The 57,671-nt window shown below is 33.9% G+C and carries 47 protein-coding genes, 2 tRNA genes, 3 rRNA genes and 1 other RNA gene (1 of these 53 running past the window's edge); 27 read left to right on the top strand and 26 right to left on the bottom strand.

Features of this window, described 5'->3' with window-relative positions; genetic code table 11:
* The first annotated feature begins 50 nt into the window (after positions 1 to 50).
* The 5 genes from ACT53I_RS00005 to rrf all read left to right on the top strand — a co-directional run bounded on the left by ACT53I_RS00005 (position 51) and on the right by rrf (position 5,047).
* Positions 51 to 1,567: ribosomal RNA gene (locus ACT53I_RS00005) — 16S ribosomal RNA — on the top strand.
* Positions 1,568 to 1,687: 120 nt separating this feature from the next.
* A tRNA-Ile gene (locus ACT53I_RS00010) sits at positions 1,688 to 1,761 on the top strand.
* 13 nt (positions 1,762 to 1,774) lie between these two features.
* A tRNA-Ala gene (locus ACT53I_RS00015) sits at positions 1,775 to 1,848 on the top strand.
* Between the two features lie 170 nt (positions 1,849 to 2,018).
* Positions 2,019 to 4,799 (top strand): 23S ribosomal RNA (locus tag ACT53I_RS00020).
* A gap of 140 nt (positions 4,800 to 4,939) precedes the next feature.
* Positions 4,940 to 5,047: ribosomal RNA gene (gene rrf / locus ACT53I_RS00025) — 5S ribosomal RNA — on the top strand.
* Together the 16S, 23S and 5S rRNA genes with 2 tRNA genes alongside form the textbook arrangement of a ribosomal RNA operon.
* Positions 5,048 to 5,299: 252 nt before the next feature.
* On the opposite strand, the gene ACT53I_RS00030 is transcribed toward rrf, so the two are convergent.
* Positions 5,300 to 6,928 carry an acyl-CoA carboxylase subunit beta gene (locus tag ACT53I_RS00030; protein ID WP_476077883.1) on the bottom strand — a complete coding sequence of 543 codons (1,629 nt, stop codon included), beginning with the start codon at positions 6,926 to 6,928 and terminating at the stop codon, positions 5,300 to 5,302.
* Positions 6,929 to 7,367: 439 nt separating this feature from the next.
* Here ACT53I_RS00030 and ACT53I_RS00035 point away from each other — a divergent pair, with 439 nt between their 5' ends.
* From ACT53I_RS00035 to ACT53I_RS00045, 3 genes are all read left to right on the top strand, one after another.
* Positions 7,368 to 8,267 (top strand): DMT family transporter, encoded by a 900-nt coding sequence (locus ACT53I_RS00035; RefSeq protein ID WP_424306038.1) that lies wholly within the window; start codon positions 7,368 to 7,370, stop codon positions 8,265 to 8,267.
* Between the two features lie 15 nt (positions 8,268 to 8,282).
* Positions 8,283 to 9,362, top strand: a complete 1,080-nt coding sequence (locus ACT53I_RS00040) for a putative type IX sorting system protein PorV2 (protein ID WP_476077884.1) — start codon at positions 8,283 to 8,285, stop codon at positions 9,360 to 9,362.
* 233 nt (positions 9,363 to 9,595) lie between these two features.
* Positions 9,596 to 10,375 (top strand): hypothetical protein, encoded by a 780-nt coding sequence (locus tag ACT53I_RS00045; RefSeq protein WP_476077885.1) that lies wholly within the window; start codon positions 9,596 to 9,598, stop codon positions 10,373 to 10,375.
* Between the two features lie 30 nt (positions 10,376 to 10,405).
* Here the strand turns inward: ACT53I_RS00045 and uvrC are convergent, their stop codons facing one another.
* The 4 genes from uvrC to ACT53I_RS00065 all read right to left on the bottom strand — a co-directional run bounded on the left by uvrC (position 10,406) and on the right by ACT53I_RS00065 (position 16,604).
* On the bottom strand, positions 10,406 to 12,196 hold the full coding sequence (gene uvrC / locus ACT53I_RS00050; protein ID WP_476077886.1) for an excinuclease ABC subunit UvrC: 1,791 nt from the start codon (positions 12,194 to 12,196) through the stop codon (positions 10,406 to 10,408).
* A gap of 201 nt (positions 12,197 to 12,397) precedes the next feature.
* Positions 12,398 to 12,862, bottom strand: coding sequence for an IS200/IS605 family transposase (gene tnpA / locus ACT53I_RS00055; RefSeq protein ID WP_476077887.1), 465 nt, complete (start codon positions 12,860 to 12,862; stop codon positions 12,398 to 12,400).
* A gap of 104 nt (positions 12,863 to 12,966) precedes the next feature.
* On the bottom strand, positions 12,967 to 13,443 hold the full coding sequence (locus ACT53I_RS00060) for a hypothetical protein (RefSeq protein WP_476077888.1): 477 nt from the start codon (positions 13,441 to 13,443) through the stop codon (positions 12,967 to 12,969).
* Between the two features lie 23 nt (positions 13,444 to 13,466).
* Positions 13,467 to 16,604, bottom strand: a complete 3,138-nt coding sequence (locus ACT53I_RS00065) for a UvrD-helicase domain-containing protein (protein WP_476077889.1) — start codon at positions 16,602 to 16,604, stop codon at positions 13,467 to 13,469.
* Positions 16,605 to 16,856: 252 nt separating this feature from the next.
* On the opposite strand from ACT53I_RS00065, the gene ACT53I_RS00070 reads away from it, so the two are divergent.
* Entirely contained in the window at positions 16,857 to 17,330 is a 474-nt protein-coding gene (locus ACT53I_RS00070; protein WP_476077890.1) for a peptidoglycan DD-metalloendopeptidase family protein, read from the top strand.
* Between the two features lie 73 nt (positions 17,331 to 17,403).
* Here ACT53I_RS00070 and groL read toward each other — a convergent pair whose 3' ends face one another.
* From groL to ACT53I_RS00090, 4 genes are all read right to left on the bottom strand, one after another.
* Positions 17,404 to 19,032: a chaperonin GroEL gene (groL, locus tag ACT53I_RS00075; protein WP_476077891.1), complete on the bottom strand. Its 1,629-nt coding sequence runs from the start codon at positions 19,030 to 19,032 to the stop codon at positions 17,404 to 17,406.
* A 74-nt stretch (positions 19,033 to 19,106) separates the two neighbouring features.
* Entirely contained in the window at positions 19,107 to 19,385 is a 279-nt protein-coding gene (locus ACT53I_RS00080; RefSeq protein WP_188618312.1) for a co-chaperone GroES, read from the bottom strand.
* Positions 19,386 to 19,571: 186 nt separating this feature from the next.
* Positions 19,572 to 21,956 carry a M1 family metallopeptidase gene (locus tag ACT53I_RS00085; RefSeq protein WP_476077892.1) on the bottom strand — a complete coding sequence of 795 codons (2,385 nt, stop codon included), beginning with the start codon at positions 21,954 to 21,956 and terminating at the stop codon, positions 19,572 to 19,574.
* A 113-nt stretch (positions 21,957 to 22,069) separates the two neighbouring features.
* Positions 22,070 to 22,645, bottom strand: coding sequence for a HupE/UreJ family protein (locus ACT53I_RS00090; protein ID WP_476077893.1), 576 nt, complete (start codon positions 22,643 to 22,645; stop codon positions 22,070 to 22,072).
* Between the two features lie 64 nt (positions 22,646 to 22,709).
* On the opposite strand from ACT53I_RS00090, the gene ACT53I_RS00095 reads away from it, so the two are divergent.
* Positions 22,710 to 23,210 carry a DUF6702 family protein gene (locus ACT53I_RS00095; protein WP_476077894.1) on the top strand — a complete coding sequence of 167 codons (501 nt, stop codon included), beginning with the start codon at positions 22,710 to 22,712 and terminating at the stop codon, positions 23,208 to 23,210.
* Here ACT53I_RS00095 and ACT53I_RS00100 read toward each other — a convergent pair.
* From ACT53I_RS00100 to ACT53I_RS00115, 4 genes are all read right to left on the bottom strand, one after another.
* Entirely contained in the window at positions 23,167 to 23,787 is a 621-nt protein-coding gene (locus ACT53I_RS00100; protein ID WP_476077895.1) for an acyl carrier protein phosphodiesterase, read from the bottom strand. The genes ACT53I_RS00095 and ACT53I_RS00100 overlap by 44 nt on opposite strands.
* 29 nt (positions 23,788 to 23,816) lie before the next feature.
* On the bottom strand, positions 23,817 to 24,179 hold the full coding sequence (locus ACT53I_RS00105) for a four helix bundle protein (RefSeq protein ID WP_213190465.1): 363 nt from the start codon (positions 24,177 to 24,179) through the stop codon (positions 23,817 to 23,819).
* A gap of 65 nt (positions 24,180 to 24,244) precedes the next feature.
* Positions 24,245 to 25,594 (bottom strand): DNA repair protein RadA, encoded by a 1,350-nt coding sequence (gene radA, locus ACT53I_RS00110; RefSeq protein ID WP_476077896.1) that lies wholly within the window; start codon positions 25,592 to 25,594, stop codon positions 24,245 to 24,247.
* Between the two features lie 103 nt (positions 25,595 to 25,697).
* Positions 25,698 to 27,950 (bottom strand): T9SS type A sorting domain-containing protein, encoded by a 2,253-nt coding sequence (locus ACT53I_RS00115; RefSeq protein ID WP_476077897.1) that lies wholly within the window; start codon positions 27,948 to 27,950, stop codon positions 25,698 to 25,700.
* A 195-nt stretch (positions 27,951 to 28,145) separates the two neighbouring features.
* On the opposite strand from ACT53I_RS00115, the gene ACT53I_RS00120 reads away from it, so the two are divergent.
* Both ACT53I_RS00120 and yidC read left to right on the top strand, forming a co-directional pair.
* Positions 28,146 to 29,753 carry a CTP synthase gene (locus ACT53I_RS00120; protein WP_476077898.1) on the top strand — a complete coding sequence of 536 codons (1,608 nt, stop codon included), beginning with the start codon at positions 28,146 to 28,148 and terminating at the stop codon, positions 29,751 to 29,753.
* 148 nt (positions 29,754 to 29,901) lie between these two features.
* Positions 29,902 to 31,707 carry a membrane protein insertase YidC gene (gene yidC / locus ACT53I_RS00125; RefSeq protein WP_476077899.1) on the top strand — a complete coding sequence of 602 codons (1,806 nt, stop codon included), beginning with the start codon at positions 29,902 to 29,904 and terminating at the stop codon, positions 31,705 to 31,707.
* Between the two features lie 56 nt (positions 31,708 to 31,763).
* Here the strand turns inward: yidC and ACT53I_RS00130 are convergent, their stop codons facing one another.
* Positions 31,764 to 32,348, bottom strand: coding sequence for a ribonuclease HII (locus ACT53I_RS00130; protein ID WP_476077900.1), 585 nt, complete (start codon positions 32,346 to 32,348; stop codon positions 31,764 to 31,766).
* A gap of 134 nt (positions 32,349 to 32,482) precedes the next feature.
* On the opposite strand from ACT53I_RS00130, the gene ACT53I_RS00135 reads away from it, so the two are divergent.
* From ACT53I_RS00135 to ACT53I_RS00160, 6 genes are all read left to right on the top strand, one after another.
* Positions 32,483 to 35,494 carry a SusC/RagA family TonB-linked outer membrane protein gene (locus ACT53I_RS00135; protein ID WP_476077901.1) on the top strand — a complete coding sequence of 1,004 codons (3,012 nt, stop codon included), beginning with the start codon at positions 32,483 to 32,485 and terminating at the stop codon, positions 35,492 to 35,494.
* Between the two features lie 18 nt (positions 35,495 to 35,512).
* Positions 35,513 to 36,964 carry a SusD/RagB family nutrient-binding outer membrane lipoprotein gene (locus tag ACT53I_RS00140; protein WP_476077902.1) on the top strand — a complete coding sequence of 484 codons (1,452 nt, stop codon included), beginning with the start codon at positions 35,513 to 35,515 and terminating at the stop codon, positions 36,962 to 36,964.
* Between the two features lie 82 nt (positions 36,965 to 37,046).
* Positions 37,047 to 38,804: an arginine--tRNA ligase gene (gene argS, locus ACT53I_RS00145; RefSeq protein ID WP_476077903.1), complete on the top strand. Its 1,758-nt coding sequence runs from the start codon at positions 37,047 to 37,049 to the stop codon at positions 38,802 to 38,804.
* A gap of 1 nt (position 38,805) precedes the next feature.
* Positions 38,806 to 39,852 (top strand): AMP-binding protein, encoded by a 1,047-nt coding sequence (locus ACT53I_RS00150; protein WP_476077904.1) that lies wholly within the window; start codon positions 38,806 to 38,808, stop codon positions 39,850 to 39,852.
* Positions 39,853 to 39,854: 2 nt separating this feature from the next.
* Complete coding sequence (gene arfB, locus ACT53I_RS00155; RefSeq protein ID WP_476077905.1) at positions 39,855 to 40,247, top strand: alternative ribosome rescue aminoacyl-tRNA hydrolase ArfB; 393 nt, start codon at positions 39,855 to 39,857, stop codon at positions 40,245 to 40,247.
* Positions 40,248 to 40,945: 698 nt separating this feature from the next.
* Positions 40,946 to 41,923, top strand: coding sequence for a deoxyhypusine synthase family protein (locus tag ACT53I_RS00160; protein ID WP_104794199.1), 978 nt, complete (start codon positions 40,946 to 40,948; stop codon positions 41,921 to 41,923).
* 267 nt (positions 41,924 to 42,190) lie between these two features.
* Here ACT53I_RS00160 and ACT53I_RS00165 read toward each other — a convergent pair whose 3' ends face one another.
* From ACT53I_RS00165 to recA, 3 genes are read right to left on the bottom strand one after another with little or no spacing between them, the layout of a single operon-like run.
* Positions 42,191 to 42,733, bottom strand: a complete 543-nt coding sequence (locus tag ACT53I_RS00165; protein WP_476077906.1) for a DinB family protein — start codon at positions 42,731 to 42,733, stop codon at positions 42,191 to 42,193.
* Positions 42,734 to 42,787: 54 nt separating this feature from the next.
* Positions 42,788 to 43,312, bottom strand: a complete 525-nt coding sequence (locus tag ACT53I_RS00170) for a Crp/Fnr family transcriptional regulator (protein WP_476077907.1) — start codon at positions 43,310 to 43,312, stop codon at positions 42,788 to 42,790.
* A 60-nt stretch (positions 43,313 to 43,372) separates the two neighbouring features.
* Positions 43,373 to 44,374 (bottom strand): recombinase RecA, encoded by a 1,002-nt coding sequence (recA, locus tag ACT53I_RS00175; RefSeq protein WP_069800572.1) that lies wholly within the window; start codon positions 44,372 to 44,374, stop codon positions 43,373 to 43,375.
* Between the two features lie 164 nt (positions 44,375 to 44,538).
* Here recA and ACT53I_RS00180 point away from each other — a divergent pair, with 164 nt between their 5' ends.
* Positions 44,539 to 45,108 carry a phosphoglycerate mutase family protein gene (locus tag ACT53I_RS00180; protein ID WP_476077908.1) on the top strand — a complete coding sequence of 190 codons (570 nt, stop codon included), beginning with the start codon at positions 44,539 to 44,541 and terminating at the stop codon, positions 45,106 to 45,108.
* A gap of 32 nt (positions 45,109 to 45,140) precedes the next feature.
* Here ACT53I_RS00180 and ACT53I_RS00185 read toward each other — a convergent pair whose 3' ends face one another.
* The 7 genes from ACT53I_RS00185 to ACT53I_RS00215 form a co-directional block, all read right to left on the bottom strand.
* On the bottom strand, positions 45,141 to 45,653 hold the full coding sequence (locus tag ACT53I_RS00185; RefSeq protein WP_069800576.1) for a DUF4252 domain-containing protein: 513 nt from the start codon (positions 45,651 to 45,653) through the stop codon (positions 45,141 to 45,143).
* A 77-nt stretch (positions 45,654 to 45,730) separates the two neighbouring features.
* On the bottom strand, positions 45,731 to 46,297 hold the full coding sequence (locus ACT53I_RS00190; RefSeq protein ID WP_476077909.1) for a DUF4252 domain-containing protein: 567 nt from the start codon (positions 46,295 to 46,297) through the stop codon (positions 45,731 to 45,733).
* 12 nt (positions 46,298 to 46,309) lie between these two features.
* Positions 46,310 to 46,948, bottom strand: a complete 639-nt coding sequence (locus tag ACT53I_RS00195) for a hypothetical protein (RefSeq protein ID WP_476077910.1) — start codon at positions 46,946 to 46,948, stop codon at positions 46,310 to 46,312.
* 11 nt (positions 46,949 to 46,959) lie between these two features.
* Positions 46,960 to 47,469 (bottom strand): RNA polymerase sigma factor, encoded by a 510-nt coding sequence (locus ACT53I_RS00200; RefSeq protein ID WP_371488739.1) that lies wholly within the window; start codon positions 47,467 to 47,469, stop codon positions 46,960 to 46,962.
* Positions 47,470 to 47,596: 127 nt separating this feature from the next.
* Positions 47,597 to 48,166: a hypothetical protein gene (locus ACT53I_RS00205; RefSeq protein WP_476077911.1), complete on the bottom strand. Its 570-nt coding sequence runs from the start codon at positions 48,164 to 48,166 to the stop codon at positions 47,597 to 47,599.
* A gap of 79 nt (positions 48,167 to 48,245) precedes the next feature.
* Complete coding sequence (locus ACT53I_RS00210; RefSeq protein WP_476077912.1) at positions 48,246 to 49,406, bottom strand: GlmU family protein; 1,161 nt, start codon at positions 49,404 to 49,406, stop codon at positions 48,246 to 48,248.
* Between the two features lie 109 nt (positions 49,407 to 49,515).
* Positions 49,516 to 49,767 carry a type B 50S ribosomal protein L31 gene (locus tag ACT53I_RS00215; RefSeq protein ID WP_069800586.1) on the bottom strand — a complete coding sequence of 84 codons (252 nt, stop codon included), beginning with the start codon at positions 49,765 to 49,767 and terminating at the stop codon, positions 49,516 to 49,518.
* A gap of 209 nt (positions 49,768 to 49,976) precedes the next feature.
* Here ACT53I_RS00215 and ACT53I_RS00220 point away from each other — a divergent pair, with 209 nt between their 5' ends.
* Genes ACT53I_RS00220 through ACT53I_RS00240 form a run of 5 tightly spaced genes read left to right on the top strand, consistent with a single transcriptional unit; the run spans position 49,977 to position 52,984 of the window.
* On the top strand, positions 49,977 to 51,377 hold the full coding sequence (locus ACT53I_RS00220; protein ID WP_476077913.1) for a hypothetical protein: 1,401 nt from the start codon (positions 49,977 to 49,979) through the stop codon (positions 51,375 to 51,377).
* A 4-nt stretch (positions 51,378 to 51,381) separates the two neighbouring features.
* Positions 51,382 to 51,864 (top strand): hypothetical protein, encoded by a 483-nt coding sequence (locus tag ACT53I_RS00225; protein ID WP_476077914.1) that lies wholly within the window; start codon positions 51,382 to 51,384, stop codon positions 51,862 to 51,864.
* Positions 51,855 to 52,181, top strand: a complete 327-nt coding sequence (locus ACT53I_RS00230) for a nucleotide pyrophosphohydrolase (RefSeq protein ID WP_476077915.1) — start codon at positions 51,855 to 51,857, stop codon at positions 52,179 to 52,181. The genes ACT53I_RS00225 and ACT53I_RS00230 overlap by 10 nt, the downstream gene beginning before the upstream one ends.
* Before the next feature lie 2 nt (positions 52,182 to 52,183).
* Positions 52,184 to 52,420 (top strand): PspC family transcriptional regulator, encoded by a 237-nt coding sequence (locus tag ACT53I_RS00235; protein WP_371463680.1) that lies wholly within the window; start codon positions 52,184 to 52,186, stop codon positions 52,418 to 52,420.
* Between the two features lie 57 nt (positions 52,421 to 52,477).
* Entirely contained in the window at positions 52,478 to 52,984 is a 507-nt protein-coding gene (locus ACT53I_RS00240; protein ID WP_476077916.1) for a GNAT family N-acetyltransferase, read from the top strand.
* Positions 52,985 to 53,033: 49 nt separating this feature from the next.
* Here the strand turns inward: ACT53I_RS00240 and ACT53I_RS00245 are convergent, their stop codons facing one another.
* Positions 53,034 to 53,765 carry an SIMPL domain-containing protein gene (locus ACT53I_RS00245; RefSeq protein ID WP_476077917.1) on the bottom strand — a complete coding sequence of 244 codons (732 nt, stop codon included), beginning with the start codon at positions 53,763 to 53,765 and terminating at the stop codon, positions 53,034 to 53,036.
* Between the two features lie 73 nt (positions 53,766 to 53,838).
* Positions 53,839 to 54,567, bottom strand: coding sequence for a peptidase associated/transthyretin-like domain-containing protein (locus tag ACT53I_RS00250; RefSeq protein ID WP_476077918.1), 729 nt, complete (start codon positions 54,565 to 54,567; stop codon positions 53,839 to 53,841).
* 274 nt (positions 54,568 to 54,841) lie between these two features.
* Here ACT53I_RS00250 and ssrA point away from each other — a divergent pair.
* From ssrA to ACT53I_RS00265, 3 genes are all read left to right on the top strand, one after another.
* Positions 54,842 to 55,241, top strand: a transfer-messenger RNA (tmRNA) gene (gene ssrA, locus ACT53I_RS00255).
* Positions 55,242 to 55,309: 68 nt separating this feature from the next.
* On the top strand, positions 55,310 to 56,680 hold the full coding sequence (locus ACT53I_RS00260) for an alpha-amylase family glycosyl hydrolase (protein WP_476077919.1): 1,371 nt from the start codon (positions 55,310 to 55,312) through the stop codon (positions 56,678 to 56,680).
* A 60-nt stretch (positions 56,681 to 56,740) separates the two neighbouring features.
* Positions 56,741 to 57,671, top strand: the 5' portion of a protein-coding gene (locus ACT53I_RS00265) for a hypothetical protein (RefSeq protein ID WP_476077920.1). 224 nt of this gene lie beyond the right edge of the window; only the first 931 of its 1,155 coding nucleotides appear in the window; its start codon is at positions 56,741 to 56,743; its stop codon lies off the right edge, out of view.

The raw sequence follows: 57,671 nt of genomic DNA on the forward strand, positions 1-57,671 counted from the left end.
AAAAAAAATAAACCAAAGCGAAGTCAACTTTGAGTGAGTCAGACAAACATACAATGGAGAGTTTGATCCTGGCTCAGGATGAACGCTAGCGGGAGGCCTAACACATGCAAGCCGAGCGGTATTGTTTCTTCGGAAATGAGAGAGCGGCGTACGGGTGCGGAACACGTGTGCAACCTGCCTTTATCTGGGGGATAGCCTTTCGAAAGGAAGATTAATACTCCATAATATATTGATTGGCATCAATTAATATTGAAAGCTCCGGCGGATAGAGATGGGCACGCGCAAGATTAGCTAGTTGGTGAGGTAACGGCTCACCAAGGCGATGATCTTTAGGGGGCCTGAGAGGGTGATCCCCCACACTGGTACTGAGACACGGACCAGACTCCTACGGGAGGCAGCAGTGAGGAATATTGGTCAATGGGTGCAAGCCTGAACCAGCCATCCCGCGTGAAGGACGACTGCCCTATGGGTTGTAAACTTCTTTTGTATAGGGATAAACCTACCCTCGTGAGGGTAGCTGAAGGTACTATACGAATAAGCACCGGCTAACTCCGTGCCAGCAGCCGCGGTAATACGGAGGGTGCAAGCGTTATCCGGATTTATTGGGTTTAAAGGGTCCGTAGGCGGACTTATAAGTCAGTGGTGAAAGCCTGTCGCTTAACGATAGAACTGCCATTGATACTGTAAGTCTTGAGTATATTTGAGGTAGCTGGAATAAGTAGTGTAGCGGTGAAATGCATAGATATTACTTAGAACACCAATTGCGAAGGCAGGTTACCAAGATATAACTGACGCTGAGGGACGAAAGCGTGGGGAGCGAACAGGATTAGATACCCTGGTAGTCCACGCCGTAAACGATGCTAACTCGTTTTTGGGCTTTAGGGTTCAGAGACCAAGCGAAAGTGATAAGTTAGCCACCTGGGGAGTACGCTCGCAAGAGTGAAACTCAAAGGAATTGACGGGGGCCCGCACAAGCGGTGGATTATGTGGTTTAATTCGATGATACGCGAGGAACCTTACCAAGACTTAAATGGGAATTGACAGGTTTAGAAATAGATCTTTCTTCGGACAATTTTCAAGGTGCTGCATGGTTGTCGTCAGCTCGTGCCGTGAGGTGTTAGGTTAAGTCCTGCAACGAGCGCAACCCCTGTCACTAGTTGCCATCATTCAGTTGGGGACTCTAGTGAGACTGCCTACGCAAGTAGAGAGGAAGGTGGGGATGACGTCAAATCATCACGGCCCTTACGTCTTGGGCCACACACGTAATACAATGGCCGGTACAGAGGGCAGCTACACAGCGATGTGATGCAAATCTCGAAAGCCGGTCTCAGTTCGGATTGGAGTCTGCAACTCGACTCTATGAAGCTGGAATCGCTAGTAATCGCGCATCAGCCATGGCGCGGTGAATACGTTCCCGGGCCTTGTACACACCGCCCGTCAAGCCATGGAAGCTGGGGGTACCTGAAGTCGGTGACCGTAAAAGGAGCTGCCTAGGGTAAAACTAGTAACTAGGGCTAAGTCGTAACAAGGTAGCCGTACCGGAAGGTGCGGCTGGAACATCTCATTTTAGAGCGTCATTAGACGTAAAACAAAATTAAAATAAGAACTTACTCAGTTCGCTTTGGTTTTTTACTGGTTGATATATAAAAATATACCCCTAATCATTAGTAAGAGGGAAGAGATTTAAAGTCTCGTAGCTCAGCTGGTTAGAGCGCTACACTGATAATGTAGAGGTCGGCAGTTCGAGCCTGCCCGAGACTACTAAAGAATTAGAGGGGAATTAGCTCAGCTGGCTAGAGCGCCTGCCTTGCACGCAGGAGGTCAAGGGTTCGACTCCCTTATTCTCCACAGTTTTAGAGGTCTAATTTAAAAGTGACGAATAGAGCCAAAAACAATATTTGTTTATTAGACATTTAAGAAGAAAAATAGATCATTGACATTAACGATAAAGACATCACAAAGAGATAACCGAGCACTTTCGAGTGCCGAGTATAAAAATATACTAATATAATATTAGGAAAGAAATCGTTAAGGGCGTATGGCGGATGCCTAGGCTTTCAGAGGCGACGAAGGACGTGGTAAGCTGCGAAAAGCTGCGGGGATTGGCACACACGAATTGATCCGCAGATGTCCGAATGGGGCAACCCGGCATGTTGAAGACATGTCACCCAGCAATGGGAGCAAACCCGGAGAACTGAAACATCTAAGTACCCGGAGGAAAAGAAATCGAAGAGATTCCGTAAGTAGTGGCGAGCGAAAGCGGATTAGCCCAAAAGTCTTTATATGTTTAGAAGAATGTTCTGGAAAGAACAGCCATAGAGGGTGATAGCCCCGTAATCGAAAGGCATACATAGATGATAAATGAGTAGGGCGGGACACGTGAAATCCTGTCTGAATATGGGGGGACCATCCTCCAAGGCTAAATACTCCTGAAAGACCGATAGTGAACAAGTACTGTGAAGGAAAGGTGAAAAGCACTTCGAATAGAAGGGTGAAATAGAACCTGAAACCGTACGCCTACAAGCGGTCGGAGCACCTATATGGTGTGACGGCGTGCCTTTTGCATAATGAGCCTACGAGTTAATTTTACTAGCGAGGTTAAGGACTTCAGGTCCGGAGCCGGAGCGAAAGCGAGTCTGAATAGGGCGCATAGTTAGTAGGATTAGACGCGAAACCTTGTGATCTACCCATGGGCAGGTTGAAGCTCTGGTAACACAGAGTGGAGGACCGAACCGGTTGACGTTGAAAAGTCTTCGGATGACCTGTGGGTAGGGGTGAAAGGCCAATCAAACTGGGAGATAGCTCGTACTCCCCGAAATGCATTTAGGTGCAGCGTTGCGACAAGTTTATTAGAGGTAGAGCTACTGATTGGATGCGGGGGTTTCATCGCCTACCAATTCCTGACAAACTCCGAATGCTAATAAATGTTTCGCAGCAGTGAGGGCATGGGTGCTAAGGTCCATGTCCGAGAGGGAAAGAACCCAGACCAACAGCTAAGGTCCCCAAATATATGCTAAGTTGAAACAACGCGGTTGGACTGCATTGACAGCTAGGATGTTGGCTTGGAAGCAGCCATTCATTTAAAGAGTGCGTAACAGCTCACTAGTCGAGCGGTCCGGCATGGATAATAATCGGGCATAAGCATATTACCGAAGCTATGGATTTGTACAATAGTACATCTGGTAGGGGAGCATTCTATTTGCGCCGAAGCAGTATCGCGAGGTATTGTGGAGCGGATAGAAAAGAAAATGTAGGCATAAGTAACGATAAAGGGGGCGAGAAACCCCCTCACCGAAAGACTAAGGTTTCCTCAGCCATGCTAATCAGCTGAGGGTTAGTCGGGGCCTAACGCGAACCCGAAAGGGGTAGTGGATGGACAACGGGTTAATATTCCCGTACCTGTATAATAATAAAGTGACGGAGTTGGAAATTAGGTGCGTACTGACGGAATAGTACGTTGAAGTAACTGCGAGGTTACGATAGTACAGCAAGTCTTCGGATGCGCTGATAATCCTAAGGACCCGCTTCCAAGAAAAGCGATTTATACAGCCCGTACCAAAACCGACACAGGTAGTCGAGGAGAGAATCCTAAGGTGCTCGAGTGAGTCGTGGCTAAGGAACTAGGCAAAATAGTCTCGTAACTTCGGAAGAAGAGACGCCAGCAGTAATGCTGGCCGCAGTGAAGAGGCCCAGGCGACTGTTTATCAAAAACACAGGACTCTGCTAAATCGAAAGATGCTGTATAGGGTCTGACACCTGCCCGGTGCTGGAAGGTTAAGGAAGGTGCTTAGAAGTAATTCGAAGGCATTGACTGAAGCCCCAGTAAACGGCGGCCGTAACTATAACGGTCCTAAGGTAGCGAAATTCCTTGTCGGGTAAGTTCCGACCTGCACGAATGGTGTAACGATCTGGGCACTGTCTCAGCCACGAGCTCGGTGAAATTGTAGTATCGGTGAAGATGCCGATTACCCGCAATGGGACGAAAAGACCCTGTGAACCTTTACTATAACTTCGTATTGACTCTGAGTAAATAATGTGTAGGATAGGTGGGAGGCTTTGAAGCAGGCACGCTAGTGTTTGTGGAGCCAACGTTGAAATACCACCCTTTGTTTACTTGGAGCCTAACTTCGAAAGAAGGACATTGCGTGGTGGGTAGTTTGACTGGGGTGGTCGCCTCCAAAAGAGTAACGGAGGCTTTCAAAGGTACCCTCAGCACGCTTGGTAACCGTGCGTAGAGTGTAATGGCATAAGGGTGCTTGACTGTGAGACCTACAAGTCGATCAGGTGCGAAAGCAGGACATAGTGATCCGGTGGTTCCGTATGGAAGGGCCATCGCTCATAGGATAAAAGGTACTCCGGGGATAACAGGCTAGTCTCCCCCAAGAGCTCACATCGACGGGGAGGTTCGGCACCTCGATGTCGGCTCGTCACATCCTGGGGCTGGAGAAGGTCCCAAGGGTTGGGCTGTTCGCCCATTAAAGTGGCACGCGAGCTGGGTTCAGAACGTCGTGAGACAGTTCGGTCTCTATCTATTGCGGGCGTTAGAAGTTTGAGCGGAGTTGACTCTAGTACGAGAGGACCGTGTTGAACAAACCTCTGGTGTATCAGTTGTACCGCCAGGTGCACCGCTGAGTAGCTATGTTTGGAAGAGATAAGCACTGAAAGCATATAAGTGCGAAACTCGCCGCGAGATGAGACTTCTTTTAAGGGTCGTTGGAGATGACGACGTTGATAGGCTACAGGTGTAAAGGCAGTAATGTCATAGCCGAGTAGTACTAATTACCCGTAGATTTATAGCCTAATAGGTACTCGAAAGAGATAAGGTTAGCTCTTTGTGAACGTTTTTATCGATAAAAAAGGAATTAGTCTTGAAAGGGCTAAGGATTTAGATTAAACCTAAGTCCTAAAACCTAACAACTAATCCCTCATATAAAGCCTTTAGGGTGGTTTTAGCAGAGGGGCTCACCTGTTCCCATTCCGAACACAGAAGTTAAGCCCTCTAGCGCCGATGGTACTGCTAACGCGGGAGAGTAGGTCGCCGCCAGTTTTTATTTTGAAATCCTCATCATGTAAATGATGAGGATTTTTTGTTTTATCACTATTCTATCTAATCCAATCTCATCAAGCTATCATTTTGAAAGCATAATACATTAAATGAGAAAATACTCATGAAAATTGACTTGCATATATAAATTATAAACATCAATTTATATTTAAAGAAAGAAAAGCATTAAAAAGCCTCTGTTCTAATGAAGGACAGAAGCTTTTTACTTTATAATTTATTTTATTATTAAATATATTATACTTGGATTACTCCCAAATTAAACTTATCGGTAATAGGAGAATTATTTGCAGCTGCTATACCATGGGATATCCATTTTCTGGTGTCTAACGGATTGATAATAGCATCAACCCAAATTCTAGCAGCAGAATATTCTACTTTTGTTTGTTTGGTGTAGTTTTGAGTGATTTTTTCTACAAGTGCATTATGTTCTTCTGTTGTAATTTCCTTTCCTTGTTTTTTGAGCGTAGATTCTTGAATTTGAACCAAAACTTTTGCTGCTTGTGAGCCTCCCATAACGGCTAATTCTGCCCAAGGCCAAGAAACGATTAATCTTGGATCATAAGCTTTTCCGCACATTGCATAATTCCCTGCTCCAAAAGAATTTCCTGTTATTATGGTAAATTTTGGAACTATGGAGTTGGCAACAGCATTTACCATTTTTGCGCCGTCTTTGATGATTCCTCCATGTTCTGATTTAGAACCTACCATAAATCCAGTAACGTCTTGTAAGAAAACTAAAGGAATTTTTCTTTGATTGCAATTGGCTATAAATCTAGTAGCTTTATCTGCAGAATCTGAATAAATAACACCACCAAATTGCATTTCACCTTTCCCAGATTTCACCATTTTTCTTTGATTGGCTACAATTCCTACGGACCAACCATCAATTCTTGCTGTAGCACAAATGATAGTTTTGCCATAATCTGGCTTGTATTCTTCGAATTCTGATTGATCTACAAGTCTTTTAATAATTTCATAAGTGTCATATTGTTCTGCTCTAGAAGCGGGGATAATACCAAAAATTTCTTCTGGATTTTCTTTAGGAGGAAAACTTTCTGTTCTGTCGAATCCCGCTTTTTCGAAATCACCAATGGATTTCATAATTTTTTTAATTCTGTCTAAAGCGTCTTTATCATCTTTGGCTTTGTAATCTGTAACTCCAGAAATTTCGCAATGTGTAGTTGCTCCACCCAAAGTTTCATTGTCAATATTTTCACCGATTGCGGCTTTTACTAAATAACTTCCAGCTAAGAAAATAGAACCTGTTTTATCTACAATCATGGCTTCGTCACTCATAATAGGGAGATAAGCTCCACCTGCAACACAACTTCCCATAATGGCAGAAATTTGAATGATTCCCATAGCAGACATTTTTGCATTATTTCTAAAAATTCTACCAAAATGTTCCTTGTCTGGGAAAATTTCGTCTTGCATAGGAAGATAAACACCAGCAGAATCTACCAAATAAATGATTGGCAGTCTGTTTTCCATGGCGATTTCTTGCGCTCTAAGGTTTTTCTTTCCTGTAATTGGGAACCAAGCTCCTGCTTTTACGGTAGCATCATTGGCTACAACGATGCATTGTTTACCTGAAATTTTACCAATTTTTACAACTACTCCTGCACTTGGACAACCACCATGTTCTTCATACATTTCGTGGCCTGCAAAAGCCGCTATTTCTATTGCTTCATCATCATTATCAAGCAGATAAGCGATACGTTCTCTAGCGGTGAGTTTACCTTGTTCGTGCTGTTTTTGTAAAGCTTTTTCTCCGCCACCTTTTTTGATTTTGGCGTAGAGTTGATTAATTTCTGAAAGCCTGAGTTTATTTGTGTCTTCGTTTTTATTGAATTGTAAGTCCATAATTTATTTTGTGTCTCTAAAAATACACATTTTATAAAAAATAAGAAATGAATTCTGAATGAGATGTACCATAAATTTTAATTTTAACTCTGAAATTGTTTTTATGTCCGAACTGCGCCCGTGATGGAGCCATTGTTGGAGCTCTCCCGAAATGAAATGGGAATGAATTTGGCTTTCGGAAAGCGACTGGCGACAGCACGAAATTGGCGCCAAAAAAAATAAAAATTTAACTAATTTTTAAGAAATATTGAATCTTGTTTTTCCGTTATCTATAAAAAGAATTTAATGATTTATTTTTCCTAATTAGTTTTTATAGTTTATTATTTGAGCAACGCCCCGAATTTTCGAAGAAAATTCGGGGCGTGTTTATAGGAATGATTTGAGGAAACCCAATGATAAATAGAAAATTAATGATATTTTTGTACAGAAAATTTGAGATATGTATAAAACTTCTACTTTTAGGCTTCATTTGATTGTTTTTTTATGGGGATTTACTGCAATTTTGGGAAAATTGATTCATGCGAATGCAGAAGTTTTGGTTTTTTACAGAATGCTTTTCGCTTCGGTCTTTCTCTATCTATTTATTAGGATTATCAAAAAAGACAGCATAAAAGTTTCTAAGAAATTGCTCTTAAAATTAGTAGGAATAGGAAGTTTAATGGCATTTCACTGGTTGTTTTTCTTCAGTTCTATTAAGGTTTCTAATGTATCAATTGCGCTGAGTTGTCTGGGAACATCTACCTTGTTTGCCGCACTACTAGAACCTCTTATTTTTAAAAGAAAAATAGACGTTTCGGAGATTGTGATGGGAATCGTGATTGTGATTTGTATTTCCTTAATTTTCAAAGTAGAATTTCAGTATAAATTAGGCATTATTTACGGTTTAATTTGTGCTTTACTCGGAACTATTTTCTCTGTTTTTAACGGAAAATTATATGGCAAAACCTCTTCGGGGAACATTATTTTCTATGAAATTTTCGGAGGTTTTCTGGTGATTAGTTTGTATTACGTTTTTTCTGGTCAAATTTCACAAATTGGCGAAATAAGTTACCGTGATTTAGCGTTATTAACCTTATTGGCGAGTGTTTTTACAGCATATCCTATGTTTGAGTCAGTGAATTTGATGAAGTACATTTCACCATTTACCTTGATTCTTACAGTAAATTTAGAGCCTATTTATGGAATTATATTGGCTTTTTTTATCTTTGGAGAATCAGAAAAAATGAGTGCTGTTTTTTATGGAGCATCTTTGGTCATGATTTTGGCAATTGTTATTAACGGAGTCATTAAAGCCAGAAAAAAATCCAAAGAAATAGCGATAGAGAACACTCAAGAGTGATATTAAACAAATTTGATGAAAAAATATTTACCTCTTTTAATCTTTTTGTCAGTTATTGGCAACGCACAAATCGTAAGAAAATATTCTAACGAATTTCTCAATATTGGAGCTGGAGCTAGAGGTTTAGCAATGGGAGGCGCTGTGATTTCTAATCAGAATGATGTCTATGCTCCTATGTGGAATCCAGCTGGTTTAACCGAAGTAGAAAGTGATTGGCAAGGCGCAGCAATGCACGCAGAATATTTCGAATCTATTGCGAAATACGATTATATTTCTTTAGCCAAAGCGCTCGATTCTAAAGATGGAGTTTTGGGAATTTCTATTGTGAGACTGGGAGTGGATAATATTTTGAACACTACTCAGATGATAGATTCCGAAGGGAATATTGATTATGATAAAATTTCTAAATTTTCCACTTCAGATTACGCGGGAATTATTTCTTATGCTTTTCGTCCTGGTGGAAACCAAAAACTAAGCGTAGGAATTAATGCCAAAATCGTTTACCGAAATATTGGGAAATTTGCCAATGGTTTTGGGTTTGGATTTGATGCTGGAGCTATTTATCGTGCAGATTCTGGATATCAATTTGGAGCTATGCTGAGAGATGCAACGACTACTGTGAATTTTTGGAGCATCAACCAAAAAGAATTATCAGCAGTAGTAAACGGAGAAGAATTCAATCCCGCTCCAAAAGATAAAATGGAAATCACCATGCCTAAATTGAATCTAGGCGTTTCCAAAAATTTTGAAATCAATAGAGATTTAGAATTATTGCCAGAAGCTGGTCTTAATGTAGATTTTGCCAAAACCGCCGCAGTAATTTCTACCGATTTTGCGAGTATTTCGCCATATATTGGTGCGGAACTCAGTTTCCAGAAAATGATTTTTGTAAGAGCTGGACTCAATAGATTTCAAACTGTGACCGATATAGAAGACCTAAAACGCAAAGTTTCTATGCAACCAAGCGCTGGAATTGGTATCAAATACAAGGGACTTACGCTAGATTACGCCATTACCAATACAGGAATTGGCGGCAGCAATTATTTCTCGAATTTCTTTTCTCTGAAATTGGATATGAGGGATTTTAGATATTAGAAGCAACCCGTTTTCAGTTTTTAATTGCGTTTTCACCTGCTTTCGCCACTCGCTTTTTTGTTTTTTTAGATTCTTCGAATTCTCTCAGAATGACAAAAAAACAAAAAGAGCTCAAACAAAGGCTCAATCAGGGCTATTTTTCACTTACATTTTTTCGTAAGCACGTTTTTCAGAAAATTAATTTCATTAGAACTTAATTATTTTTTACATTTACTTCACTAAAATTTCTCACAATGAAAAAATCATTTACACTTGCTTTATTATTTTTCACCCTGATATTTTCTGCTCAAAATATTACCGATTACGAATACATTTATGTTCCCAAAAAATTCAAAGATTTTGAAGCGAATGAATATAATCTCAATACCCTTTTGAAAAAATCTTTAGAAGCAAAGAAATATAAAGTAATTCAAGATGACATTGTAAACTGGCCTTTAGAATTAAGACAAAATCCTTGCAAAGTTTTAAATGCAGATTTACTTAATGATTCTAACATGTTCAGAAACCGACTGAAATTACAGTTTTCGAATTGTGAGAAAAATGTAATTTTTGAAACCAAAGGCACTTCTATGATTAAGGATTTCGAGTTAGGCTATCAAGACGCGATGAATATTTCACTCAAAAATTTACAAAATTCTCAACCCAAAGAAATAGAAGTTTTAGCAAAACCAACTGAAAAAATTGCAGTAGAAACCGTTGTAGAAAAGCCAGTTCAGGCTGTAGTAACTTCTACAAATTCTGCAACTCCAGAAGTTTCCAAAAAAGCAGAAAGTTATAGCAATGGAACGATGAGTTTCCAAAAAATTCAGATTTCTAAAGATCAATTCATTTTGGTAAGTTCTAGCAGTTCTGTTCCTTTTGCTACGTTTAAAAATACTACAAAAGCAGATGTTTACAGAGTAACTTTAGAAAACGGAACTTCTACTCTAGGCTATACAGAAAACGGAAATCTAGTCATAGAAATCCCAACCAGTGATGGGAATTATAAGAAAGAAATTTTTACAGCAAAATAAAAATAAAAGCATCAATTTATTGATGCTTTTTTATTGATTAAAAAACTCCCAAACTACTTTAGCTTTAGATTTTCCGAGAATTTCTTCCAGAGTTTCTAGGTTGGCTTCTTTCACGCGTTTTACAGATTTTAGTTTTTTAAGAAGCAGTTCTATGGTTTTTTCCCCAACTCCTGGTATTTCTTCCAACTCAGATTTTATGGTGTTGTTGGTTCTGCGCGTTCTGTGATGTTTCACACCAAAACGGTGAGCCTCGTCTCTTACTCTCTGTAAAACTTTCAGCGTTTCAGATTTTTTGTCTAAATACAACGGAATTGGATCTTCGGGGAAAAAGATTTCCTCTAAACGTTTTGCAATTCCTACTATAGTGATTTTTCCATACAAACCCAATAATTTCAAACTTTTCACGGCAGACGAAAGTTGACCTTTTCCACCGTCTATCAAAATCAATTGTGGTAAATTTTCTCCTTCATCGAGCATTCTCTTGTAACGTCTGTAAATCACTTCTTCCATCGTCGCAAAATCATTCGGTCCTTCCACTGTTTTCACATGGAAAATTCTGTAATCAGATTTGCTAGGTTTTCCGTCTTTGAAAACAACACACGCAGAAACAGGGTTGCTCCCTTGAATATTAGAATTGTCAAAACCTTCAATATGTCTCGGTTCTACTGGCATTCGCAAAAGTTTTTGCATTTCTGCCATAATTCTGTTGGTGTGTCTTTCTGGATCTACAATTTGTACTTGTTTCAGTTTTTCGAGTCTGTATTCTTTGGCATTTTTTTCAGAAAGTTCTACAATTCTTTTCTTATCGCCCACTTTCGGAACGATGAGTTTAATATTAGGAATTTCTATATTTAAGTGAAAAGGAAGCAAAATTTCCTTAGATTCCGAAGCGAATTTTTGTCGGATTTCTACCAATGCTTCTTCCAAAATTTCTTCATCAGTTTCTTCCAAAATTTTCTTAATTTCCGTGGTAAAACTTTGTACAATATTTCCGTTTCTAATTTTGAAAAAATTGACATAAGCTGCTGTTTCATCACTCGTCATTCCGAAAACATCTACATCATCAATATTCGGATTTACAACCGTATTTCTTGCTTGATAGTCTTCTAAAAACTCTAATCTTTCTTTCACATTTTGTGCTGCTTCAAATTCTAAATTGGCAGCAAAACGAGACATCTCGTCTTCTAAATATTTCCTCGCTTTTCGGAAATCTCCTTTGATAATTCCACGGATTGCGTCTATTTTTTCGTCATAACTTTCTTTACTTTCAAGGTTTTCGCAAGGACCTTTGCAATTTTTGATGTGGTATTCTAAGCAAACTTTATATTTTCCATCTTCTATTTTTTTCGGGGCCAAATCTAAATTGCAAGAACGAATTTTATACAAATTTTTAATCGTTTCTAATAAAATTTTAGCAGGACGAACTTTAGCATAAGGTCCGTAATATTCACTTCCATCTTTGATGATGGTCCTGGTCAGAAAAACACGAGGGAAATTTTCGTTTTTAATACAAATCCAAGGATAGGTTTTGTCGTCTTTCAACATTACGTTGTAAAACGGCTGATGTTCTTTTATCAGGTTATTTTCTAATAAAAGCGCGTCATATTCAGAGTTTACAACAGTTGTTTCTAATCGTATGATTTTAGAAACCATAATTCTGGTTCTGTAACCGTTTTGATTTTTGTTGAAATAAGAAAGCACTCTTTTCTTCAAATTTTTGGCTTTTCCTACATACAAAAGTTGTCCGTTTTTATCGTAATAACGGTAAACTCCGGGTTCTGAAGGAAGTGTTTTGAGTTGAAGTTCGAGGTTTTCATTCATAGAACAAAAATAGTGAAAAAGTATTGAGATACGGGGTTCGTGTTTCGAGATTTTTGACTCGAAAAATTTTATGAAATTTTGAAAATTTAAAAATTTGACATCTATTTTTATTTAGCATGAATTAGGCTCCGTAGGAGCCAAAGGTTTGTAGGAGAGTAGGAGGGTTATTCTATGAAACCTGAGCTCCGTAGGAGCGAAAGGTTAATCATAAAATTCAAACAAATATTTTTCATCAAATTCCACTTCAAATTTTTTCAAAAAATCTAAATATTCTTGTCTAAAACTTTTCTTCTGATGATGTTCTTTTTGATTCAAAATATACTTTACAACATTATCTATTTGACTTTTAGAATATGAAAATGCACCATAACCTTCCTGCCAATGAAATTTTCCAATAAACCAATTTTCTTCATTAATTAATTTTGAAGAATTTGATTTAATATCTCTTACAAAATCTGAAATTTTGATGTCTAATTTATTAAATCCAACCAATAAGTGAATATGATCAGGATTTGCATAAATTGCTAACAATTTTTGTTCTTTACTTCGTATAATTCCAGTAATATATTGTTGAAGTCTTTCTCTGTGAGATTCTAAAATTTGAGATTCTCTACTTTTTACAGCGAAAATAAATTGAATGTAAATTTGTGAATAGGTGTTTGCCATTTTTGGATTAGTTTTTGGTGTCGCTCCTCCGGAGCTTTTTTTGATATCACAAATATTTCTACAAACCTTTGGCTCCTACGGAGCCGACTTTCAAAACAATAAAATTATTTCATTTCTATTGCTTCAATATAAATGGCTTTTCCTTTTGGTAAGAGAACAGGTTCTACAAATGGTTGTTCTTCTAAAATTTTCACAGAAATGATGGCAGATTTATCCAAAAGGAGATAATCTTTTTCATCTACAAAATGTTTGTTGAGCACAATTGGTAAGAATTGGTCGGCTTTTGAAATGTTATATTCGATGTAAAAATTTTGGAGATTTAATAGTTGAGTTTCAGGTTTAAAATTCATTTCCAAAACACCATTTTTACCTTTTTCTCCAAATAATTGAGTTGCTTTTTCTCCTTTAAAAACATTAATAGTTAAAATGTTATTAACATTTAAAGCACTTGCGTACAAATAAGTTTTATTTCCATTTGCGATAACTAAAGGCGCGTTTTCTTTGGAATATATACTTGTTGAATTTTGAGCAAAACTCATTTGAATAAATGATAAAACAACAAGAAATAATAATTTTTTCATTGGTTATAATTTTATTTACAAATCTACAAATAAATCAATTCAGTACCACCAATTTTTCTGCCCAAATTTTCCATTGCTTTTTGGTACAAATCAATTTGTTTTTGGTGTTTTTCTGATGGATTTCCAGTTTTAAAATCAATGATAAACCAAGCGTCATTTATTTTCACCATTCTGTCTGGTCTGTATGTTTTTCCTTCAATCATCAATTCTCTTTCGTTTAAAACTTCTTGATTTTCTACAAAATATTTTGGGTGTTTTTCGATAATTTCAAAAATTCTTTCAGCGATTTCAGATTTTTCATTTTCAGTGATTAATCCTTCTAATAGATAAGATTTCAAAACTTTTTCTACATCTTTTTTAGTGTTGATTTTCGCTAAAATTTCGTGCGTGAAAATTCCGTTTCTTACTTTTTCGTTTCTTTCCTGATAATTTTTAGAAGGCGTTGCAATCGTAATGTTGGCAGATTTTTCGTGCTTTTGAGTTAAAGAAGAAATTTGTTGAGAAATATGTTGTTTTTCTTCTTTCTTACTTTGTTTTTTCAAAGCATTTTCATCCATTTTAAAAACATCAAAACTGTCTAAATTTTCTACGTTTTTAGATTTCAAGAAATCATAAATTTCAATATTTGATGGATTTTCGTTTCCGTTTTTATCTGTAGTTGGTTTTTGGACATAAAGAAACAATTGTTCTACAGGTCTGGTTGTGGCTACATATTGCAAACACAATCGGTCGATAAAATTTTTGTAAGCATTTTCTTCGTTAAATTCAGAAATTTGATCATCGTAGGTTTGTAATTTTTTGTCAAAACCACCAATATTTACCGATTTCAAAGCGGTATTTTCTTCCAAAGAAAACCAATCCTGAATTTTACTGTCCTTATGCGCATTTTCCATCGGAAGAAAAACCACAGGAAACTCTAAACCTTTCGCTTTGTGAATGGTCATCAATTGTACCGCATCAATATTTTCCGAAGCTTGAATGCTCGTATTTTTGCCTTCTTCTTCCCAAAATTGGAGAAAATCTTTCAAAGTTGCACCTGCATTTTGGGTGTAGTTGTAAAGCAATTCCAAAAAATTGAGCAAGAAATCGGTTTCTTTATCTTTCACCGAAAATTCGTGGATGTAAAATTCTATAAAATTGTACAAATTAAGATGCGGAAAATCTTCCTGTTTTAGCGAAACTCCATATTTTTCTTTGATAAAAATTTCAATATCTTTTTTGCTTTCAATGTCTAAAATTTGTCTCATTTCCACCGAAAAATCTTGCATTTTTATTCTTCCCAATTTTTCTAATTCGTACATCATTTTCACCAAAAATCTTCTGTTTTTAGGAAAAGTTTCCCAATACAAAAACTGAATCAAAGCTCGAAGCGTTCCCGAAAGTTCAAGTGTTAAACCTTTTTCAGAAATGGTTTTAATGTAGGTTTCTTCGCCTTTGTAATTCACTTTTAGATTTCCTAATAATTTAGAAAAATTGAAAATATCATTATTTCCTCGACAAAGAATGGTGATGTCGCTAAATTCAAAACCATTATTGATGCAATTTTGCAAATCTTGTTGCATTTTTTCAGCGCAATCTTGGTAATAAATTTCCTTCAAATCATTTTCTAAAAAATGAACTTTTACACGACCTTCTTTTTCTGAATAAGCGCTTTGTTCAGCATCTTTCCCGAATAATTTGGCGTGTTCTTCATTCAGGTAACTTCCGTAGAAATGATACAATTCATTGTTGAATTTCACAATATTTTTGGCACTTCTAAAATTTTGTTGAAGCGTTTCTATTTCCACTTCAATCGGCGAAAAATCTTTTTTATTGATAATGTCGAGCATTATTTCTGCATTTCCACCTCTGAATCTATAAATACTTTGTTTAGGATCGCCAACTAACGTAAAACTAGAGTTTTCGGTAGCGATATTGTGGTCACGAAGCGGAAGAAAATTCATCCATTGCAACGCGGAAGTATCTTGAAATTCATCGAAAAAATAATGCTGAAACTGTGTTCCTACTTTTTCATAAATGAATGCAGAAGGCTCGTTTCGAAGGTTTTCATTAATCAAAACATTGAATTTTGAAAGCAAAACCAAATCGTTTTCATCTTCAATTTGTTGTAATTGGTCTTGAATTTCTTTATTGACTTTCAAAGGCAATAATGCACGCAAAATTTTCTCTTTTTTCTCTCCGAGAATATAATTTTGAATAATTTTTCTGCGATTTTCAATTAAAGTTTCTAAAATTCCAAAAATTTCAGATTCTTTGTTTTTGCCTTTTCCAGAAGCGCCTTTAGCAGCATTATTTAAGAAGTTTTCTTCGTTTACAGGAAAAGGAAAATCTCTTTTCCCCGAAGTAAATTCTATTATTTTTTTGAAAAAACCTCCAATTCCATTCGCTCCCTGTGCAAAATCATCAATTTCTAAACCGTTGTTATTAATTAAATCTAAAGAATCTTGGGCAATTTTTTTAGAATTTTCTTTGAGTTCTTTAATTTCTTTTCTGATATTATTTTTAGTGTTTTCGTAGGCTTTCCAATCGAAATCTTTATTTTCTTCGAGCCAATGATAATGCTTGTCGTTCACAAATTCTTTAGCAGAATCGAGCAAAGTTTTATTGATGTTGACACGCTCATTTTGATCGAGACTGTAATTTACATAATCCAAAAAAGCTTCGGAAATTTGTTCGTCTTCGCCAATTTTATTGAGCATTTGATCCACCGCTTCAATCAAGAAAGGTTCTGGCTGAATTTCGAGATTGAAATTCTGTGCTAAACCCAATTCATAAGAAAAACTTCTCACCAATTTTGCGTTGAATTTATCAATCGTACCGATGTTTAAAGTAGAGTAGTTGTGCAAAATATAATCCAAAACTTTCTGTGAACGTTGATGTAAATCGTCTAACGTAATTTTCTTGCCTTGTTCTTCAAATTTCTGCTGAATTCCGAGTAATTTATCGTTTTCGGTGTAGTTTTCTTGGGTAAATTCTTTGAGCCAAGAAAGAATTCTTTCCTTCATTTCGTTGGCTGCTTTATTGGTAAAAGTCAACGCCAAAATATGACGAATAGCGTCTTTTTGATAAGGGTTTTCAAGGCAAATCATCAACACTCTTTGTACCAAAGTGTAGGTTTTACCAGAACCGGCAGAAGCATTGATGGCGATGTATGGTTTCATTTTACTAATTTCTTGAAATTTTTTGAAAAATAAAAAATATGTTTAAAAAACTTTGATTATATGTTAATTGGTTTTCACGCAAAGTTCGCAAAGTTTTTTATTATAATACTTTTTTAAGGCTCGCAAAGTCGCTTCGCTCTGCAATTTTTTTTCAATTATAACAAATTGCGAGCTATCATAAAAAAAGAAATTTAGGAATAGTTTAATGTTTTATTGGGAAAAATTATGAATTTATATTTTTAATTTAGTGATATGAAATTTATAGTCATTACCTTTTTATTGCTTTCAACGTTTTGTTTTTCTCAAGAAATAGATTGTCCTGTAGAAAATGGAGTGACTTATTATAATGAATCTTATGAATTTAGAACCAAAAGAGATTGTTGGAATATTTATAGAGGCTCATATCAAAGTCCGTCAACCAAAATTCATTCTGAAAAACCAATTTCAGTAACTTCTATTTCTGAAGGAAAAGTTTATAGTGTAATTCTTACAGGCAATCTTTTAAGTATTCTTGTTAGAAAAGCGAACAATGAATTTTATGTTTATTCAAATTTAACATCTACAAATCTTAAGAAAGGAGACGAAGTGAAAAAAGGATATAAAATTGGAGAAATTATTAATAAATATGAATTCTCTGACTACGGAGATTATGTTTTAGATTTTCAATATTGGCAAAAAACAGAACCGATTGATGTTTTTGATCAATTGAAATGTATTAAGAAATAAAAAAATCCGTCCAAAAAATTTTGAACGGATTTTAAAATTTATTTTTTGAACGTGCCAAAAGCACGTTCCTACATTACATCATTCCTGGCATTCCTCCTCCCATTGGTGGCATTGCACCTTCAGGTTTTGGAACTTCTGTGATTACACATTCTGTAGTTAATAACATTCCTGATACAGATGCCGCGTTTTCTAAAGCAACTCTTGTTACTTTAGTTGGGTCTATAATACCAGCTTCTAGCATATTTACATACTCATCTGTTTTTGCATTATAACCAAAATCTCCGCTTCCTTCTGATACTTTAGCTACAATTACAGAACCTTCACCGCCAGCATTTGCTACGATTTGTCTTAGTGGTTCTTCAATCGCTCTTTTTACGATTTTGATACCTGTAGATTCGTCTTGGTTAGCTCCAGAAAGGTTGTCTAGTGCAGAAATTGCTCTTACTAAAGCAACACCACCACCAGCTACAATTCCTTCTTCTACAGCAGCTCTAGTTGCGTGAAGCGCATCATCAACTCTGTCTTTTTTCTCTTTCATTTCTACTTCAGAAGCAGCACCTACGTAAAGTACAGCAACTCCACCAGCTAATTTAGCCAATCTTTCTTGCAATTTTTCTTTATCATAATCAGAAGTAGTAGATTCCATTTGAGCTTTAATTTGGTTTACTCTACCTTTGATTTCTTCTTCGTTACCAGCACCGTTTACGATGGTTGTATTGTCTTTATCAATAGTTACTTTTTCTGCTCTACCCAACATTTCAATCGTAACATTGTCCATATTGAAGCCTCTTTCTTCAGAAACTACTTGTCCACCAGTTAAGATGGCGATGTCTTCTAACATTGCTTTTCTTCTGTCTCCGAAACCTGGAGCTTTTACTGCAGCAATTTTAAGAGAACCTCTTAATTTGTTTACTACTAAAGTTGCTAAAGCTTCGCCTTCTACTTCTTCAGAAATAATTAAAAGAGATTTTCCTTGTTGAGCAACTGGTTCTAGAACTGGTAATAATTCTTTCATTGAAGAGATTTTTTTCTCAACTAAAAGAATATAAGGATTGTCTAGTTCAGCAACCATTTTCTCTGCATTAGTCACGAAATATGGAGATTGGTAACCTCTATCGAATTGCATCCCTTCTACTACATCTACCGTAGTATCAATGCCTTTTGCTTCTTCTACTGTAATTACACCTTCTTTTCCTACTTTAGAGAACGCTTCAGCGATTAAAGAACCGATGGTTTCGTCATTATTTGCAGAAACAGAAGCTACTTGTCTAATTTTTTCGGCAGAATCACCTACAGATTGAGATTGAGATTTAAGGTTTTCAACAACTGCAGTTACCGCTTTGTCGATTCCTCTTTTTAAATCCATAGGATTTGCACCAGCTGCAACGTTTTTAAGTCCTTCTCTTACAATTGCTTGAGCCAAAACAGTTGCAGTAGTAGTTCCATCACCTGCAATATCATTGGTTTTAGAAGCAACTTCTTTCACCATTTGAGCACCCATATTTTCTACTTTGTCTTCTAGCTCAATTTCTTTTGCTACAGAAACACCGTCTTTAGTTACGTGAGGAGCACCGAAAGCTTTTTCAATTACTACGTTTCTACCTTTAGGACCTAAAGTTACTTTTACTGCATTTGCTAATGCATCAACACCTCTTTTTAGAGCGTCTCTTGATTCAATATCGAATTTAATTTCTTTTGCCATAATTTTTTTGATTTTAAGATACTAGACACAAGAGCCTAGATTTTTAAATTTTTTAAAATTTCTTGATTCTTGGATTAGCCAATGATTCCTAATAAATCACCTTCTCTTACAATTAAATAATCTTTACCGTCTAGTTTTAATTCTGAACCGGCATATTTACCGTAAAGAACTCTATCGCCAACTTTTACAGTCATTGGTTCGTCTGGTTTTCCGTTGCCAACAGCAACTACAGTTCCTTCTTGTGGTTTTTCTTTTGCGGTATCAGGGATGATGATTCCTGATGCTGTTTTAGTTTCTGCTTGTACAGGTTCTACTAAAACTCTGTCTGCTAATGGTTTAAAATTTACTGACATATGTATAATTATTTTTAAATTTTCTGTGATGGAATTCTCCAATTCTGTGCCAATGGTAATTCTGCAATATAAATTGAAAATTGAGAGATAATTTGGCAGATTTTTCTCAAATTGGAGTGAAATTTTGGCAGAAAAAAGCCACTCAATTTTGTGAGTGGCTTCAGGGTTATATCAATTATTTAAGGTTTAATTTTTCTTTCCTGCGGCTTGCATTGGGTTTACCATTCCAGCAGCAGCTCCTCTTCTTCTGTTTTCTTGGTTCTGTTTGAACACTTGGAATTTAGAAGTGCTTTCTGGTGTAACTTTATCAGCGGTCCATAGGTTATTAGTGGTGTCAATATCGGCAGTTTCTAACATTGGGTCTAATTGAATTGATTTTAATTTTTTGTCAAAATAGTATGTTTTAGAAACTTTTTTCTCGTCTGATCTCCAGATTTGTGCTGGTATTTTTTCATTTAATTTAGAACCATCTTCGAAAGTGAATTCTAAAATAATTGGCATTACCATTCCTCCTTTGTTAGAGAAGTCAATTTGGTAGCCTGTGATATTTTTTAGATTTTCTCTTTCTTTGGTGTCAAGATTTTTGGGAGCGTCACCTTTGATGGTGTATTCTTTTTGAGTGTCTACTTTTTCTAAACCTCTTGCGTATCTCCAATAGAAGTCTCTTAAAGATTGGTCTTCGTCTGTTTTGAAAGTAATTTTCTTATCTTCTTTATTTCTGATTTTAGAAATATCTTCGAAGTCATTTACTTGTGGTTCGTCTACTTTGTATTTAAAATCTCTAGCTTGTGGTTTTCCGTCAAAATCTGGAGTTGCAACAGTAACTTTGTCTATGGCTATGTCTACTGCATCTGTGCTGTAGAACCATCCTCTCCAGAACCAATCTAAATCTTCACCAGAAGCATCTTCCATTGTTCTGAATAAATCTGCAGGTTCAGGATGTCTGAATGCCCATCTTTTAGAATACGTTTTGAAAGCTTTATCAAAAAGTTCTCTTCCCATGATGGTTTCTCTCAAAATATTAAGACCAGTTGCAGGTTTTGCGTAAGCATTAGGGCCGAAATGAATAATGTTTTCAGAGTTGGTCATGATAGGCTCTAATTGGTCTTTTGGCAATTTCATGTAGTTCACAATGGTGTGAGCTGGTCCTCTTCTTGAAGGGAATTTATTGTCCCAAAGTTCTTCGGTAAGATATTCTACGAAGGTGTTAAGGCCTTCATCCATCCAAGACCATTGTCTCTCGTCTGAATTGATAATCATTGGGAAGAAATTATGTCCAACTTCGTGGATAATTACGCCGATCATTCCATTTTTAATTCCTTCTGAATATGTTCCGTCTTTTTCTGTTCTACCATAGTTGAAACAAATCATAGGATATTCCATTCCGTTTGCAGCTTCGATAGATTGTGCAACAGGATATGGATAAGGAATGGTGAATTCTGAATAGGTTTTAATCGTATGTGCTACTGCTTTAGTAGAATATTTTCTGTATAAATTGTATGCTTCTTTAGGATAAAGACTCATACACATTACTTTATTGTTATTTTCTTCAATCAATTGAGGCATTGCGTCCCAAATAAATTTTCTAGAAGAAGTCCACGCGAAATCTCTTACATTTTCTGCTTCGAAAGTCCAAGTTTTTCTGTTTTTTGATTTAGATTTTTCAGCTTTCTTAGCTTCGTCTAGCGTTACAATTTCTATAGGTTCTTTAGTGTTTTGCGCTTTTTGCCATCTTGCAAATTGTTCTGCGGTTAAAACTTCTGAGAAATTTTTTCCAGAACCTGTAGAAGCTACAATATGATCAGCAGGAACATTCATATTTACTTTGAAATTTCCAAAAGTAAGGGTGAATTCTCCACGACCTGTAAATTGGTGATTTTGCCAACCTTGATTGTCAGAATACACACAAAGTCTAGGATACCATTGTGTCATGGTAAAAAGGTGGTTGCCATCTTCTGGAAAGAATTCATAACCGCCTCTTCCTCCTTGTTTTATTCTGTCAGGAATGTTATAATTCCAATCGATTTTAAATTTAAAAATTTCGCCTTTTTTTAATTTTTTAGGTAAATCTATTCTCATCATGGTTTTATTAACCACATAAGAAAGCGCATTACCATTCGCATCTGTTACTTTTTCTAAATTAATCCCGAAACCATTATCTTTTACGGGTAATTCAGTAGCTTTTAATCTATCAGATGAAATTTGTCTAGCTAGAGTAGAAGAAGATTGATAACCTGCATCTTTTGTGTTGCTGGTGTCATTCTCATCTAATTGTAACCAAAGATATTCTAATTCGTCTGGCGAATTATTGTAATAAGTAATTGTTTCTGAGCCTTTTAAGTTAAGTTTTTCCTCGTCTAGATATGCATTGATTTCATAATCAGCACGTTGTTGCCAATATTCATGACCAGGTGCTCCAGAAGCGGTTCTGTAGCTGTTTGGCGTAGGTAAAATGGTTCCTAGTTGCTCGAATTTATTCCCATGATTGCTCCCAGGATTATTCTGGTGGTTTTGGGCGGAAGTACTTACGAAAGCGTAAAGAAAAACAAAAATACTTAGAACTTTTTTCATTATAAATTTTTAATTTTTATCGATTTGTCAACAAATATAAAAATTTGTTACAACTAAGCATGTTTTTTTTATAAAAAATAACTGTTAATGTGGTTTTATGCAGATAAAATTTGTTAAGGAATCCTTTCTAATGCCATTTTTAGGGCAAAAATGAAGATAGGAACAGATATAATGTAAATCCAAATTTTATTAGAAAGTTTCAGAACTTCCGAGAAAATGTAATGTATGAAAAGTGCGATGGCAACTACTGCAATTTGCCCTAGTTCAAGTCCTACGTTAAATCCAAATAAAGGTAAAGTAATGTCTTGCTCGTTTGCAAGCATCATTCTTACAGAATTGGCAAATCCCATTCCGTGAATTAAGCCGAATAATAAAGCCAAATAATAATTAAGTTGAATTAGTTTTTTCTCGTTTTTGGAAAAAATAATGTTGTCTAAAGCAGTGAAAACGATTGTACAAGGAATTAAAAATTCTACCCAGTCAGAAGGAAATCTAAATACATCTAATGCGCTTAAAACCAAGGTTAAAGAATGCCCAATCGTAAATGCAGTTACTAGAATTAATACTTTTTTCCAATCTCTAAAACTGAAAATAGCAATGAGTGCCAAAATGAATAATTGATGATCTAGAGCGTCTTTTGAGATGATGTGTTCCCAGCCTAATTGTAAATAAAATAAAAAATCTTGCATGTTTTAAAATTTGAGTTACGAAAATAATGATTAATTTCGGAACGGATTTTGAAATAATGAACACATGAAAAAATTCTTCTTACTTTTTACTTTTTTACTGGCTTTTTTAGTTTCGGCGGAACCTATTCATCCTTATCACGTAGGTTCGGTGGAAATTAATTATAATGCTAAAACCAAAACTTTTGAGATTTCTGCCAAATTTTTCTTAGACGATTTAGAAAATAGTCTTAATGCCAAGTATAATAAAACGTTACACTTTGGCGAAGAAAGAAGTAAAGCAGGATTAGACCAAGCTCTAGAAAATTATTTTGCAGAATATTTTAAATTGAAATCAAATAATAAATTTTTGAAAATCAATTATTTAGGTTTTGAAGAAGATAAAGAATCTGTTAATGTCTATTTAGAATCTGAAGCGACAGAAATTCCTAAAAAAGTAGAAACCGCAGTGAGTTTATTGTATAGTTTTTTTGATGATCAAATGAATATTGTGCACATTATTGTAAATGGCGAAAGAAAAAGTTCTAAACTAAACTATCCGGATCGATATCTGTATCAGATGTTTTAAAATTATCATTCAAGGAAATACAGAACTGATGTAAATCTGGGAAAAATTCTTCGTAGCAAGAGCGCAAAAACTCTTTATGATGCTGGAAAAAACCATATACAGGTATAGAATTGTCCAGATATTTTGCTTTATTCAATACATTATTAATGCTGTATTCCATTCCCCAATCAAAACGATAATTGTAGAGCCAATTGTCTTTTTCCATTCTAGGAAGCACTTTTCTGAAATTTTCAGGTAAAAGAGTTTCATATTTATTGAGAACTTGGTAAACATGAGCGGTAAAATCACGCCACTCTTTGGCAGATTTTACATTTTTATCATTGGCTAAAAAATAATCAAAAACCACATCTAAAAAAGCACCAGAATACAACCTCACAATCGGTTGAAAAACAGTTTTGGCTTCTAAAACTTTTGGGTGAACATCCGTAAAAGCATCAATAGCTCTATGCAACGTAATTCCTTGCTGAATTCCTTCTGATAAGTGATTTCGACTTTTATTTTTGATGAAATCACCAATCAAATTCCCCACGATTTGCTCATCGGTAAAAGAAAGGTAGGTATGTGCAAGGAAATTCATTTTTTTAAGTATGAGGTATGAAGTATGATTTATAATGTCTTTTTTAAGTTTGATTTTTTAGTAAGAATAATACTTCTTATTATTTTTAATAATTCTGTTGCTTGTGAAGATAAATTTACAAAATTTTCTTCAGAAATAAAATCAGTTTTTCTTAATAATTCTAGCCAAAATAATGTTTCGTCGCATTCTTTTTGTGCAATAGCATTTTTATGGATAAAATCTAAATCAGATTGAGCGTTTTTTGCTTCACGAAGATTAGCGCCAATTGATGTTCCAGACTTTAAAATTTGTTTACTCATTACAAATTCTCTCTTTTCGTCTTTTAAAAATTTATAAAGGTTTACAATTTCAATTGCAAAGTTCATACTTTTATCTCTAACGATATCTGACATGTTTGTTATTAGTTTTATTAATTATTTAGTTCATAAATTCATCCTTCATCCTTCATATTTCATCCTTAAAAAAGTTTTTCGTGGAACTCTTCTATTTTACTCACTTCTTCTATTTTAATCCCGAATTTTCTTTTAGGAATTTTGTTGAGGTTGGAAACAAAAATCTTTTCGTAACCCAATTTTTCAGCTTCCGAAATTCTTTGTTCAATTTGAGGAATCGGTCTAATTTCTCCACTCAAACCTATTTCGCCCGCAAAACAATATTTCTCAGAAATGGCTAAATCTTCGTTGCTGCTCAAAACAGCTGCAATTACCGCCAAATCTAGAGCAGGATCATCTGTTTTTATTCCACCGGTAATGTTCAGGAAAACGTCTTTTGCGCCCAACATAAAACCTGCGCGTTTTTCTAAAACAGCAAGAAGCATATTTAATCTTTTGCTATCAAAACCAGTACAGCTACGTTGAGGAGTTCCGTAAACAGCAGTAGAAACCAAAGCTTGAATTTCTAAAAGCATCGGTCTGTTTCCTTCTAAGGTTACAGCAACTGCATTCCCAGAAAGTTCTTCAAATTTTTTGGTGATTAAGATTTCTGAAGGGTTTTTAATTTCCTTTAAACCTTGAGTCACCATTTCGTAAATCCCAATTTCTTGTGTAGAACCAAAACGGTTTTTCTGAGCTCTTAGCAGTCTGAAAAGGTGATTTCTGTCTCCGTCAAAATTCAAAACTACATCTACCATGTGTTCCAGAACTTTTGGACCGGCAATTTGTCCGTCTTTTGTAATGTGACCTACTAAAATAACGGGAATATTTTTTTCTTTGGCAAATTTTATCAATTCTCCAGAACATTCTCTAATCTGTGAAACCGTTCCTGCAGCACTTTCTAGCAATTGAGATTGTAAAGTTTGAATAGAATCTACAATCATCAAATCTGGCTGAAGATTTTTGGCTTCCATCAATATTTTTTCGATAGAAGTTTCGGTATATAGGAAACAGTTTGGGTTTTGAACATTCGTAATTCTGTCGGCACGCATTTTAATTTGTGAAGCGCTTTCTTCACCAGAGACATACAGAATTTTCTTCTTCATTTTTAAGGCAAGTTGGAGTAGAAGGGTAGATTTGCCAATTCCAGGTTCTCCACCAATGAGAATAACGGAGCCTAGAACAATTCCGCCTCCTAAAACACGGTTCAGCTCTTCTGAAACAGTTTTCAGACGAATTTCTGTTCCTGTTTCTACTTCGGTGATGTTGATGATTTTTTGTTTCCCGCTTCCTAGAATATCATAGTGAGAAGATTTTTTTTCTACAATTTCTTCTACTAAAGTATTCCACTCTCCACAGTTTTTGCATTGTCCGTGCCATTGCGGATATTGCGTTCCACATTTCTGACAATAGTATGCTGTTTTTATTTTTGCCACAGATTTATAATTGATAAATGATGTTGCAATTTACAGAATTTTTGAAAGGAAAAAGAAATGAATACTAATAAAAAAACTCCCGAAATTTTTCGGGAGTTTTTATTTATTTCACTAAGAATTTTTTAGTTTCTATTTTGTCATTGAGGCTTATCTTGAAGATTACTAATCCTTTTTGGAATTTAGAATTTTCAATGCTGAATTGATTGCTGTTTGGTTTTGCAGATGCAACTAATTTACCTGTGGCATCAAAAACTTGAACCGAAGTAATCTTGTTTGAGTTATTTTCTACAATAATGTTTTCAGCGTTTTTGTAAACTACAGTTTCTTTATTTTTAGAAATATTATCTGTACCTAGAACAGAATCTGGCTTGTAAACGATTTCGAAACGATTATTTTCTTCTCCAGCTTCTGAATAAAACTGGTAAGATCCTTCTGAAAGGTTTACTGTTTTATTTAATTTATTATCTTTTAAATAAATAGCTTGTGCGCTAGTGAAAATTCCTTCAACTTGTGCTATAGATATTTCGTAGTTACCTGGTTCGTAGTATACAGCTCCTAACTGAACTTTGTCTTCAACGTTGAAATTGTTACTTCTTCCTTGGATAACAAGATTTTCGTTATCAGCAACTGTATAAAACATATCTGAAGTATCAGATAAAGGAGTTGCGTCATAACCATTGTCAATTCCATTAGTAGCTCCTTTAACGTATCCAATTAGAATGGTATTAAAGTTTTTTGCTGGAGTAATAAGCTGTAACCAAACTTTCGGTTCTTGTACAGATGCTATTTTTGAATTAGAGAATTTTCCTTTATCCGTAACTCTCATGCTGTTGTTGAAAATTAAATTTTCAGTGCCCGCATTTAGTTTCTTTACGATGAATCCTTGACCTACAACTATCGCGTCAGTAGGTTTTTCTGAAATACTTTGGTTTTGTGCAGGGATACCATCTGTAAGGTTTCTAACTGCATAGTTCGAACCACTATATGCTGATCCTTGAGAGTTAGTTGGATTTGGATTTGTGTTTGTCCAAATGTAAGCTTTAGGTTCTATTTTTGAGCTATTTGCAGCATAGAAAAGGCTGAAGCTTATGTTAGAAGGATATGGGTTTCCAACCAAGTTGTTTCCAGCTCCGTTTTTGTAAATTTCTATTGTTTTTACACCATTATTAGGAATTCCAGTAAATACACCATTAAAAACAGTATTACCTGAAGGGAAATTATTCGGTGCTCTAATAGCATAACCTTTTGCAGGAATAAAATTATTTAGGCTTGGATTAATGCCAACAAAATAGTCATTGCTTTCATTATAGCCATAGAATCTATTACTTGCTGTGTTAGGAGAGAAACTAAGTAAATTTTGATTTTCTACTGGAGAACTCCAATAATTGTATTCTAATCTTTTTAATTTAGTGTCTCTATTAACTTTTATAGGATTCCCTGTGAAAGTTGCATTGTCATTAACTTGTATTAAATTACCATCGTTTTCTACGATAATATTTCCGTTGTTAACTATATTGTTTTTAATTGATACACTAGTGTTTGAATTTATCGTCAATGTTTTACCAGTGCTAATCTCACAATTACATGCTGTAAAGCTTCCATGGTTTTGAGATACAAAATCAGCATTGATTACCGCTACATCGTTAGAAGTAGGAGCGCCCTTAACGCGACCATTCCAATTACTGCCATCCCATGTTTTGGTATCTACGAAATCACCTTTAAGTTCTATATTGTCATAGATCCATCTTTCGTCGGCGTCTTTATTTTTTTTAGTGTTATAACCAAGGATGCTAATTTTTAAATTACTCAAATTGGTTCCGCTCGGGAATGATAATTCTAATCTATTTGTTTTAGTATAGGAATCAATTCTTAATAAAGTAGGTGAGTTGTTCCCTTTGTATGCAATAGATTTTGATAAAATAGTGTTGAATCCGTATGTTAAATTATCAGTTTCACTATAAATAAAAGCTTCTGCTGACCAAGTAGCTCCTCCATCAAGCGATATGTATAAAGCTAGATAGTCATCACTAGTAGTTACATAAGAACTATTGCCATTAACGTCAATGTTGATAGGAGCGAAATTAAAACTTAGCTTTACATTGCTAGCAAAAGATGCATCTACAGGGCCGTAATCAGCTTCACCGTAAGAATTGTGTATAGCGCGTGATGTGGTTCCAAAAATGTAACCAGCCGTGTAATAGTTGTCTAAAGTTCCTGCAATCTTTTTTTCAGATAAATTAGCTCCATTGTTTTCAAAGTCTTGATAGAACATGAGCTTAGTTGAAGGTGTACATGTTTGTGCTTGTGTCACAGTTATATACCCTATCATCAAAAATGAGATAAGAAATTTTTTCATCGTTTATCGTTTGCGGTGCAAAGATAATACTTTTTTTTTAATCTGCTGATTTAATTGCTGTTAAATCAATTAATTTTATCAATTAATGTAATTATTTATTGCAATAAAGTCTTTTTTAGGCCGAAAAAGGTGGGTTGTAAATTTACTTTTTGGGACTTTAGTCAAAATCCACTAACTTTGCACAAACCTAATCTAATGAGTAAAAAGAATACTAAATACATCTTTGTGACAGGAGGTGTAACTTCGTCTTTGGGAAAAGGCATTGTTTCGGCTTCACTTGGCCTGCTTTTAAAATCCCGAGGATTTAATGTAACCATCCAAAAACTTGATCCTTACATTAATATAGACCCAGGAACGCTTAATCCTTATGAGCATGGAGAATGTTATGTAACGGAAGATGGCGCAGAGACCGACCTAGATTTGGGTCACTACGAAAGATTTCTAGATTCTGCCACTTCTCAGAATAATAACGTTACTACAGGAAAAATCTATCAAACTGTAATAGAAAAAGAAAGAAAAGGAGATTTTCTAGGCAAAACCGTTCAGGTAATTCCACATATTACCAATGAAATTAAACGAAGAATAAAAATTCTTGCAAAAGAAAATTATGATATCATCATTACAGAAATTGGCGGAACAGTAGGCGATATAGAATCATTACCTTATATAGAAAGTGTTCGTCAATTAAGATGGGAACTCGGCGAAAATAATTCTATGGTGATTCATCTTACCTTGCTTCCTTACCTTGCTGCAAGTGGTGAATTGAAAACCAAACCTTCTCAGCATTCCGTAAGACAATTAATGGAAAGCGGAATTCAAGCAGATGTTTTGGTGTGCAGAACAGAGCATAAAATCACCAAAGAAATTAAAGCTAAACTCGCACAATTCTGTAACGTTCCTGCAGAAAATGTAATCGAAAGTATAGATGTAGAAACGATTTATCAAGTTCCGCTAGAATTACAAAAACAAAAATTTGATGAAGTGGTTCTTAAGGAATTGGCTTTGCCAGTGAATCAAGAATCTGATTTGAAAGATTGGAAAAACTTCCTTAAAAAATATAAAAATCCTAAGAAAAAAGTTGAAATCGCTTTAGTTGGAAAATATGTTTCGCTTCAAGATTCTTACAAATCTATTGCCGAAGCATTTATTCATGCAGGAGCTTCACAAGATACTGAAGTGAAACTGAGATGGGTTTACAGTGGCGATTTAACCGAAGAAAATTTAGCAGAAAACTTCAAAGGAATCGATGGAATGCTTATCGCACCAGGTTTTGGCGATAGAGGAATAGAAGGAAAAATTCTTGCAGCAAAATTTGCTAGAGAAAATAAAATTCCACTTTTGGGCATTTGTCTCGGAATGCAGATTATGACCATCGAATTTGCGAGAAATGTTTTGGGATTAAAAGATGCTAATTCTGCAGAATTTGATTTAACGACTAAAAACCCTGTTATTTCTTTAATGGAAGAACAAAAAAATGTAGTGGATAAAGGTGGTACGATGAGGTTGGGCGCTTGGAAATGTCAATTAAAGCCTCACACTAAACTGATAGAAATCTACGGAAATAAAAATATTACCGAAAGACACCGTCATCGCTACGAGTTTAACTCAGATTATTTAGATGATTTCGAGAAAAATGGCTTGTATGCTTCGGGAATTAATCCAGATACTAAATTGGTAGAAACTTTGGAGCTGAAAAATCATCCTTTTTATATAGGTGTTCAGTATCATCCAGAATATAAAAGTACTGTAGCTACACCACATCCGCTGTTTGTAGCTTTAGTAAAAGCAGCTACAGAAAAATAAATCTTAAACTCTCATTTTTTTGAGAGTTTAATTTTTTAGAAATGACAATCTGACAAAAAATTCATATTTTTGTCACCCAAATTAAAAAGGAATGCTATTTGAGAAAATTAAATCTCAAATCTTAAATTTCAAATCTTAAATTAAAGTAATGCAAAAGAATAACGGATTAGATAAAAATCAACTGATTAGTTTTGTGATTTTTTCTGCCATTTTGATGGCTTTCATGTTTTATTTTCAAAACAAACAATCAGACGAAAAAAAAGTAGCAGAAGCTAAAGCAAAAACAGAGCAAAAAGTAGCTTCTAAAGCAATTGCTAACAATATTAATGCTACAGTTAATGCGGCTACAATAAAAAATGTTACCGTAAAAAATAAAGAGCTTACCTTAGAATTTGCAAGTTTAGGAGGTCAACTTTCGTCTGTAGAAATTAATCAATACAAAGCTTATAATGCTAAAACCGATAAGCATGATTTGCCACTTTATTTAATAGAAAAAAATAATTCTAGTTACGGATTTCAGTTTAAAGACAAAACAGGAAAGGCTTTTAATACCAAAGATTTAGTTTTTGTTCCTAATGTAAAGGATAACACTGTTACCATGACCGCTCAAGTTTCTGGTGCTACAATTCAGTATGTGTATGAGCTTTTAGATAATTATACTTTAGATTTTAATGTTAAAACTCAAGGTTTATCTTCTATTGTTACAGATGAAAAAGCAGATTTCCACTGGAATTACACTGTAAGAGGAATGGAAAAAGGGCGTTCGCAAGAGCAAACCCATTCAGAATTTAACTATGCTTTTGATAATTATGGTTCTACCGATTATGATACCAATGGTTTTGAAGAGCCAGAAGAAACCCTAAATTGGTTAGCAGTAAAACAACAGTTTTTTACTTCTATTATAGAGTCTAGCAATGGATTTACACACGCTAAGGGAACTCAAGAAACCATAGAAAAAGGACAATTTTTGAAAAAGTTCAATTTTGATGGTCAAGTAAAATTGGCAGGAAATGAATTGAATCAAAATTTCAAATGGTATTTCTTACCACTTGATTTACCATTGCTTAAAACTTTTGAAGGAAAAGAATTTGATAGCATTTTACCTTTAGGGTGGAGTTTCATTGGAACTTTGAACAGGATTTTCTTTGTGCCAGTATATAATTGGTTGTCAGATTGGGGAATCGCAGCAGGTTGGGTAATTTTCTTAATGACGATTGCCACTAAACTTATCTTGTCTCCAGTAATGTTTAAGCAGCACAAATTGAGTGCGATGATGAAAGTGGTAAAACCAGAAATAGAAGAAGTTACAGAGAAGTTTAAAGGTCAAGAAAACGCCATGAAGCGCCAACAAGCGACTATGGAAATTTACAGAAAAGCTGGAATCAATCAAATGGCCGGCTGTTTACCAGCGCTGGTTCAGATTCCTATTTTCTATGCGCTTTTCCGCTTCTTCCCGAATATGATTGACTTGAGAGGAAAAGGATTCTGGTTTGCTAATGACCTTACTGCTTATGATGATTTAATTAAATTGCCATTCCATATTCCATTAATTGGAGAGCATATCAGTATTTTTGCGGTAGCATGTACCATCGTAGTTTTGATTTATACAATCATGACTTCTGGGCAAATGCAACAACCGCAGCAAGAAGGAATGCCAGATATGAGAATTATAATGTATATTTTCCCAATTACATTCTTCTTCTTCTTGAACACGTCTTCTTCTGGACTTTCTTGGTATTATTTTGTATCAAATGCTTTAAATATATTAATTATCCTTGCGATTAAATATTGGATTTTAGATGAAAAGAAAATTCATGCTCAGATTCAACAAAATAAATCTAAAGCACCAAAACCAGAAGGTAAATTCCAAAAACGTATGCGTGAAATGATGGAAAAAGCTCAAGAGCAACAAAAAATGCAAGAAGAGCAACGCAAAAAAATGAATAAGAAATAATTCAGTTTAAAAATAGAAAAAGTCGGTTAAAAAATTAACCGACTTTTTTATTGGCATTAATCATAGTTTAATCTAAAAGATTGTCTATGATATTTCGTGGGGCCAAATTTCTTCAAAGCTTCTATGTGAACTTTAGTGGCGTATCCCATGTTTTTATTCCAACCGTATTCGGGAAACTCTTCATGTAACCGAATCATGAGTTGGTCTCTGTAATTTTTAGCAAGAATAGAAGCCGCAGCAATAGATAATATTTTAGAATCTCCTTTTATAATACACTGATGAGGTATATAATTATAAGGATGAAACTTATTGCCGTCCACTAAAATTAATTCTGGTCTTATAGTAAGTTTATCAAGAGCATTATGCATAGCATGTATGCTTGCATTAAGAATATTATGCTGGTCAATAAATTCTGGTGAAAGTTCTGCAATCGCATAATCTTTTACATTATTTTTAATGTAATCATCTAGCTCTAAACGTGTTTTGAAATTTAGTTTTTTAGAGTCATTAACTAAATTTTGCTCAAAATTATCATCTAAAATCACTGCGGCAGCGACTACAGGACCACATAAACACCCTCTTCCTACTTCATCACACCCTGCCTCTATGTAATATTCAGACCACTTTTTTATTAATTTCATAAATTTTAACAAAAAATCAAATACGTTATTGAAAACATTACAAAGTTAAGGATTAATTAAGATTTTTTTAACAAAAAGTTTGTATATGTTAATAATGTTTTGCATTTTTGTATCAATGAAAAATTTAATTTGATATGAAGAAACTAACAAAAAGCGTTTTAGCTGTTGTTCTTTCTGCTTCATTTAGTGTAACGTATGCACAAAAAGCAAAAGTAGATACAGCGGGGACAAAAGATATCGAAGGTGTAGTAGTTACAGCCTTGGGTATTAAAAGAGAGAAAAAATCTTTGGGTTATGCTTCACAAGAGGTAAAAGCTGAAGAATTAGTGGGAGGAACTACCAATACTGGTAACGTTGCTTCTCAATTGTCAGGTAAGGTTGCTGGTTTACAGGTACAAACAAACAATAACTTTGGTGGTTCATCTAACCTTTTAATTAGAGGTTATAAATCACTTGGTGGAGGTTCTCCATTAATCGTGATTGATGGTTCTCCTGTAAATAACAATACTCTTTCTGGATTCTATGATTATGGTAACTTTTTATCTGACATCAATCAAGATGATATTGCTTCTATCAACGTTCTTAAAGGAGCTGCTGCTTCTGCATTATACGGAGAAAGAGGTATTGATGGGGTAATTGTTATTGTAACAAAGAGTGGGAAAGGTAAAAAAGATGGATCTTGGGGGGTAACATTATCTTCTTCTATTCAAACAGGTAAGATTGATAAATCTACTTTCCCAGAATACCAAACTAAATATGGAGCGGGATATGATCCTTCATTCTATTACGGAGATGCTCCAGATGGTAAGCCATATGTGAATTTTGGAGAAGATGCTTCTTGGGGGCCAAAATTTGATCCGAATTTATTAGTGTATCATTGGGATTCATTCGACCCGACTTCTGCTAACTTTGGTCAAGCAAAGCCTTGGGTTGCAGCAAAAAATAGCCCAGTGGAATTTTTTGAAACAGCTATGAGTTTTGTGAATAGTATTTCATTAGAAAAAGGTGATGCCAAAAATAACGTTGCTTTATCTTTTGATAATATGATTTCTAATGGTATTATGCCAAACTCAGATTTAAAGAAAAATACCTTATCGGCTAAATTTAATTACTATTTTACAGATAAATTAAGTTCAACTGTATATACTACAATAACAAAACAAAATACAGTTGGTCGTAACGAAACAGGATACAGTGATAACTTATTATCAGGTTTCAGACAATGGTGGCAGGTAAACGTAGATGTTTTAGAGCAAAAAGATGCTTATTTTAGAAATTTAAGAGCTTTCGGTCCTACAAGCAGTAACGTGACTTGGAACAGAATTTCTGCAGACGATGCTTATCCTATTTTCTGGAATAACCCTTATTTCCAAAGATATCAAAACTATAACTCTGATGACAGAACTAGAAATTTTAGCTACGCTCAGTTAAAATACGAATTCAATAAGAATTGGAGTATCACAGGTAAAGTGTCTTATGACTACTTAACTATGTTAATTGAACAAAGATTAGCGACTGGTTCATTAGCTCAAGGATTTGGAGCTTCTGGTAACTCTGTTTCATCAGGTTATTCAAGACAGAACTTTACTGATACTGAAGCAAACTTCGACTTATTCGCAAACTATAAATTCAACATCACAGACGATATTAATGTAAGTGGTGTAGTAGGAGGTAACGTAAGAAGAAACACAAGAGATAATCTTTATGCGTCTACTGAAGGAGGGTTAGTTGTTCCAGGATTATATTCTTTATCTAACAGCCTTAACTCGGTAGTAGCACCAGCAGAAAATGCATGGAGATATGTTACGAGTAGTGCATATGCTACAGCATCTTTTGATTTTAAACAAACTTTCTATTTAGATGCTACTTGGAGATTTGATAAAAACTCAAATTTACCAAAATCTGATAGAGTTTATAATTATCCATCAGTTACTGGAGCTTTGATATTATCTAAATTTGTAAGTCCTTCATGGTTAGACTTCTGGAAAGTAAGAGCAAACTATGCACAAGTGGGAAGTTCTACAACTCCATATAAATTAGCAAATACTTATACTGCTTCTGGTATTTTCAATGGAGCTGGAGGTCCTACTGGTCTTTATTTGAACTCTTTAACTCTTGCTGAAGCTGGATTAAAGCCTCAAAAATCAAAAGAGATTGAAATTGGTATGGAGGCTACATTATTAAATAATAGAGTTACTTTTGATATTGCAGCTTATCAAACTAAGACATATAACCAAATTATTGAATTGCCAATTTCTGCAGCGACAGGATATACTAGAAAAGTTATTAATGCTGGACAAATTGATAACAAAGGTATAGAAGTTCAGTTAGGTTTAGTTCCAGTTAGAACAAATGATTTCAAATGGAATTTAGATTTGAACTGGTCTAAAAACGAAAATAAAGTTGTTAAATTGTATCATGATGAAACTAATGATATTACTAACTTACTTATGGATTCATATCAAGGAGGTGTATCATTAAATGCTACAGAAGGTCAAGCTTTTGGTACTTTAATCGGAAGAGATTATGTTTATTTAAATGGTCAGCCTGTAATTAATGCAACTACTGGTTATTATTTAAGAAATGCTAATCAAGTGATTGGAAACATTAATCCTGATTGGATTGGAGGTATGAGAAACTCATTTAGCTATAAAAATTTCTCTGCTTCATTCTTAATTGATGTTAGACATGGTGGTGATATTTTCTCTACAGATATGTATTACGGTCTTGCAACTGGTCTATATGCAGAAACAGCAGTTGGAGATATGAGAGAAAACGGTGTAGTATGGTCAGGGGTTAATCCTAATGGAAATGTAAACACTACTGTAACGGCTGATCCTTCAGCGTTTGGTTCATTAGATGGTTATGCAAGAATGCCACAAAAAAGATTTGTTTATGATCAATCATTTGTTAAACTAAGAGAAGCAAGTATTGGTTATTCTATTCCTAAATCTTTACTAGCAGGAACTTTTGTACAAGAGGCTAAAGTTTCGCTTATTGGTAGAAACCTTTGGATTATTAGTAAAAACATGCCATATGCAGATCCTGAAGCAAGTACAGGAGGTGGTCTTAGAGGTGTAGGACAATCAATAGGTGTCTTACCTACTACTAGAGATATTGGTGTTAATTTTACAATCAAATTTTAATTAAATTAAACTAAGAAAATGAAAAAAATAATATTAATATTGGGTATGGCAGTAGCTGCGCTAGGTGTTACTTCTTGTGAAAGAGATACTACTGCTTTAAATGTTGATCCCAAACATCCCCAAACTTTGCCTTCTTATTTATTATTGGCAACGGCACAACAACAGCAATTTTACTATGTTGCCTCTCCAAACGTTAACCAAGGAAACTTTGTTTTCTTAACACAACAAATTGCAGAGACTACATATACAGATGAAACTAATTATGACTTAGTTACAAGAAATCAGCCGAGAAACTTCTTTAATAGAATGTACGATAGAGTTCTTAAGAACTATAGTGATGCTATGGTTCAGTTAGAAAAAGAAGGAAATACTCCAGCTGTTCAGAACAATAAATGGGCTACATTAGAAATTTCTTCAGTTTATGCTTGGGAAGTTTTGGTTGATACTTATGGAAATGTTCCTTATAGTGAAGCATTAAAAGCTCCTGAGGTTTTATCACCTAAGTATGATGATGCAAAAACCATTTATACAAGTTTATTAACTAGATTAGATGCTGCTATTGCAAAAATTAACACTAGTGAAAGTGGATATTCTTCTGATTTTGTATATCATGGAGATATGTCTAAATGGAAAAAATTAGCAAACTCAATTAAATTGAGATTAGCAATGAATTTAGCAGATGTAGATGCTGCTGCTTCTAAGGCAGCTGCAGAAAGTGCAATTTCTTCGGGAGTATTAGCTTCTAATAGTGATAATTATGCAATGGAATTTGACGGTGCTCAATTTAATTCACCTTTCTTTGATGAATTAGTTGCTTCAGGAAGATTCGACTTTGTACCGACTAAATTAGTAATGGATTATATGAATGCTAATTCTGATCCAAGAATCCCAATTTTGTTTAACTCTGCTACTGATGGTCCAAATGTAGGTCAGTATCCAGGTGGAAACTTTGGATCTTTGAATACATATACTTATTATGCTAATTTAGGTAATCCTAGATCGGGTAAGTACTTTTCTTCAGCAACAGGTCCTATTACCTTACTTTCTTACGCTGAGGTAATGTTCTTAAGAACTGAAGCTGCTGCAAGAGGTTATAATGCTGGTGGTACTGCTGCTACATTATTCTCAAGTGCTATTCAAGCATCTATGGATCAGTATGGTGTTTCTGCTGCAGACGCAACTGTATATAAAGCAGCTGTTGTTTATGATGCTGTAAATTGGAAAAGATCAATTGGAAAAGAGGCTTTCATAGCATTATTTGGAGATCAAGCATTTGCTTCATGGAACTTTATCAGAAGATTAGATAATCCAGTTATGGTTAACCCAGCAAACTCAAGACTTGATGGAGTGCCAGTAAGATTACCTTATTCTGATCAAGAATATGTATTAAATCCTGCTAATGTAAAAGCTGCTGCTACAGCTATTGGTGGAGATAATGCACTTACAAAACTCTTCTGGGATAAATTCTAATTTATTTCAAATAAATACAATAAAAACCATCCGATTTTTCGGGTGGTTTTTTTATTTATTATCTTTGCATAAAATATAGAAAATGGATATTAAACAGCATATACAAAACTCTATTTCTGAGATTCTAAAAAACAATTATCAAATTGAAAATCTTACTTTAGAAGTTCAACAAAACAAAACAGATTTTGAGGGAGATTTCACGGTAGTTATTTTTCCTTTGGTGAAATTAGCCAAGAAAAGTCCAGATGTTTTAGGGAATGAATTGGGAGAAGAACTAAAAAAACAAGGAGCTATCGAAAACTTTAATGTAGTAAAAGGTTTCTTGAATTTATCAATCAATAACGAAGCATTTATTCAGAATTTCAAAGAAATAAAAGCTCAGTTTGATGTAAAAGAAAATAAAAATCAAACCGTAATGGTAGAGTATTCTTCACCGAATACTAATAAACCTTTGCACCTTGGTCACATCAGAAACAATCTTTTAGGTTTTTCGGTTGCTCAAATTCTTAAAGAAGCAGGTTACAATGTGGTAAAAACTCAAATCATCAATGATAGAGGAATCCATATTTGTAAATCTATGCTCGCTTGGGAAAAATTTGGAAAAGGGGAGACTCCAGAAATTACAGGTTTAAAAGGAGATAAGCTTGTTGGGAATTATTACGTAGAGTTTGATAAAAATTATAAAGCTCAAATCTCTGAACTCAAAGAACAAGGTTTAGATGAAGATACGGCTAAAAAACAAGCACCGATTATTCTAGAAGCTCAAAAAATGCTTTTAGATTGGGAACAAAACAAACCAGAAGTTCGTGAACTTTGGGAAAAGATGAATTCTTGGGTTTATGCTGGTTTCAATGAAACATACAAAAGATTAGGTGTAGATTTCGACCAAGTTCAGTACGAAAGCAATACTTATATTTTAGGAAAAGATATCATCGAAGATGGCTTATCAAAAGGCGTTTTCTTCAAAAAAGAAGATAATTCTGTTTGGATTGATTTAACTGAAGATGGACTTGATCAAAAACTCGTTCTTCGTGGTGATGGAACTTCTGTGTACATGACGCAAGATTTGGGAACTGCAGTAGAACGTTTCAAACAAAATGACATTCAAAAACTCATTTATACCGTTGGTAATGAACAAGATTATCACTTCCAAGTATTGTTTTTAATTCTGAAAAAATTAGGCTACGATTGGGCAAATCAATTGTATCACCTTTCTTACGGAATGGTAGAATTGCCTGAAGGCAAAATGAAATCACGCGAAGGAACGGTGGTAGATGCAGATGACTTAATGCAAGAAATGTATCTTACCGCTAAAGAAAAATCTGAAGAATTAGGAAAATTAGAAGGTTTAACAAGCGAAGAGAAAGAAAAATCTTACGAAATTGTAGGTTTAGGTGCTTTGAAATATTTTATGCTGAAAGTAGATCCTAAAAAGAAAATGCTTTTCAATCCTGCAGAAAGTATCGATTTCAATGGAAATACAGGGCCTTTTATTCAATATACGTATGCTAGAATTCAATCTTTATTGAATAGAGCAAATTTTGTAGAAGCAGATTTTGGAAGTTATCAACCAAATGCTTCAGAGAAAGAATTAATCATGCAATTATCTAATTTTAAAGACGTTGTAGAAAAAGCTGCAGAAACTTTAAGCCCGGCTCAGGTTGCGAATTACGTTTACGATTTAGTTAAAACGTATAATTCTTTTTACCAAAATAATCCTGTGATGACTTTGGAAGACGAAAATGCCAAGCAATTCAAACTCCAAATCTCAGATTTAACCGCAAAAACCATCAAAAAATCCTTACATTTATTGGGAATTAATGTGGTAAACAGAATGTAAAATGATTTTAGATTTTTCTAAAAATATCAATATAGAATCACTTTTTCCAGAGAATGAATTCGAGGAAAAGGTGATTTCTTTTTTGGAAGATTGGTTTTCTCATTCTGAAACCGTTTCTGTCCAAACATCGGGTTCTACGGGAATTCCGAAAGTCTTTGAAATCGAAAAAAAGAGAATGCTCAATTCGGCAAAAATGACTTGTGAATTTTTAGGATTGAAAGAAGGAGATACAGCTTTGCTTTGTTTGCCAGTTCAGTATATTTCGGGTAAAATGATGTTGGTGAGAGCTATTGAAAGAAAACTGAAAGTCATTATTTCTGTGCCAAGTTCCGCTCCTGAAATTTCACAAAACATAGATTTTTGTGCAATGACACCATTGCAAGTTCAAAATTCTTTAGATAAAATTCATTTCATCAAAAATCTCATCATTGGAGGAGCGGCCGTTTCAGAAAAACTAAAATCTCAAATTTCAAGAGAACTATCAACCATCAACCATCAACCATCAACCAATATTTATGAAACTTACGGAATGAGCGAAACGCTTTCTCACATTGCTTTGAAGCAGATTTCTCCTGTTCAGGAAAATTATTTTACGATTTTTAATGATGTTGAAATTTCTGTAGATGAAAGAAACTGTTTGAAGATTTTTGCTCCAAAACTTAATCCAGAAATTTTGCAAACGAATGATATTGTAGAACTAATGCATTTCGACTCCGCTCAAGGTGACAAAAAGCAATTTAAATTCTTAGGGAGATTTGATAATGTGATTAATTCAGGTGGCGTTAAAATCTTTGCCGAAGAATTAGAGAATTTAGTTAAAAAACATATTGATAGAGATTTAGTTTTCCTTGGAAAACCAGATGAAACTTTAGGCGAAAAATTGGTGTTAGTCGTCGAAGGAGAAAAAGATGAAAATCTAAAATCTGAAATCTTAAATCTCAAATTTGAGAATAAGTTTCATATTCCTAAAGAAGTCTTATTTTTAGAGAAATTCCCAAGAGCGGAAAACGGTAAGGTTTTAAGAAAAGAAATTTTAAAATTGATTTAGTAATGAAGTCTTTCTCACACGAACTTTCTTACAAAACTTCCCGAAGCAGTGGAAGTGGCGGACAAAATGTAAACAAAGTAGAAACTTCTGTAACAGTACTATGGAAGGTAGAAGATTCTACGGTTTTTACAGAAAGTGAAAAAGAAAGAATTTTGTTGAAGCTTAAAAACAAAATTAATGCAGAAGGAATTCTTCAAACTACAGTTTCTGAAAGCAGAACACAACTCCAAAATAAGAAAATTGCGATTGAAAAAATTCAGGAATTGGTGAATAAATCGCTCATCGTTCCGAAGAAAAGAATTGCAACCAAACCAAGTCGGGCAAAAGTAGAAAAGCGCCTAGAAAGCAAAAAGAAAATCTCTGAAAAGAAAGAAAATAGAAAATTTAGGTTTTAAGAAATGATAAGATTTGGTTCCATAGGAATCAAAGGTTTGTAGAAATTATAAATAACGTTTAGCTGGAAGCTCCATTGGAGCGATACAAATAAAAAAAATATGAAAAAGTCAGTCTTTAGAATTGTTAACCGATTCAATAAAAAATTTCTCCCAAAATACAGTCATCTTGACCCAACGAAACTTACAAAATTTCAAAAAGGAATTTTGGCTTTTAGATATTATGTTTTAATCAATTCTCTTGATTGATATTTTTTTGGCGCGAGCGAAGCGAGCGTCAATTGTTTCCAAAGCAAACACACAGTTTGTCATTCTGAAAGAATCTAAATATAGTTTTAAATAATTTAGAATATTGTTTCCAAAGGATAGAACGTTTTCAAAAATTCCCCTGTCACTGCAAGGAGCGAAGCAATCAAGGGTGGATTTAAAAATTTTAATTTTTGAAGACGGGGTAGTTTAGAATAGTGGAAAGAAAACCCAAAATTACTTTCTAGCCCCGATTGAACGGTTTGTTTGAGAACTTTTTAGAAATTTTTTCGTTCAGATTTTGTGCGTGGAGAATTTCTAAAAAAGCGAGTAGTGAAAGCGGGACTGTAAGTGAAAAGAAGTATAAAACGGCTTGCTTTTATAAAATTTTTACTTTTTACTTTTTACTTTTTACTTGGCTCTTATTTCTTATCTTTGCAAAAATTCTTATAAAAATGAGCAATAAACCGATTACCGAATTTATAGAAAAATATTATTTGCATTTTAATTCTGCTGCTTTGGTAGATGCTGCAAAAGGTTATGTAGCGCACCTTAAAGATGGTGGGAAAATGATGATTACGCTAGCAGGAGCAATGTCAACCGCAGAAATGGGGAAGATTTTGGCAGATATGATTCGAGAAGACAAAGTAGATATTATTTCTTGTACAGGAGCGAATTTAGAAGAAGATTTAATGAATTTGGTAGCGCATTCTCACTACGAAAGAGTGCCTCATTACAGAGATCTTACGCCTCAAGAAGAGTGGGATTTGCTAGAAAGAGGTTTAAATAGAGTTACCGATACTTGTATTCCGGAAGAAGAAGCATTCAGAAGATTGCAAAAGCATATTTATGAAATCTGGAAAGATGCAGATTCTAAAGGAGAAAGATATTTTCCACACGAATATATGTATAAAATGATTCTTTCTGGAGTTCTAGAGCAATACTATGAAATCCCAAGAGAAGATTCTTGGATGATTGCAGCTGCAGAGAAAAATTTACCAATTGTAGTACCAGGTTGGGAAGATTCTACGATGGGAAATATCTTCGCAAGTTATTGTATTAAAGGAGATTTAAAAGCTTCTACTATGAAATCTGGAATCGAATATATGATGTTCCTAGCAGATTGGTATCCAAAAAACAGCGGTGGAAAAGGTGTTGGTTTCTTCCAAATCGGTGGAGGAATTGCAGGAGATTTCCCGATTTGTGTAGTGCCAATGTTATATCAGGATATGGAAATGCACGACATTCCTTTCTGGAGCTATTTCTGTCAGATTTCAGATTCTACCACTTCTTATGGTTCATATTCTGGAGCAGTTCCGAACGAAAAAATTACTTGGGGAAAATTAGATATCACTACACCGAAATTCATCGTTGAAAGTGATGCCACGATTTGTGCTCCACTAATTTTCAAATATATTTTAGAAAATTCATAAAGCAAGAAGACGAAAGTTAGACGCTGAAAATTATACAAACGCTCAAATTATTTTGGGCGTTTTTTATTTTTTAGGAGCAACAAAATTTGTGATTTTTAGAAAACGCAGTCCCGCTTTTCGCTATATCTTTTTTGTTCATATTTCGACTCCGCTCAATATCACAAAAAAGGATGGCGCTGCAATCGGGGCTAAAATTTACTTTTCGGTTTTTGTTTGAAGATTTAAAAACTTTGAAAACAATTGACGTTCGCTTCGCTCGCGCCGAATTTATTTCAGTATATTTTGCGCTTGAACGATGTGTCTTTCATTATGATAAACAATAAATCTCAGCGTGTCTCCTAATTTAATTTTAACAAATGGTGCAATAGAAATAGGGATTTTTATTTTACCTAAATCTATTTTTTCAGAATTTTCAAGAATTTGTAATAACAGTTTCTGCTGTTCTAGAAAAATTAAAATACTTTCTTTCGTTAAATTTTCGCCCAAAGGATTCTTATCCTTTGGCGTTTTCATTTTCTTAGTTTTTTTAGTCACCAACATAGAATTTGCGAAGTAATTGCCTAAAAATCCTGTTGAGAAAGTTTCTTTAGAATGAGTATTTGATTTTTGAATATTTGTTTCCATTAAAGGATAATAATAGTCTGCATATTTTTTCAAATGTTCAATGCATTCCAGGATATTCCAAGATATTTCAGTTTTTCTAAAACGTAATTTTTCGTCTGATAAAGCTAGAAAGTCTTTGCAGGTTTCAATATGTTTTTTGGTCTGATTTTTTAAATCTTGTAATAATATTTTAGAGTTCAGTTTCATCTGCTAATTTTTTACAAATTTGAGCATTTGAAACCGTAAAAAACTTGATGCGTGTCAAGATTTTTTAAGCAACCTTGATAAAGTTTCTGGCGAAATTCTAAGATAATTTGCGATGTATTTATGCGGGATATTTTGAAAAAGTTTGGGACTTCTTTTTAAAACTCTTTCGTAGCGGTCTTTTGCAGAAGTGGTTAATAGATCTATTTCTCTTTCACTTTGTTGAATGATTTGTGTATTGAGTACATCAATCCAAAGATTTTGTAAATAATTCTCTTCTAGAAAATGAAGCAGTTTGTTTTTAGAAATAGATTTCAGAGTAGCACTTTTAATTGCAGTGATACTATATGTGGTTGGAGTATTGGTTAAAAAACTATCTAAAGCGGTTAAAAAAGAATTGCTATAACCGAGTCTGATGATTTGTTCTTCGTCATCAATAATGCAAGAAACTTTTAGACTACCATCTATTACAAAAAATAAATCTTGATTAATACAGTTTTCTTCCACCAAATACTCATTTCTTTTGATGGAGATTTGCTTTTCCCAAAGATGGTTTTCATTGATGATCGAATATAAATCCATAACCTATATTTATAAACCGGCGCGAGCAAAGCTCGCGCCGGTTCTGTATCTGAAAAAAAATTATTTCTTTTCTTTAATAGCCACTTTTATTTTCTCAGCTAATTCTTCTAAAAGTTCAGGATTGTCTTTTAGTAATTCTTTCACGGCGTCTCTACCTTGTCCCAGTTTCGTGTCACCGTAGCTGAACCAAGAACCAGATTTTTTAACAATATCAAATTCAACGCCCAGATCTAGAATTTCGCCTACTTTAGAAATTCCTTCTCCATACATAATATCGAATTCTGTATTTTTGAATGGTGGAGCAACTTTGTTTTTCACAATTTTCACTTTCACACGGTTTCCTACAGCATCTTCGCCTACTTTTATTGGTGAGCCACTTCTTCTGATGTCAATTCTTACCGAAGCATAGAATTTCAAAGCATTTCCACCAGTTGTAGTTTCAGGATTTCCGAACATTACCCCGATTTTTTCTCTTAATTGGTTGATGAAAATTACCGTACATTTTGTTCTAGAAATCGTTGCAGTTAATTTTCTCAAAGCTTGAGACATTAATCTAGCATGTAAACCCATTTTAGAATCTCCCATTTCTCCCTCAATTTCTGCTTTTGGTGTCAAAGCTGCAACAGAGTCAATTACCACAATATCAATCGCTCCAGAACGAATTAAGTTATCTGCAATTTCTAATGCTTGTTCACCATTATCTGGTTGAGAAATGATTAAATTCTCTACATCAATTCCCAATTTTTTAGCGTAAACTGCATCAAAAGCGTGTTCTGCATCTATGAAAGCCGCAATTCCGCCTTGTTTTTGAGATTCCGCAATTGCGTGCATGGTAAGTGTAGTTTTACCAGAAGATTCAGGGCCATAAATTTCAATGACTCTTCCTTTTGGATAACCGCCAACTCCCAAAGCAATATCTAAACCAAGTGAACCACTCGGAATTACTTCTACCTCTTCTACTGCACTGTCTCCCATTTTCATAACGGTACCTTTTCCGTAGGTTTTATCCATTTTTTCGAGGACTAATGCGAGTGCTTTTTTCTTATCGTCTATACTGCTCATTTTTCTTAAATTTTATCAAAAATACAATTAATTTGTTTATACCTAGAAAGAAAATTTCGTTATTTTCTTCTTTTCTCCGACAAAGATAGAATAGTTGTACGACAAAATATGTCGTCTAAATTGATTTAAAATTTTATTTTAGATTTGTAAGATAATTTTACATCATGAAAATAATTAAAAGAGCTTCATTTCTCCTTTTACTGTCCCTTTTCAGTTTTAATTTGACTTTTGCACAGCAAAAAGTAGATACTGTTTTTGTAGGTAAGGCGACTTCTAAAACTATTAAGCAAAGTATTGATAAAAAAGCTTTGGTTTATATTATTGTAAGACATGGAGAGAAAGAAAATAATGGCAAAAATCCTTATCTTTCTGAACCAGGAAAAGAAAGGGCAAAACATTTAGCTCAACTATTCAAAAAAGTAAAAATTCAGAATGCTTTTAGTACTGATTTTTTCAGAACTCGAGAAACTTTAGAACCTTTGATTTTAGAGAAAAAGTTAGATTTGAAGATTTACAATCCAAAAGAAATTCCTGAATTTGTAAAAAATGATTTATCTAAAAACACAGGAGTCAATATTATTTCTGGACACTCTAACACCAACCCAATTTTGCTCAATGAATTAATTCAGCAGCCTTTGTTCAAAGATATTCCAGACGAAAAATTTAATGACATTTACATTGTCAATTTTTTTGAAAATGATAAAAAAGTAAAAGTTTATCATTTATTATACTAAAAAAAACTGCCTCAAAAAGGGCAGTTTTTATTTTAATTATTTGCAACGGTATCTTTATTCTTTTTAGATAATTCTGCAATTCTTGAGATGTCATCCAAAGAGAATTTTCCTAAAACTTTTACGTAAACCAATTCTTTGTCGTCTCTCACGGTAATCAGTAAATCCTTAATCATGGTGTCTGAATCGGTAATGGCAGACATAATTTTAATTTTAGAATCCTTGCTGTTTACACTCATCAATTCTTGTAAATTGCTACCAAAAGATTGTCTAGAAAACTGGGCAACCATTTTATCAGAAGCATTTTGTACGGTGTAAACTTTTACTTTTCTGATTTTTTTGATCAGGCGAATAACTTCTTCAGATTCACCGTCTTCTCTCAATGCTTTTTTGATGTATGGTTTTACGATAAACATGGGAACATTTATTTTGGTAACGGTTGCGTTTCCTTTTGTTTCTTCGTTGTAGAGAGATTTTTCACTAACAATACAAGATTGCAGAGAGACCAAAATGGTGAAAATTGCTATAAGTTTTAGAAATGATTTCATAAGTGTTAATTTTAGTTTACAATGGTTGAAAGAGAATCGCCATTTTTAAAAATTTGTATAAATGGCGATTTCAGTGTTTATTTTTTAGGTTTTTCTGGTGTTTTAGGTGTTTTGTCTTCTTTTTGAACGTCATTAATCAAGTTAGAAACATCGTCCATAGAGATTTGTCCGTCTAACATCATCAAGATGTTTTCATCCTCAGAAGAAATGGTTAATAGCATGTTATTCAGTAAATTAGAACTTGTGTCTGCAGCTAAAAACTTGATTTTATTGTCTTTGCTGTTCAGCGTCATGAGTTCATCATATTTCAGATTTTTTACAGCAGCTAGAATTTCATTTTTTACTTTACTAGCTTCATTGATGGCAGCTAATTGAGCAGTGGTAGGATTTTCGGCTTTTTCAGGTTTTTCCATGATGAGGATTTTTAAACCATTCATTTTACTGATGAGCGGTTTAATTTTGTCCATATCAGAGTCATCAATATTGATGTTATTGAGCAATCTAAACATAGGTTTAGCAATCTTAATAGATGTTACGCCTTCTGCTTCTTGATATTTTTCAAAAATAGCGTCTAGTTTTTCAGTTTGAGCCAAAGCAAATACTGGCAAAAACATGAGGAATAGGAATGTGATAATATTTTTCATTGTATTAATTTTTTAAAAGTTAATGGATAAATTTTTGATAGGCTCTGCCTGGTTTATAGTTTTGGTAACGTTACTCGCGAAAAGTTGAAATGCTTCCTTCGTAATATCGATGGCTTCTTCTTCGTTATAGATTTTTTTGCCATTTACGATTACATAATCTGCGCTGTATTCTTCTGCTGGATTTTCTAGAATTTCAGTAGATTTTTCTACAGTTTTACTTGGTTGAGAAGCAATATTTTGATATTCATTTCTGAACTCGTGATTTATTTTTTTTGTGGGTTTTACGTTGTTTTCGGCAACTTTTATAGTGTTTGGATTGTTGTTAATGTTTTGATTTTCAGTTGGTTTTATAATGTTGGTTTGTGCTGGTTTTTCTGAAGAATTACTTTCATTAGAAGCAATAGGTTTCAAGGTTGGTTCTGTAATGTCTGGGTTAAAAAACATCATCATTCCAAAAAGCGTAACCAAACTTGCCGCCATCCAATACCATTTTTGACTGCCACCACCAGATTTTTTTTGCAAAGGAATTACTTTAGTTTCCTCTGGTTTTTCTTTGGTTTTTTTCAAGAAATCTTCGAAATTCCAATCCATTTTTTCTTCCTTCAGTTCTCGGAAGATGTTTTTGTATTCTTTATCTATATTTGGGTTCATTGTTTCGGGTTTTAAATGTTTTGAATTTTTCTGTTTTCAAACGCTAACAGGTTGTTAATCTGTTCTTTTACTTTTTGTCTGGCTCTCATCAGATTCACTCTCACTGCATTTTCTTCTATTTCTAAAATCTCCGAGATTTCCGAGACTTCATATTCTTCTACATCTTTCAGGTGAATAACCAATTTTTGTTTTTCGGGGAGCGCATTGATAAATTCTAAAATTTTCTCCTTCAGATTATTGGTTTCCATTTTGTAGAGTTCATTTCTATGAATTTGAAAATCTGCAAAATTCTGTTTCACCGTTTCGTGTTTCAGTTTATTGAGACACTCGTTTTTCACACATTTTAGTACATAAGATTTTAAATTGAGATGTACCAATTCATCCTTTTTTTGCCAAAATTTCAACATTAAATCTTGTACCAAATCTTCGGCTTCGTCACTACTCACCAAGAATCGCTTTGCAAAACGATACATCTCGTCTTTCAAAACAAATACAGTATTCTTAAATGTTTCTTGATTCATAGGTTAGTTTCTATAGGTAAGACAACGAAGGTCGGAAAAATATTACATCAGAAATAAAAATTTTTTATTTTATTGATTTTTAGTCAATAAAAAAGCCGCTTCCAAAATCTTTGAAAGCGGCTTGAAATTATTTTTTGAAGAATTTTTCTAAAGGATAAATGGTAATTTCTGTTTTTTTCTTTTCTTTAAATTTATTTGGAGTAGTCCAGTTAATTATTAAAGTTTTTTCATTGAAATCAACTTTATCTATGCAATTAATGATATTTATAGACTCACAATTTTTAGTTTCAAATCTAATACTGTCTTTTTCTAAATTTTTGAGATTAATTAATTGAAATGGATATTCTTCTGAATTATAATTTTGTCTTACAATAATATTATTAACTGAATCAAAAGCTAAAACTTGATCAGTTTGAAGGAGTTTTTCGTTTTTCTTTATAGGAAGAATTAAATTTATCCAAGCATCACTTCCCGTTCCTCTTTGCAGAATAATGAAATTTTCATTTTTCCATTTTGTTTTGATTTTATCTTTATCTAAAATGAAATTTTCAAAATTTTGAGAATTTTTAAATGAAGAATTTCCCCAAATTATTTGTGAAGAATCTTTATTAATTGATTTTATTTCATAAAAAGATTTTTCTTTCTTATGGCAAGAAAAAAGCAATAATATCATTAAAAGAAAATCTTTGATTTTCATCTTTGCGAACTTAGCCAATTCGCTTTAGCGAATCTTAAAAATATTTATAATTAATAAAGAATCTTTGCGTTTAAAAAGACTAATAATTCTCATAAACCCATTTCAGAATCTCCTTATCTTCTTCTCTTAAAGCTATTTTTCTTCTCGCCATAGCTTTTTCGGCAACTTCATAAGCGGTTTCTAATCTAAATTTTTCATCTCCCTTAAATCCGCCCCAAGAAAAATGTTCAATCAAATTAGGTGGAAATCCACTTTTGAAAATATTAGCACCAACTCCTACTACAGTTCCTGTGTTAAATTGAGTATTAATAGCAGTTTTAGAATGGTCTCCCATAATTAATCCGCAGAACTGAAGTCCGGTTTTTACAAATTTTTTGTTTTTATAGCTCCAAAGTTTTACTTCGGCATAATTATTTTTTAGGTTAGACGAATTGGTGTCGGCTCCCAAGTTGCACCATTCTCCAATCACAGAATTTCCTACAAAACCTTCGTGACCTTTATTAGTAAAACCAGTGATGACAATATTATTCACTTCGCCGCCAACTTTAGAATGCGGACCAATTGTAGTAGCACCATAAATTTTAGAACCCATATTAATTTTAGAACCTTCGCAAAGTGCTAAACTTCCTCTTACTACAGAACCTTCCATGATTTCTGCATTTTTGCCAATGTAGATTTTCCCAGTTTTGCAATTAAGCGTGGCAAATTCTATCTCGGCGCCTTCTTCTATAAATAAGTCTTCTTTATTGCCTAAAAATCCGTTGGTTTCAGAAAGTGGAGCAGAAGTTCTTCCTTTCGTTACTAATTCAAAATCAAAATCAATGGCTTTATCATTCAGAGAAAATAAATCTGTAGCTTTTTTAAAGAAAATCAGTTCTTCGGTAATGTCTGTCATTTTCTCAATCTGCGAAAGCGAAAAATTTTCCATGTTTAATCTCGCAGCCAAAACTTCATTTTCATAAATCAAAGCTTCTCCCAGTTGCAAATTTTTAATTTGAGCCAAAACACTTTCCGAAGGAATAAAATTTGGAGTAATCAATAAACTTTCTTTCTTTTCGTAAGATTTATATTTTTTTTGAAGATAATCTTCGGTGATGTAAGAAACTTCTGAAGAATCTAACAGTTTTTGCCAACGTTCAGAAAACGTAAGAATTCCTGTTCTAAGTTCTGCGATAGGTTTGGTATAAGTAAGCGGAAGGAAATCTCCCCAAAATTGAGCATCAGAAAATATAAGTTGCATTTTAGAATGTGCTAATTGGTTAATATGATAATGTGCTAACAAACAAATTTACAAAAAAAGTCCTTCAAAATTTTTGAAGGACTGATTTATTATGAAAAAATCGGCTAAATTACTTAGCGAATTTTTTGTATTTGTTCATGAATTTGTCTACTCTACCTGCAGTATCTACTAATTTTACTTTACCAGTGTAGAATGGGTGAGAAGTAGAAGAGATTTCCATTTTGATTAATGGATATTCTGTACCTTCGTAAACAATAGTATCTTTAGTTTCAGCTGTAGATTTGCAAAGAAACACTTCGTCATTACTCATGTCTTTGAACACAACTAATCTATAATTTTCTGGGTGAATTCCTGATTTCATATCTTTATTGTCTTTTTAAATTTTAGTTGATAATAATTGCGTGTAATGGCACTGCTTTTATTATTCTTAATTTTAGACTGCAAAAATAAAAATATTTTTTGAATTGACAAATAGCGTTTTAAGTTTTTGTGAAAGAAATTTTACAGTTTTTGCGTTTTTAGAAACAGTTCAGCTTTTTTCATTAACTTTACGCTTATTTTTAAACTTCTATGAAGACAAAATATTTTCTTTTTTTCGGGTTTTGGTTGGCTCTTTTTGTTATTTCTTGTAACAGAGACGAAATAGAATTTGATGCACCAAGCAAAAAACTCAGATTTTCGGTAGACACTTTGGTTCTAGACACTGTTTACAATCAGGTGAGAAGCGAAACCTATGCTGTAAAAATTTATAATGACGAAAATAAAGATATTTCCATTCCAAAGATTTATCTGGAATCAGGAAATTCTTCACTTTACAGAATTAATGTAGATGGAAAAGCTGGAACTGAGTTTACCAATGTTCCCCTTCGTAAAAAAGACAGCCTTTATATTTTTGTAGAAATTGCTCCTATTGCCAATGCTCCAGAAGCGATTGCCGAAGAAAGAATTCAAATAGAATCGCCAGTTGCGAATCAACATGTGACTTTGCTGTCAGTAGTTCAAGATGTGGAATTTTATATTTCTACCGAAAACAGTCCTAAAATTTTAACAGACAATACTTCTTGGAACAATACGAAAGCCAAAATTATTTATGGCGATTTGAAATTAGCTGATGGAAAATCACTGACTATTTCTGAAGGAACAAAAGTGTATTTTCATAAAAATGCCAATTTGAAAATCGGGAAAAATGCTCAATTGATTGCCAATGGAGATTTAGGCAAAGAAGTAATTTTCCGCGGAGATAGAAATGATGCGAGATATGACACGCTTCCTCTTAACTGGGGCGGAATTCAGCTTGAACAAGGTGCAATTGCCAATTTAAAATATGCTAAAATTTTTGGTGGAACCACTGGTTTAGAACTCAAAAATGCTTCTGCAACTATTAAAAATACCATTGTTCATACGTTTCAAGAATTTGGAATTTTAGGAATTAATGCCACTGTAAATGCAGAAAATCTAGTGATGAACAATTGCGGACAAGCTGATTTAGGAATTTTTAAAGGTGGAAATTATACATTTTTACATACTACTTTTGCCAATTATTGGAACTTAAACAGCACTTTGCCAAGTTTTGGAATTTATGCAACTAACGAATATAACAACGGAACTTCTACAGAACAAGGCGCTTTAACATTAAATCTTCAAAATTCTATTGTTTACACTGAAAGAAATAATGCGATACAGTTCAAGCCAACTTCCGGACAAACATTTAATTATTTCATCGAGAATTGTTTGGTGAAATTTGATGCTGCAAACTCAGGTTTTACTTGGGACGGAAATGCTAAAATTGTGAATTCTATCAAAAATGAAGATCCAAAATTTGAGAATTATTTCACCCAAAAAATGAATTTGAGAGTAAAAGGAACTTCTCCTGCAAAAGCGAAAGGAAAAGTTTCTACAGCAGCTTTGGTTCCTCTAGATATTGTAAAAGTGAACAGAACTACTAATCCTACAATTGGAGCGTATCAGTGAGATTATGAGTGATTTAGATTATTTTTTGAAAAATATAAATGAAAATTTTATTGACTTTTTTTCTAAAAATTATTCGGAGAATGAAAGTAATAGGGTGAATTTGTTATTAGATAGTTTTAAAACAATTATTGATGATAATAAAGAATATGTTTTTATCAATAGTGAAAAAATTAAAACTTCATTAAATTTTAAATGTTACAATCTTGAGAATAAAAAAATAAAGGATTGCGAAAGATTCAAAAGGAGTATTATTAGCATTTTGAATAGTTCTTTGTTTGAATATGAAACAAGAAAAATTTCAAAAAATTTATGTAATTGTATTATAAGAAAAAAGTATTCTATTGAACCTGATTTAAATTTTGTCAAATTTATAGAAAAAGAGTTTGATGGATATTATCTCAATGAAATTTATATATGTAATAATTGTAAAACGAATTGGATTTTAGAAGAGATAGAAGATGAATTTACTAATAAAAGATGGAAATAATAAAGTTACAAAATCAAGTTGATGAATGGATTAAAACCATTGGTGTTCGTTATTTTAATGAATTAACGAATATGGCAATGTTAACCGAAGAAGTAGGAGAAGTTGCTAGAATTATTGCCAGAAGATATGGTGAACAAAGCGAAAAAGAATCTGATAAATCTAAAGATTTAGGCGAGGAATTAGCAGACGTTTTGTTTGTAACTTTGTGTCTTGCTAATCAAACTGGTGTAGATTTACAAGCCGCTTTTGATAAAAAGATGAAAGTAAAAACCGAAAGAGATTTTGACCGTCATCAAAATAATGAAAAACTGAAATAATAATGAGAGAACCCAAAATTATTACTGATTTAAGACACAAAGTAGAACATGAATGGTTCGGAACGCTCACTAGATTTGGGAGCAGACTGGGAATTCCTGTTTCTAAATTGCGTGTATTTTTCATTTATTCCACTTTTGCGACTGCTGGTTTTTTCTTCTTGGTTTATCTCATGATGGCATTTACACTTTGGGTAAAAGATATTTTTGTCACCAGAAGACCTAATGTTTTTGACCTATAAATAATGGTTTTTATTAAAATCAAAAATCGTAATCAAAAATCGTAAATCGTAAATAAAATGGTTTGGTTCGAAGAATTACAAAACCGCAAGAAAATTTCTAAAATTTTCTACCGCTACGAAAAGACTTTTCCCGAAGAAGAAAGACGTAGCAAAGACCAATTTCTAGATTTGGCCGAAAATCCAGACGCATATGTTTATTCCATTAATCACGAAGATGAAAATATAGGATATTGCGTGATTTGGGAGCTTCAAGGATTTTATTTTTTAGAGCATTTTGAAGTTTTTGAAGAATTTAGAAATCAAAAATTTGGAGAAAAAATTCTGGAAAGTTTACATGAAAAATTCGAAAAACTGATTTTAGAAACTGAGCCTGATTCACTTTTAGAAATTGCAGAAAGGAGATTGCGCTTTTACGAAAGAAATGGTTTTAGCGTCATAGAAAAAAATTACCTTCAACCAAGTTATGGTGAAGGTAAATATGCTGTTAATTTATTTTTAATGGCTAATTTCGAGCCTGAAAATTTAGAAACTTTAGTTCAAGAAATTTATAATACGGTTTATTAACACCCCATCAAAATCAAAGATTTTGACACCACTTTTTCTCAACTTTTGCCTAATTCAGTTCATATTCTAATTTAATGGTAATACTCGCTTCTTTTTCTTTTGATTGAGTATTATAAGTTCCGCCATAAGAAAAATCTTCGTTTGAATTTGGCGCGGTAATTTGGATAACACCCATTGTTGCTTTTTTAAGATTTCCTAAATCAGAACCTGCATTTTCTGCAATTTTTTCGGCACGTTCTTTAGCGTCTTTAGTCGCATTTGCAATCATTTCTTGTTTTACTTCTGCCAGTTTGGTGTAAAAATAATTCGGTCTAGAAGATGTAAATTCTATTCCTAGATTGATGATTTCGGTGATATTTCTAGATAAATTTTCAATTTTTGCCACATCTTTACTTTCTAATGATACCGATTGTGTTAACTGGTAACCAGCAAAAGTTTGATGACTGCTTCCATTAGCGTCTGAAACATAATTATATTGCTTCTGAATATCTACCGCCGAAAAAACGATTTCGTTTTTAGGAATTCCTTTAGAAATCAAATAGTTTTCGATGATTTTTCGGTCGTTTGAAAGTGCATCATACGCTTGTTTCAGTTCAAAACTATTTCTGGAGAAGTTTCCGCTCCAAGTGATGAGGTCTGAAGTGAATTTTTTGGTTCCGAGACCAGTAACAGAAATAGTATTTTCTGATTTGTTTCGGTTTTTGATGGCGCTTCCTAATAAGCCAAGTCCAATGATGAAGCCCAATGAAGCAACAGCAATGGCGATAATGTTTTTGTTCATAAAATTGTGATTTTAGGTGGTGATTTGATAACTTTAAATTTACGAAAAATTATACATCAAATTCAATTCCATACTACTTTAACTTTCTAAAATCATTGATTTTTATTTCTGCTTGTTTTCTGAACTGAGCAATATCGCTTCCTTTGAGATAACCATATTTATAAGCGTTTTTTAAATCTAAACTGCTCATCACATGAAAAATAAATCCCGAAATTTCACTTTTTTTAAGTCCTAAATCTGTAAAATAATCTTCGCCAAGAATTTCTAGAAAATCTTCGGCTAAATCTATTTGGTCTGCTTGATTAGAAACTTTTCCTACAGAAAAACCTTGCCCAACTGGTTGAACAAATTCGCCACCTCTTGGTTTTATAATTTCTGGGTCGGATTTTTCAGCAATATATTTAGCAATTTCTTTATTGAGTTTTACTTTTCTCACAGATTCTACTCTTCTAGCATCTTCTCTTAAATTGCCGGTAAGTTTGGTTTTAATTTCTACCTCTTCTATTTCTACTACGGATTTTATCAACGTAATTTTTATAGAATTTTTAAAATCTTCGGGTTTTACAGAATAGGTAATTCTATCAAATTTTTGTTTTACAATTCGTAGTGCATCATTGTTTTTTGCAGAAATCATAAAATTTCCATCACTGTCTGAATAGGTTTTTTCGTCGGTTCTAGTGTTGAGGATTAAAACACCCGATAATTCTATGTTTTGTTCTGAGGTAATTTTGCCAAAAATGTATTCTTGAGCATGAAAAGAATGTGCGATAATGAATAAAAATAGCAGTAGAGTTTTCTTCATGGGTTATGATTAGCAGCCTCAAAATTATTTTGAAATTTGATTGCTGAAACAACTTTAACCGAGATTAACTTTTTTATGAGTTTTTAAGAGGTAAATTTTCACAATTTGGTTAAAAAGTTCTAATGATAACGGAATTGCGCCCACGATAGAAGCGGAAATCCTTTTTTTGTAAAAAAAGATTGTAGCGGATAGCGTGAATTTGGCGCCACAATAAAAGAAATGCAGAATTAAAATTTAGGTACATTTTTTGCTTATATTTGCATACTTAAAAATTGGGGTTGACTGGTTTCGACAGCAAGACCAATGGGTAAGTAAGCATGCAGAGAACCGTAGCGCGATCTCTTTAATCCCTTGCTACAGAATTTAACTGGCAACGAAGAGTTTGCTCTTGCTGCTTAATCCGAAGCTTAGTAGGATTGGCGTTTTTCCCGAAGTATAGTAAGGAAACAAGATGTCTCCCGAAAGTTCTGTTCTGCGACGTTCGATTCCGAGGCATAGAAAATGTGGAAATAAGTCCCGAAAAACTTCGGTTCGGGAACGAAAATTTTAGAAGATAAGCGTAAAGTTGGCTGTTTGCTGTCTGTTTTACGACGAAAACCAATAGCAAAATAAGCATGTAGAAAGCTTGCGTATTGCTTGTTTGGACGAGGGTTCGAATCCCTCCAACTCCACGAAAATTAAAACGCTACAAAATCATTTGTAGCGTTTTTTTATTTCTTAACTTTGAGGAAATTACTGAAAAATGAAAATAAAAATTCTAGTTTTTTTCCTTGTTATTTTTTCTCAAAGTTTTTTTTCTCAAAAAATTGACCAAAAATATTATCCTAAAGAATATGTAGAAATTTCCCATCCAGAATGGAGCAAAAATGCTACGATTTATGAAGTAAACCTTCGTCAATATACTCCAGAAGGAACTTTCAAAGCCTTTGAAAAACATTTGCCTAGACTGAAAAGTATGGGTGTAGATATTATTTGGCTCATGCCGATTCATCCCATTGGCGAAAAAAATAAAAAAGGAGGTTTAGGAAGTTATTATTCTGTAAAAGATTTTCGTGGGGTGAATCCAGAATTAGGAACCATGGAAGATTTTAAAAAATTGGTCAAAAAAATCCATGAAATGGGAATGTACGTCATCATCGATTGGGTGGGTAATCATTCTGCTTGGGATAATTCTTTGGCAACTACTCATCCACATTGGTACACCAAAAATAGAGACGGAAATTTCCAACCTACACCTTGGTATGATTGGGATGACGTGATTGATTTTGATTATGAAAATCCAGAATTTAGACAATACATGACAGAATCTCTTAAATTTTGGGTTAAAGAGGCTAATATTGATGGTTATAGAGCAGATGTAGCAGGTTTTATTCCTGTAGATTTTTGGGAAAATGCCAGAAAAGAATTAGACCAAATAAAACCTGTTTTCATGTTGGCGGAGTGGGAAAGTAGAGATTTGTACAAAAAATCTTTTGACATGACTTACTCATGGACGCTTTTTGAAAAATTAAAAGATGCCACTACACAGAACAAAGGAATTGGCGGATTGGTAGAATATTTAGCTCACGATGTGGGTTCGGTTCCTAGAAATGCTTACAGAATGGTTTTTACAGACAATCATGATATGAATTCTTGGAACGGAACGCCGCAAAGAAATTTCGGGAAAGGATTAGAAACCTCTATCGTTTTTTGTGGTGTGGTAAACGGAATGCCTCTTATGTATAGCGGACAAGAAGCTGGACTTGACAGAAGTTTGAAATTTTTTGACAAAGACCCAATCGAATGGAAAGATCATCCTCATGCAGCGTTATTTAGTACTTTATTTCACTTGAAACACAAAAATCAAGCGCTCTGGAACGGAAAATACGGTGGCGAAATGGTAAGAATTACCAATGATAAAATGGACAAAGTAATCTCGTTCCATCGTGAAAAAAATAATGACGCTGTTTTGCCAATTTTTAATTTCTCAAACGAAGAATTAACAGTGACGTTAGATTCTAAATATTTCCAAGGAAATTACACCGAACTTTTTAGTAAAGAAAAAATTCAAGTAAAAGAAAGCTACACTGTTTCTTTGAAACCTTGGGATTACAAAGTTTTGGTGAAAGATTAACAAATAAAAAATAATTACTACATTTAAAATCCGATTCATTCAATCGGATTTTTTTAATGTATGCTGAAATCTATTCTCGTTAATTCGCCAGAAACGCAAAAAGAATTTTTAGAATTTCCAGCTCGTTTGTTTAGAAACGAGAAAAATTACATTCGCCCTTTAGATAAAGACATTGAAGAGGTTTTTAATTCCAACAAAAATAAATTTTTCAGAAATGGAACTTGTGAAAGATTTCTTTTTAAAAATGCAGAAAATCAAACAGTAGGGAAAGTTGCGGTTTTTATCAATCCAAAATATGAACAAAAGTTAAAAACTGGCGGAATTGGTTTTTTTGATTGTATTGATGACCAAAAAACGGCAAATTTCATCTTTGATTTTTGTAAAAATTGGTTGCAGGAACGCGGAATGGAAGCAATGGATGGGCCGATAAATTTCGGGGAGCGTGACAAGTTTTGGGGTTTGCTCATTGAAGGTTTTCATGAACCGTTGTACGGAATGAATTTTCATGCGCCGTATTATCAGAAATTGTTTGAAAATTACGGTTTTCAGATTTATTTTAATCAATTGTGTTACGGCAGGAAAGTCTACGATGAGGTTTCACAAGTTTTTATGAATGGGCATAGAATGAATGCCAAAAATCCAAATTTGAAAGCCGTTCATTGGAAAAAAAATCAATTGGAAAAATTTGCGCATGATTTTGCAGAAATTTACAACAAAGCTTGGGCAAATCATGGTGAAGGAAAGCAAATAGAAGCTAAAAAAGTGCTGAAAATGTTTCAAACCATGAAACCTATTCTAGACGAACATATCTCTTGGTTCATTTATGAAAATGATAAACCGATTGCGATGTGGATTAACATTCCAGATTTGAATCAATGGTTTAAATACTTGAATGGAAAATTCGGTTGGATTGAAAAATTGAAATTTTTATTGGCTAAATTTTTTATAAAAAATAAGAAAATGGTTGGCTTGGTTTTCGGAATTGTTCCAG

The sequence above is a fragment of the Cloacibacterium sp. DMC96 genome, from assembly GCF_056313765.1.

Coding starts and splice junctions, on each gene's coding strand:
- ACT53I_RS00260 (WP_476077919.1), top strand. CDS start 55,310: ATGAAAATAAAAATTCTAGTTTTTTTCCTTGTTATTTTTTCTCAAAGT.
- ACT53I_RS00070 (WP_476077890.1), top strand. CDS start 16,857: ATGAAATTTATAGTCATTACCTTTTTATTGCTTTCAACGTTTTGTTTT.
- ACT53I_RS00100 (WP_476077895.1), bottom strand. CDS start 23,787: ATGAATTTCCTTGCACATACCTACCTTTCTTTTACCGATGAGCAAATC.
- ACT53I_RS00060 (WP_476077888.1), bottom strand. CDS start 13,443: ATGAAAAAATTATTATTTCTTGTTGTTTTATCATTTATTCAAATGAGT.
- ACT53I_RS00245 (WP_476077917.1), bottom strand. CDS start 53,765: ATGAACAAAAACATTATCGCCATTGCTGTTGCTTCATTGGGCTTCATC.
- yidC (WP_476077899.1), top strand. CDS start 29,902: ATGCAAAAGAATAACGGATTAGATAAAAATCAACTGATTAGTTTTGTG.
- tnpA (WP_476077887.1), bottom strand. CDS start 12,862: ATGGCAAACACCTATTCACAAATTTACATTCAATTTATTTTCGCTGTA.
- ACT53I_RS00035 (WP_424306038.1), top strand. CDS start 7,368: ATGTATAAAACTTCTACTTTTAGGCTTCATTTGATTGTTTTTTTATGG.
- ACT53I_RS00040 (WP_476077884.1), top strand. CDS start 8,283: ATGAAAAAATATTTACCTCTTTTAATCTTTTTGTCAGTTATTGGCAAC.
- ACT53I_RS00090 (WP_476077893.1), bottom strand. CDS start 22,645: ATGCAAGATTTTTTATTTTATTTACAATTAGGCTGGGAACACATCATC.
- arfB (WP_476077905.1), top strand. CDS start 39,855: ATGAAGTCTTTCTCACACGAACTTTCTTACAAAACTTCCCGAAGCAGT.
- uvrC (WP_476077886.1), bottom strand. CDS start 12,196: ATGAATGAAAACCTCGAACTTCAACTCAAAACACTTCCTTCAGAACCC.
- groL (WP_476077891.1), bottom strand. CDS start 19,032: ATGGCAAAAGAAATTAAATTCGATATTGAATCAAGAGACGCTCTAAAA.
- ACT53I_RS00130 (WP_476077900.1), bottom strand. CDS start 32,348: ATGAAATTAATAAAAAAGTGGTCTGAATATTACATAGAGGCAGGGTGT.
- ACT53I_RS00120 (WP_476077898.1), top strand. CDS start 28,146: ATGAGTAAAAAGAATACTAAATACATCTTTGTGACAGGAGGTGTAACT.
- recA (WP_069800572.1), bottom strand. CDS start 44,374: ATGAGCAGTATAGACGATAAGAAAAAAGCACTCGCATTAGTCCTCGAA.
- ACT53I_RS00200 (WP_371488739.1), bottom strand. CDS start 47,469: ATGAATCAAGAAACATTTAAGAATACTGTATTTGTTTTGAAAGACGAG.
- ACT53I_RS00150 (WP_476077904.1), top strand. CDS start 38,806: ATGATTTTAGATTTTTCTAAAAATATCAATATAGAATCACTTTTTCCA.
- ACT53I_RS00065 (WP_476077889.1), bottom strand. CDS start 16,604: ATGAAACCATACATCGCCATCAATGCTTCTGCCGGTTCTGGTAAAACC.
- ACT53I_RS00045 (WP_476077885.1), top strand. CDS start 9,596: ATGAAAAAATCATTTACACTTGCTTTATTATTTTTCACCCTGATATTT.
- ACT53I_RS00210 (WP_476077912.1), bottom strand. CDS start 49,406: ATGCAACTTATATTTTCTGATGCTCAATTTTGGGGAGATTTCCTTCCG.
- argS (WP_476077903.1), top strand. CDS start 37,047: ATGGATATTAAACAGCATATACAAAACTCTATTTCTGAGATTCTAAAA.
- ACT53I_RS00195 (WP_476077910.1), bottom strand. CDS start 46,948: ATGAACCCAAATATAGATAAAGAATACAAAAACATCTTCCGAGAACTG.
- ACT53I_RS00165 (WP_476077906.1), bottom strand. CDS start 42,733: ATGAAACTGAACTCTAAAATATTATTACAAGATTTAAAAAATCAGACC.
- ACT53I_RS00225 (WP_476077914.1), top strand. CDS start 51,382: ATGAGTGATTTAGATTATTTTTTGAAAAATATAAATGAAAATTTTATT.
- ACT53I_RS00240 (WP_476077916.1), top strand. CDS start 52,478: ATGGTTTGGTTCGAAGAATTACAAAACCGCAAGAAAATTTCTAAAATT.
- ACT53I_RS00185 (WP_069800576.1), bottom strand. CDS start 45,653: ATGAAATCATTTCTAAAACTTATAGCAATTTTCACCATTTTGGTCTCT.
- ACT53I_RS00235 (WP_371463680.1), top strand. CDS start 52,184: ATGAGAGAACCCAAAATTATTACTGATTTAAGACACAAAGTAGAACAT.
- ACT53I_RS00105 (WP_213190465.1), bottom strand. CDS start 24,179: ATGTCAGATATCGTTAGAGATAAAAGTATGAACTTTGCAATTGAAATT.
- ACT53I_RS00095 (WP_476077894.1), top strand. CDS start 22,710: ATGAAAAAATTCTTCTTACTTTTTACTTTTTTACTGGCTTTTTTAGTT.
- ACT53I_RS00220 (WP_476077913.1), top strand. CDS start 49,977: ATGAAGACAAAATATTTTCTTTTTTTCGGGTTTTGGTTGGCTCTTTTT.
- ACT53I_RS00190 (WP_476077909.1), bottom strand. CDS start 46,297: ATGAAAAATATTATCACATTCCTATTCCTCATGTTTTTGCCAGTATTT.
- ACT53I_RS00080 (WP_188618312.1), bottom strand. CDS start 19,385: ATGTCAGTAAATTTTAAACCATTAGCAGACAGAGTTTTAGTAGAACCT.
- ACT53I_RS00135 (WP_476077901.1), top strand. CDS start 32,483: ATGAAGAAACTAACAAAAAGCGTTTTAGCTGTTGTTCTTTCTGCTTCA.
- ACT53I_RS00180 (WP_476077908.1), top strand. CDS start 44,539: ATGAAAATAATTAAAAGAGCTTCATTTCTCCTTTTACTGTCCCTTTTC.
- ACT53I_RS00160 (WP_104794199.1), top strand. CDS start 40,946: ATGAGCAATAAACCGATTACCGAATTTATAGAAAAATATTATTTGCAT.
- ACT53I_RS00230 (WP_476077915.1), top strand. CDS start 51,855: ATGGAAATAATAAAGTTACAAAATCAAGTTGATGAATGGATTAAAACC.
- ACT53I_RS00085 (WP_476077892.1), bottom strand. CDS start 21,956: ATGAAAAAAGTTCTAAGTATTTTTGTTTTTCTTTACGCTTTCGTAAGT.
- ACT53I_RS00140 (WP_476077902.1), top strand. CDS start 35,513: ATGAAAAAAATAATATTAATATTGGGTATGGCAGTAGCTGCGCTAGGT.
- ACT53I_RS00115 (WP_476077897.1), bottom strand. CDS start 27,950: ATGAAAAAATTTCTTATCTCATTTTTGATGATAGGGTATATAACTGTG.
- ACT53I_RS00215 (WP_069800586.1), bottom strand. CDS start 49,767: ATGAAATCAGGAATTCACCCAGAAAATTATAGATTAGTTGTGTTCAAA.
- ACT53I_RS00030 (WP_476077883.1), bottom strand. CDS start 6,928: ATGGACTTACAATTCAATAAAAACGAAGACACAAATAAACTCAGGCTT.
- ACT53I_RS00170 (WP_476077907.1), bottom strand. CDS start 43,312: ATGGATTTATATTCGATCATCAATGAAAACCATCTTTGGGAAAAGCAA.
- ACT53I_RS00205 (WP_476077911.1), bottom strand. CDS start 48,166: ATGAAAATCAAAGATTTTCTTTTAATGATATTATTGCTTTTTTCTTGC.
- ACT53I_RS00250 (WP_476077918.1), bottom strand. CDS start 54,567: ATGAAGAAAACTCTACTGCTATTTTTATTCATTATCGCACATTCTTTT.